Below are 54,724 nucleotides of genomic sequence, written 5' to 3'. Positions count from 1 at the left end.
CGGGAATAGCTCAGTTGGTAGAGCACGACCTTGCCAAGGTCGGGGTCGCGAGTTCGAGTCTCGTTTCCCGCTCCAGTTATAGATCTACAGGGTTCCACAGAATTCTGTAAGTCGTTGAAAAAAGGGCCGAAAGGCCCTTTTTTTATTTCAGTTGAAGCCACGCCGACCCATGGGCATCTGAACTTTTTCAGTCCAGAAAGTAGCCATGAAATCCGGACTCCCACCGTGGCGGTTTGTTGCTGGAGAGGAGCGTCGAGCCTTACGAGCATCTAGCCCTGAACTTCATGTTCAGGAGCTTGTACAGGGCACGCTCAGACACGACCGTTCGCCAGGCCAAGGCCACCGGCAAGGACTACACCCACGGCGATAGCGATGGCCTGTCACTCGATGTGACAGCGGCTGGCGGCAAGTCGTGGCACTTGTGCTACTCATGGGTTACCAAGCAAAAGCGCATGTCCCTTGGGACGTACCCCGAAGTAGGCTTGCGCCAGGCCCGTACGTTACGCGACGAGGCCCGTCGGCGATTGCCCAAGGCAGCGAGTTCGGGCCGCTGATCATTTCAAATGATATCAAGGGCAATAACCTGTTCGAGCAGAACAAGGCGCGGTTCAATGAGCGCAAGGGGCGGTGATCAAGAAGATCAACAGTCAGGTGCGGTTTATCAAGTAGCGAAGCCTTGTCCGCGTTGCCTCATAGGCAACTATGGGGCAGCGCGGACCTTCATATACAAAGCCACTTACTGAAGATTCATGCCTGAGATTTCAATCAGCTGTTCCCTGGTTGTACGCGAAGCGCCTTTAGGCTCCTTGTGCAACACAAAAAGGGTTATGCGTGAGAAGCTGGATCCTTCCTCGGTGACAAAGCCGAAGCCCGACAGCTGATGCTTGTCCGGGTCGAAGGTAGTAACGATCTCCTGCGCCCCAGTGCCAATATCGAGCTCTGCCAGGTAACGCTTCCCATCCGTGGTATCTAGAAAGACTTGAGGCGGTTTATTTTGTGAAAAAATGCATTCCATAGACTTCACGTCGAAAAATATCGATTTCGATTTCGATTTCGATGCCATGTGCGCGTCCTCCAACAAGTGAGTGTTGCAAACTTATTTTTTCGAAAGTACTGAAATAAATAAACTGGCAAAAATGTCAGGTGCCTGCCGCCGCTGGCAGGTTCCCCGGCACGCAGATGACGAGGTGATTTGAAACTCGCCTCGCGGGTGCGTTCGAAATATCTTTGATGCACATTTTCGATCAAGCCCGCGGAGCCCCCCAGGTGAGCATCAACTTCAACGACCTGCAAGCCTTTCGCGCCGTGGTCGAGCACGGCAGCTTCCGTCGAGCCTCGACGCCATCCCGATCAGCCGCAGGCCATGCGTTGTGAGCACAGCAGCAGGGTCAGCACTGCTCAGCTCGACCAGGCGTTGGATGCGGTGCTGGCTGCGCAAACTCCGCAAGCGCTGAGCGAGTCGTTGCAGGGCAGGGACTTCTGCACAGAACACTTGCGAGCGCGCTACGCCGTGCGTTTCGACGAGGCCAGCGCGCCGCGCCAGCAACAGCTGTGGCACGAGGCCTAAACGGCCGGGAGCAGGCTTATCTGGAGGCGATCGAGCCGGTCGTGCGTGAGCATGAGGCCGCCCAGGCGGCTTTGCGTCGCCAGCTGACCGACGCGGCGGTTGCCAGCAGTATGTAGCGCACGGAATCGAGGGTGGGGTGATGTTCTGCTGCCTGGTTGCATTCACGCAGAGGACATCATGCCCCATTCATTCCCGTCACCCGTTTCGAACGACGCGCTGCTCGCGCAGACATTGCCGGCGTGGTTGACCCGCGCGTCCACGGCCCATCGACGGGCGCTGTGCCAGGGCCTGCAGGCTCAACAGCGCGCGCAGCACGCGCTTGACCAGCAACTGGGTGCGTTGCTGGCGATCGATGCGTTCGCCGAGCCGCTGCTGGTGGAGGCCTTGCAAGACGCCAGCGGCCTTGCCCTGGATGTGCGGGCCTGCCGATTGCTGCGGGTCTGGACCGAAGTGCAACCCGTGGTGCCCGCCAGTCTTCCCTTGCCGATCATTACCCACCAACACACTCACAGCCTGCTGGCCGCCGCGTTGCACAACTTCTCGGAGAGTGAGGCGCAAGCCGGTGGGCTTGGCATCGAGTCGCGCCTGCTTGATGGCGCCGGCAATCCACTGGCGCTGGCGGCCAGCACTTTCGCCGCGCTCTGCCGCCGGCTGGACCTGGGAGGCCGCTACCAGGCCTATCTCAAGCAACGCCTGAGGCCAGCCGATGCGCCGGGCGAGGCGGGTGGTTACGCGCGGATCGTGGTCAATCGCCTGATGGAGGAGCAACTGCGTGCCAGCCTTGAAGTGGCCGTACGCCTTGCCCATTTGCAGGGCGATATCGACGATACCGCCTACCTGCGCTGGCTCCCGCAGTTTTCGGCGCAACCGATCGTGGCGACCACCGCCGAGGTGCTGCACTTGCGTCAGTTGCACCTGCTCGGGCACCCGCTTCACGGCGTCGCGGCATACGAGGTGCGCCACGGTGTCGACACGGTGGGTGTCATGGCCTGGCTGCCCGATGACCCCAAAGGCGCGGTTCTGAGCGCCGATACCTGGGACGCGCTGTACCGGATCCTTGGCCAGCGCCTGCGTGACCCCGGGTATGCACGCTACCTGCAGCGGTTCATCGGTGAGACCGAGCGCGTGGCGTTCGGGCTTGCTCTGGATGCGCGCCTGCAGGCCGATCGCGATGCGCCCGCGCTGCGCCTGGACGGGCGGGCACGTGAGGTGGAAGGCGAACTGCTTGCCTATTTGCGTCAGGTTCAGGTGCAAAGGCTGCTGGACGATGCCCGCGTGCTGGCCGTGCCCATCGATGACGAGGATCGCGAGAGGCGCAACGAACGTTTGCAGGGCTATCTGAATGCCGGGTTGGACCTGCTCGGGTTGGCGGCGTTGTTCGTTCCGGGCCTGGGCGAGGCGTTGCTGGGCATCGCCGCCTTGCAGGTGGTGCATGAGGCATACGAAGGGTACGAGGCCTGGCAACTGGGTGATCGCGAGGCTGCGCTGGGCCATCTGTTCGGCATCGCCGAGGGTTTGGCGCAAGGCGCCCTGAGCACAGGCTCCGAACAACTGCTGGGCGCTCTGCTGGAACGCAGCGCCTTTGTCGACGGCCTGCGCCCGGTGGTCACGGGGCGAGGGCGGGTGAAACTCTGTGACGGCGCCTTGAGCGACTACCGGCTGTCCGATGACGGGCATGTGGCCGGGCGGCTGGTGGGCGAGGGCGACCGCCGCTCTCTGACCTTGCACGAGGGACGCTATGCAGTAGTGCGCGAGGGCCCCGGCGAGCCTTGGCACATCAGTCATCCACGCCGTGCCGGGGCCCACGTGCCTCGGCTCGAAAGCAATGGCATGGATGGTTGGTGGCATGCCCTTGAAGCGCCGCAGCGCTGGGTGTCGCCAGTTCAATTGCTCAGGCGTCTGGGCGGCGACTTCATGGAAGTTACCCAAGCGCAGGCGCAGGCGTTGCTAGAGGTTACAGGTTTCGATGTCGAGCGGTTGCGGCGTCTGCTTCTGGAGCAGGCCGAGCCACCCGCACGCCTGCTCGACAGCCTGGAGCGCCTGGTCCTGCGTGACCGTTGGCCAGCATTGAGCGCACAAGCGCTGCAACACGGGCTGGCGTCAGACCTGCCGGCGCTGGCTGGCGAATCGGTATTGCGACGTGATTTCCCTAACCTGAGTCGGCGTGCTGCGCAGGCCCTGCTGCGCAGGGCAACGGGCGCAGAACTGCATACCCTGCGCACGTCGCGCAAAGTGCCTCTTGCGTTGGCCGAGGAGGCGCGTTGGCAGATGCGCGACAGCCGTCTGGACCAGGCCTGCGAGGGCGTGCTGCACGGCCGCTCGCTGAATCAGGACAGCGAACGCCTGACGTTGGCGCTGCTTGATCATCTGGCGCCCTGGCCGGCCGATGTGCGAGTCGAAATCCGCGATGCCTTGCCGGGCGGTACGCTGCTGGCTCACTGCGGGCCGGCGTCGGGGCACAAACGGTTGATCCTCAAGCGGCCGGAGGGGTATCTGGCTGCCGGCCCGGCTGGCCAGGGGCTTGCCGGGGCCTCGCCTGACGACAGCTTGCTGCAGGCATTGTCGAGGCATCTGCCAGCGGCGCAGAAGAGCTTGCTGGGTGACCAGGCCGCCACGCCGCAAGCATTGGGCCATTATCTGGTGCAACAGGCAGCGGTCCGGCGCGACCAGGCCGCAGGCTGGATCGGCATGAGCGTGGCGGGCACCGGTGTCCGACCGCCTGTGCGCTGGGGGGACGGGCGCCTGGGGTACCCCTTGAGCGGTCGCGGCGGTTCGAGTCGTCAGGCGCTGGAGCAGGGCATTCGTCAAGTGTTTCCGACGCTCGATGACGCGCAACTGCAGGCTTACATCAACGAACGGCTGCTTGCCGGTGACAACCTCTGGAGCCACATGAGTGCGTTGCATCAGCAGTTGCAGCGTCTGCAGTCGGCGCTGGCAGCCTGGCAGCGCTCGGCGGGCGACGCGCAACAGGCGCAGACCCGCCACCGGATCGCCGCCCGGTTGTTGCGCTGTTGGCGTCGGCAGTCGCCGGTGGTGCAAGGCGGCTACCGCCTTGTGCTCGAAGGCGAGTCTCTCCAGGTGCTGCCGGCCTTGCCCGCTGGGCTGGAGTTCGCGCATGTCCATTACCTGGCGCTGCACCGCCTTGAGCTTGGCGAAGTGGCGGGGGACTGGTTGCGGCGCTTTCCTGCTTTGCGTCGGCTCGACCTCAGCGACAACCGTCTGGTCGTGCTGCCGGATGCCCTTGGCGAGCTGAGCCATCTGGCCGAGCTCAACGTGTCGGGTAACCTCATCCGTTGGAGTGACCAGGCCAATCTTGCGATCGGTCGGCTGAACCTGCTCGAAGTGCTCAACGTCAATCGCAACCCGCTCGAGCAGATGCCGACGCTTGCGTCATTGACCCGCCTGCGCCAGGTTCACCTGCGCGCGACCGGGCTCACTCAGGTGCCACAGAGCTTGCCGAGGCTGGGAGGACTTGAGTACGCGGACCTGCGCGACAACCTGATCGTCGATCTGGACAGCACATTGTTCGAGCTGCCTCGCGGGCGGCTGGAGCATATCGCATTGCACGACAATCCGCTTTCTGCCGCCAGCCTTGCCCGGCTGGAAAGCTTCCTGCAAGGCGGGCGAGGGCCCCTGCGCCGATTGCTGCGCCACTTCCGGCCCGAAGAGGGCGCTCGCGATGTCTGGCTCGAGGGCCTTGATCGTTCGCAGCGCGCGATACGCCTGGGGCAATGGGACAACGTGGCGCAGCAGAGCGGCAGCTCCGGTTTGCTGAGGCTGCTGGGCGATTTGCGTGGCACCGCCGACTTTCGCAGCCAGCGGGCCGAGTTGCGCCAGCGAGTCTGGCGTGTGGTCGAGGCCTGCGAGCAGGATGGCCAGTTGCGTCAGGCGTTGTTCGAACTGGCAGCGCGTCCACGCAGCTGCAGTGACAGCGTCGCGCTCAACTTCAGCCATCTGGAAGTGCTGGCGCTGGTGCACCAACGCACCCATGGCGTGACCGGCGTAGGGGCAGAGCGGGATTTGCTGCGCCTGGGGCGCGACCTGTTTCGCCTGGACGAGGTGGAACGCCTGGCGACGCTGGACATCGAAAGCCGCTGGGATAGCGGTGCATTCGTCGACGACGTCGAGGTGCGCCTGGCCTACCGCGTCGGGTTGGCCGAGCCGCTGAACCTGCCCGCGCAACCTGAGGGTATGCGCTACGCCAGCAGCGCCGATGTGACGGCGCAGCAGCTCAGCCAGGTCCGCGCCCAGGTGCTGGGCGCCGAGCGAGGGCCGCGCCTGCTCGAGTCCCTGACCCAGCGCGAGTTCTGGCAGGCGCACCTGCGTGCCACCTATGGCGAGCAATTCGAGGCGACAGACCAACCCTTCCATCAGCGCCTGGAGGCGTTGCTAGAGGCCACTGACGACCTCACGGACGCTGAGTACCTGGCTGCCATCGATCAGGTCGCCCAGGCGCGTGAGCAGGCGCAACGGGCATTGATCTTCGAACTGACCCGCTCGGCCTGGCAGCGTCATCCAGGCTGAGTGTCGGCGAGCGTTATGTAGTGCCGATTGCGGTTATTGGCATGGTGTCCTGCGAGCCTCCAGACCCCGGAGGACACCATGAACAATCCTTTCATTCCCCACGTCACCGTCGACGCGCTGATTGCCCAGCGGTTGCCGTCCTGGCTTGCCGGCTTGCCTCAGGAGCAACGCAGTGCGCTGCGCCAGGCCCTTGTGCTTCAGCAGCAGGCCGAGCATCGGCTGCAACAGATGTTCGGGGCGGTCACGCCCCTTGAAGCGTTTGCCGAGAACCTGCTCGGCGAGGCCATGACTTTGATAACCGACGAGGATATCGATGTGCGTGGCGCCAGGCTGCTCAGCGTCTGGCATGAGCCAGTCGCGCCGCTCGTCGCCAGCCTGCCGCTCACCTGGCGGACCCACCGTTCCGAGCAGACCTTGCTGGCAGCGGCGTTGCACAACTTCAGCGAGGAGGAAAGCCGTGCCGAGGCATTCCATGCCGGCACGCACCTGACCGACGATCTGGGCGAAACGATCAAGGCCTTCAAGCCTGAGCAATACGCCTGGCTATGCCGTCAGCTCGATATCGGCGGCCAGTACCAGCGCTACCTCAAGACCCACTTCGAGCCAGAGGCTGCCGAGGCCAGGCAGCAGCTCGAGCAGCAGTTGGAGGCGGTGCACCGTGCCAACTTCGACGCTGCCGTTCAACTGGCGTTGGCCAAGGGGCAACTCGATGCGCTCAGTGGTCGGCAGTTGCGGCCGCTGCTGTCGCCAATCCCGTTGGTTGCGCTGGAGCCGGCGCTCCTGGTGCCACGCCAGCTTCACCTGCTGGGCAAGCGGGCGATCGGCGTGGTCACCCTGGAAGTGCGCCGTGACGCCGCGCCAGACGCAACGCTGGAGGGCGTGATCGCCTGGGTGCCAGGTGACCCCCACGGGGCCGTCAGTCGCCACGCCTCTTGGAATGCCTTGTATCGGGCGTTTGCCCAACGCTTTCGGCAGCCGGGTTACCCGGCGTTCTTCAAGCGCTTCCTTGCGCAGGGCGACCACATCGCCTTCGAGCGGGTGCTCGCCGGGTTGCTGGCCGAGAAGGGCTTGGTGGAACTGGACGGGCGCCACCTCGATTTCGACGGCGAGCTGTTTGTCCGGTTGCGGCAGGATCAGGTGGGGAAGATCCTGGGTGATGCGCGGGTGCTGGCGGTACCGACGGACGATGAGGATCGCCGCAGCCGCAGTGAACGCCTGGAGAGCTACCTGAACGCAGGCCTGGGCCTGCTCAATCTGGCCGCGCTGTTCGTGCCCGGGCTTGGCCTCGCCATGCTCGGCGTGGCGGCGTTGGAGATCGCCAAGGAGGTCTACGAGGGGTATGAGGACTGGCGCATCGGTGACCGCGAAGGCGCGCTGAATCATCTGTTCGGCGTGGCCGAGAACGTGGCGGCCAATGCGCTGCTGCTGGCTGGTGGTGTCGCGGTAGGCAAGGTCTTGCAGCGTGTGCATGTCGTCGATGAGCTGGTACCGGTGGTGGGTGCCGATGGCGAGGCGAGGTTGTGTCATCCCGAGCTGGAGGGTTACAGGGTCGAAGACAGTGAAGAGGATGCACTGGGCGAGGTGATCGACAACTTCACCTGGCAGCATGTGCGTACCCACGAGGGCAGCTTTGCCGTGCAGCCGCATGCCGCCAGCGACACCTGGCAGTTGCGCCATCCGCAGCGGCCGGCGGCGTTGCCGGTGGCGCTGCGGGACAATGGCGCCGGCGCCTGGCGCCATGCCCTGGAGAGTCCTCAGCACTGGCAGGGCGCGCGACTCTTGCGCCGCCTGGGCCGCGACCTGGCCGATATTCCTGAATCGACCATGGTCCAGGTGCTGGAGACCACCGGGTTCGACGAAGCGCGGTTGCGCCGGTTGCACCTCGAGGACGCACCAACGCCGGCTCGTCTGCTCGACGCTTTGGAGCGGCTTCAGCTGCATGAACAGCAGCCGGCACTGCGAGGGGACGCGTTCGACATGGCCCTGACGGCACGCCAGGCGCCTGCGGGCGAGGCTGCGCGACTGTTGCGCCGTGATTTCCCGGGGCTGACGGTGCGATGCGCCGAAGAAATCGCCGAACAGGCCAGCACGGGGCAGCTTGAGCAGATGACCCGCACCTCGCGCGTACCGCTGCTGCTTGCCGAACAGGCGCGCTGGGCGCTGCGCGACAGCCGCCTGGACCGTGCCTGCGCCGGGTTGCGCCAACCCTCGGCGATGAATGCCGATGGCGAGCGACTGGCGTTCGGGCTGCTCGACACCCTGTCGCCCTGGGCTGACGGTATCCGTGTGGTGCTGCACGATGGCCAGGCCAGTGGCCCGCAACTGCTGGTGCTGGGCAAGGCGGATGCCCTGGATGCAAGGCGTATCGTCAAGGGTGCCGGGGGCTACCAGGCCATTGCCGCAGATGGCCGGGCACTGGCTGCAGATAACCGCGAGGGCTCGCTGGTCAAGGCGTTGCTGCTGCACATGGAGCCGGTGCAGCACCTGAACCTGGGCAGTGTCACGTTGAGCGAAGGGCAATTGGCTGACGCGCTGGCCGCTCGGGCCGCCAGCCAGCGCGAAGAGGCTGCCAGGCTGCTAGGTCTGGCCCCGGTGGGCGGCGGCGTCCGGCCCCCGGTACGTTTGGGGGATGGTCGGCTGGGCTATCCACTGAGTGGTCGTGCCGAGGGTGGAAGGCAGGCGCTGCGTCACGCGTTGCGGCAGATTCATCCCGAGCTTGGCGATGCCGAGCTGGATGCCTACATCGCCGAACAGCTGCAGCGGCAGGTCAACCTCTGGGACCTTGTGACCGAACTTCTGCGTCAACACTCACAGCTCGAACAACAACTGGCGACTTGGCGCCGAGGTGCCGTGGGGCGCTCGCAGCAGGTTGCGCGTAAACGCATGGCGAAATACCTGTTGCGCAGTTGGCGCCACCAGGCGTTGATGCTGGAGGGCGAGCAGATCTATATGAGCATCGAGAGCGAGAGGGTAGGGGCGATGCCTGACTTACCGGCCGGTGTGCGCTTTGACAACGTGACGCGACTGACCCTGCGCAATCTGGATCTGGACAGTTTGAATCCAGCGTTCTTCGGACGTTTCGGCAAGCTGCAGCGCCTGGATCTGCGGGGCAATCGGCTCACCGGTCTACCGGCGACGCTGGAAGGGCTCGGCAGCTTGGAGGAACTGGAGCTGGCGGATAATCGGATTGTCCTGGGGCCTGAGAACCGCCGACGCCTGGAGCGCCTGGGACAGCTGCGTCGCCTCAACCTGAACCGCAACCCGCTGGTTGCCGCGCCGCGCCTGGAGGGGCTGTCCCGGTTGCGCCACGTATGCCTGCGCGGTACAGGGCTGACTCAGGTGCCGCAAGGGCTGGCGGGTTTGGCAGGTCTTGAGTATGCCGACCTGCGCGGCAACCGCATCGTCACCCTCGACAATGCGTTCTTCGGTATGCCGTCACGCAGCATCGAGCGTATCCACTTGCACGACAACCCGCTGGATCTGCGCAGTGAAGCGCGCCTGAGCGCGTTTCTCCAGGCCGAGCCCCACCGCCTGCGTCGCCTGGTCGGGCACACCGACAGCACAGTCCAGAACCGTGACGCCTGGTTGCAGTTGCTGGAGCCGGATGACCGCCTGTTGCGGGGCATACAGTGGGACAGCTTGATGCACGAACCTGGGGCAGCCGATTTTTACCAGCTGCTCGCCGATCTGCGAGCAACAGAGGATTTCATCTTTCATCGCGGTGACCTGACTGCGCGGGCCTGGCGGGTGATCGAGAGCTGCGTAGGCAATACCGGGCTGCGCGAGCGATTGTTCGAGCTGGCCGGACATCCGCGCACCTGCAGCGACAGTGTGGCGCTGAACTTCAGCCTGCTGGAGGTGCAATCCTGGGTGTACCTGCGCACTGCTGGCCAGACAGGCCCGGCGGCCGAGCGCAGCTTGCAGCGATTGGGTCGTTCGCTGTTCCGGCTTGATGAGGTCGATCGCGCGGCGTCCGAGGAAATTGCCAGGCGCGCGGCCCGTGGCATCGAGTACGACGAGGTCGAGATCCGCCTGATGTACCGCGTAGGCCTGGCACAGTCCCTGGACCTGCCTGGGCAGCCGAGCAACATGCGTTTTCCGACCAGCGCCGAGGTTTCGCATCGCAGCCTGGTGGCGGTGCGCAGCCAGGTACTGATTGCCGAGCGCACGCCGCGCTTGATCGCGTCGGTGGCCCAGCGCGAGTTCTGGCAGACGCACCTGCGCGAGACCTATGCACAACGTTTCGAAGACACCGACCAGCCCTTCTATGAGCAGTTGGAGCAGTTGCAGCAAGCCGCTCTGCCGGAGGGTGAATACCTGTCGGGCACCAGCGCGGTGGCCGAGGCCCGTGAGGCGGCTATGCAGACGCTTATCGAAACCCTGACCCAGGAAATCTTTACTCGCAATCCGTTATGAGCGGCATGAAGCGGGGCGCAGGCGCAAGCCTGCGCCCCGCGGGCTTCAGAAGCCGAAGTCGCTCAAGCCCGGGTGATCATCGGGCCTGCGCCCCAGCGGCCAGCGGAACTTGCGCTCGGCTTCGGTGATGGGTTGTTCGTTGATGCTGGCGTGGCGGTTGCGCATCAGGCCGTCCTCGGCGAACTCCCAGTTCTCGTTGCCGTAGGCGCGGTACCACTGGCCGCTGTCGTCGTGGTACTCGTAGGCGTAGCGCACGGCGATGCGGTTGCCGGTGAAGGCCCACAGCTCTTTGATCAGGCGGTATTCCAGCTCGCGGTTCCACTTGCGGGTGAGGAAGGCCTGGGCCTCCTCGCGGCTGTTGCAGAACTCGGCGCGATTGCGCCAGTGGGTATCGAGGGTGTAGGCGAGTGCGACCTTGGCGGGGTCTCGGCTGTTCCAGCCGTCCTCGGCCAGGCGGACTTTCTCGATGGCGCTTTCGCGGGTGAAGGGCGGAAGTGGAGGGCGGGGCATTGGGCGTTCCTCAGCTTGCAGTGGTCAGCGGGATGCTGTGCACGGCTTGAAGGCTAGCCCGGCAGGTTGTGCAGGGAAATCCTTGCCTGGCTCACTTCACAATTGCAGGCGGCGGAACAATTGCAGCATCAGCCGCGCGGTCACCGTCCGCGCGGCTTTTCAGATGATCAGTCCCAAGCCGGCGCCAGGCCGTCGGGGCTGACTTCGCGACCGTTGCGCTCAAGTGTGGCGATCAGCGCCATGTCGTCGGCATCCAGGTGCAGGCTGCGGGCAAGCAGGTTGCTGGCCAGGTTTTCGCGCTTGGTCGACGACGGGATCACCGCGTAACCCAGCTGCAGGGCCCAGGCCAGGGCTACCTGGGCGACGGTGGCCTTGTGCTTGGCAGCAATCTGGGCAAGTACCGGGTCCTTCAGCACCTTGCCATAGGCCAGGGTCATGTAGGAGGTGGTGGTGATGCCCTGCTCCTTGAGGAAGGTAGTCAGTTTGGCGTTCTGCAGATAGGGGCTGAGCTCGATCTGGTTGGTGGCGATCTCGCCTTTGCCGACGGCTTCAATGGCCTGGCGGGTCAGCTCGATGTTGAAGTTGGAAACGCCTATCTGGCGGGCCAGGCCCAGTTTCTTGGCTTCAGCCAGGGCCTGCATGTATTCGGCCAGTTCCACGCCGTTGCCCGGCGCTGGCCAGTGGATCAGCAGCAGGTCGACGTAATCGGTACGCAGCTTGGCCAGGCTCTCGCGCAGGCTCGGCAGCAGCTTGTCGGCCGCATAGTTGTCGACCCAGATCTTGGTGGTGATGAACAGTTCGCTGCGCGGCACGCCGCTTTCGGCGATGGCCTGGCCGACCTCGGCTTCGTTCTTGTAGATCTGCGCGGTGTCGATGGCGCGGTAACCCAGCTGCAGTGCCGACTTGACCGAGTCGATGACGGCTTGGCCAGTCAGGCGGAAGGTGCCAAGGCCGAAGGATGGAATGCTCATGGGGCTGCTCCTGTGGTGGGATGCCGGGGCTGCGTGCTGCGGCATCGTTCGGATAGGCGGCAGTGTGCGGTACTCACAGGTTTTGATTAAGGTGTCGGGGCGCCAAGGTCCTTTGATCTGGAGTCATGAGTGAGTGGTTTTTTCATGCCTGGCAAAGGGGGAAACACGCTGAAAACCGCTGTGGCTTCGCGCCTTTGAACAGGTAGTTGGTCGCAATTCTCACGTTGCCTCGGAACTAACTACACTGAGATGTCTCTATGATGGCGTCGGCAGACAGCAGGGGGGGCATTGTAAGGTGACCTCCGCCTGATTAGACTGCGCCGAATTCGTACGCAAAGCCCTACGTTAAGGACGTATATGATCAAGAAATGCTTGTTCCCGGCAGCCGGTTACGGCACTCGTTTCCTGCCCGCTACCAAAGCCATGCCCAAGGAAATGCTGCCGGTGGTCAACAAGCCACTGATCCAGTATGGCGTTGAAGAAGCACTGGACGCCGGCCTGAATGAAATTTCCATCGTCACCGGCCGCGGCAAGCGCGCCCTGGAAGACCACTTCGACATCAGCTACGAGCTGGAAAACCAGATCAAGGGCACCGACAAGGAAAAATACCTGGTCGGCATCCGTCGTCTGCTGGACGAGTGCTCGTTCGCCTACACCCGCCAGACCGAAATGAAAGGCCTGGGCCACGCCATCCTCACCGGCCGCCCGCTGATCGGTGACGAGCCGTTCGCCGTGGTACTGGCCGACGACCTGTGCGTCAACCTTGAAGGCGATGGCGTGCTCGCGCAAATGGTCGCGCTGTACAAGAAGTACCGCTGCTCGATCGTTGCCATCCAGGAAGTCGACCCGCAAGAAACCAACAAGTACGGCGTCATCGCCGGTGAAGAGATCAAGGACGGCATCTTCCGCGTGGATTCCATGGTCGAGAAGCCGAAGCCGGAAGACGCACCGTCGAACCTGGCCATCATCGGCCGTTACATCCTGACCCCGGACATCTTCGAGAAGATCGAACAGACCGAGCCAGGCAAAGGCGGCGAGATCCAGATCACCGACGCCCTGATGAAGCAGGCCGCCGAAGGCAACGTGATCGCCTACAAGTTCAAGGGCAAGCGTTTCGACTGCGGTGGCGCCGAAGGCTACATCGAGGCGACCAACTTCTGCTTCGAAAACTTCTACAAGACCGGCAAGGCGTACTGATAAGCACTGGCTGGTTTGAAGCCACCCCTCGGGGTAGTGCTTTTGCTGCATTGGGGCTGCTGCGCAGCCCTTCGCGGGTGAACCCGCTCCCACACGGCTTGCGCTGTACCTGTGGGAGCGGGTTTACCCGCGAAGGGCCGCAAGGCGGCCCCAGTGCTTTATGGCAAAAGCCTATCTCCTGGGGTGGCTTTTTTGTTTGTGGCAGGCAACGGCGCTATGCTGGGCGCCTGCCAAGGAGACTGACTACATGGCCTACGATTTTGATCTGTTCGTGATTGGCGCCGGTTCCGGCGGTGTACGTGCGGCGCGTTTCGCCGCAGGCTTCGGCGCCAAGGTGGCCGTTGCCGAGAGCCGCTACCTGGGCGGTACCTGCGTCAACGTCGGCTGCGTGCCGAAAAAACTGCTGGTGTACGGCGCCCATGTCGCCGATGAGCTGGAACAGGCCGCCGGTTTCGGCTGGACCCTGGAAGAAGGCCACTTCGACTGGGGCACCCTGATCGCCAACAAGAACCGCGAGATCGAGCGCCTCAATGGCATCTATCGCAACCTGCTGGTCAACAGCGGCGTCACCTTGCTGACCGGCCACGCGCGCATCACCGGTGCCAACGAAGTGGAAGTGGAAGGCCAGCGCTACAGCGCTGCGAACATCCTGATCGCCACCGGCGGCTGGCCGCAGGTGCCGGACATTCCGGGCAAGGAGCTGGCGATCACCTCCAACGAGGCGTTCTACCTCAAGGACCTGCCGCGCCGGGTGCTGGTGGTCGGTGGTGGCTACATCGCCGTCGAGTTTGCCGGGATCTTCCAGGGCCTGGGCGCCGATACCACGCTGCTGTACCGCGGCGACCTGTTCCTGCGCGGCTTTGATGGCTCGGTGCGCACGCACCTCAAGGAAGAGCTGGAAAAACGCGGCATGGACCTGCAGTTCAACGCCGATATCCAGCGCATCGACAAGCTCGACGACGGCAGCCTCAAGGCCACCCTCAAGGATGGCCGCGAGCTGGTCGCCGACTGCGTGTTCTACGCCACCGGGCGCCGGCCGATGCTGGACAACCTGGGCCTGGAAAATACCGGTGTGGAACTGGACGAGCGCGGCTTCATCCGTGTCGATGAGCAGTACCAGACCACCGCGCCGTCGATCCTGGCCATTGGCGATGTGATCGGCCGCGTGCAGCTCACCCCGGTGGCGCTGGCCGAAGGCATGGCCGTGGCCCGGCGTTTGTTCAAGCCCGAGCAGTACCGCCCGGTGGATTACCAGAACATCCCCACCGCAGTGTTCAGCCAGCCGCCGATCGGTACCGTGGGCTTGACCGAAGAGCAGGCGCTGCAGGCCGGGCACAAGGTGCAGATCTTCGAGAGCCGCTTCCGGGCGATGAAACTGACCCTCACCGATATCCAGGAAAAGACCCTGATGAAGCTGGTGGTGGATGCCGACACCGACAAGGTGCTGGGCTGCCACATGGTCGGGCCGGATGCCGGCGAGATCATCCAGGGCCTGGGCATCGCGCTGAAGGCCGGGGCTACCAAGCAGCAGTTCGACGAGACCATCGGCGTGCACCCGACGGCGGCCGAAGAGTTCGTCACCATGCGTACCGTTACCCGCTGATCCGCGTCACCCCTGATCGCGGGGCAAGCCCGCTCCCACGCCAGAACCGTCGCTTCCATGCGATTCTGGCGTGGGAGCGGGCTTGCCCCGCGATGCTTTTTGGCTCGCGCAATCCTTTGCTCAGCTCAATCCCTTCTATTAATAAACCCACCTTATAGCCAAAACCAATCACAAGCATGAGCTTTGCCAATGAGCCTTCAGCCGGAGCAGTCGGTAGGATTCACTCCATCAACTGATTCCAACCCCATGAAGGAGCGTCTCTCATGCCAATCATCAACAGCCAGGTCAAACCGTTCACCGCCACCGCCTACCACAAGGGCGAGTTCGTTCAGGTCAGCGAAGCCGACCTGAAAGGCAAATGGTCCGTCGTGTTCTTCTACCCGGCCGACTTCACCTTCGTCTGCCCGACCGAGCTGGGCGACCTGGCCGACAACTACGCCGAGTTCCAGAAGCTGGGCGTCGAGATCTACGGCGTGTCCACCGACACCCACTTCACCCACAAAGCCTGGCACGACACCTCGGACACCATCGGCAAGATCCAGTACCCGCTGATCGGTGACCCGACCCACATCATCTCGCGCAACTTCGACGTACTGATCGAAGAAGCTGGCCTGGCCGATCGCGGTACCTTCGTGATCAACCCGCAAGGCCAGATCAAGATCGTCGAACTGAACGACGGTGGTGTAGGCCGTGACGCTGCCGAGCTGCTGCGCAAAGTCAAAGCCGCCCAGTACGTTGCCGCCCACCCGGGTGAAGTGTGCCCGGCCAAGTGGAAAGAAGGCGAAGCCACCCTGGCGCCGTCCCTGGATCTGGTTGGCAAGATCTAAGTCGATGTGCACCTCGCGGGCGGTAGACAGCCGCCAAAGCTGAAGTACCTACCGCCCCGTAAAAACGCCCGGGCGATCCTGCCTGGGCGTTTTTGTATCCGAAGTTTGAAAAAGGAATCGCCCGTATGTTGGACGCCACGCTTAAATCGCAACTGAAAACCTACCTGGAGCGGGTCACCCAGCCGATCGAAATCGTCGCTTCCCTCGACGACGGCGCGAAGTCCCGCGAATTGCACGACCTGCTGGTGGAAATCGCCGGCCTGTCGAACCACATTACCTTCAGCGCGGACGGCAGCGACGCCCGTCGTCCTTCGTTCTCGCTGAATCGCCCTGGGGCGGACATTAGCCTGCGTTTTGCCGGCATCCCCATGGGCCACGAATTCACCTCCCTGGTGCTTGCGCTGTTGCAGGTCGGCGGCCACCCCTCGAAAGCCAGCGCCGAAGTGATCGAGCAGATCCAGGGCTTGCAGGGTGAGTTCAACTTCGAAACCTACTTCTCGCTGTCGTGCCAGAACTGCCCGGACGTGGTCCAGGCGCTGAACCTGATGGCGGTGCTCAACCCCAACGTGCGCCACGTCGCGATCGACGGCGCGCTGTTCCAGGATGAAGTGGAAAGCCGCAAGGTCATGGCCGTTCCGAGCATCTACCTGAATGGCGAAGTGTTCGGCCAGGGCCGTATGGGCCTTGAGGAAATCCTCGGCAAGATCGACACCAGTGCCGGCGCGCGTCAGGCCGAGAAGATCAATGCCAAGGACGCTTTCGACGTGCTGGTGGTCGGTGGTGGCCCGGCCGGTGCGGCGGCGGCCATCTATGCCGCGCGCAAAGGCATCCGTACCGGGGTTGCCGCCGAGCGTTTCGGCGGCCAGGTGCTCGATACCCTGGCCATCGAGAACTTCATCTCGGTGCAGGAAACCGAAGGGCCGAAACTGGCCACGGCGCTGGAAGAGCACGTCAAGCAGTACGACGTCGACATCATGAACCTGCAGCGCGGCGAAGCGCTGATCCCAGCCGTTGACGGTGGCCTGCACGAAGTACGCCTGGCCGGCGGCGCCTCGCTAAAGGCCAAGACCGTGATCCTGGCCACCGGTGCCCGCTGGCGCGAAATGAACGTGCCGGGCGAGCAGGAATACCGCGCCCGTGGCGTGGCCTACTGCCCGCACTGCGACGGCCCGCTGTTCAAGGGCAAGCGGGTGGCGGTGATCGGCGGTGGCAACTCCGGTGTGGAAGCGGCCATCGATCTGGCCGGTATCGTCGCCCAGGTGACCCTGATCGAGTTCGACAGCCAGTTGCGCGCCGACGCGGTACTGCAGCGCAAGTTGCACAGCCTGCCGAACGTCACGGTGATCACCCGTGCGCTGACCACCGAAGTGGTCGGCAATGGCGAGAAGGTGACTGGCCTGCGTTACAAGGACCGCAGCACCGATGAAGTGCATGAGCTGGCGCTGGAAGGCATCTTCGTGCAGATCGGCCTGCTGCCGAACACCGATTGGCTCAAGGGCACTGTCGAGCTGTCGCCGCGTGGCGAGATCATCGTCGATGCCAAGGGCCAGACCAGCATCCCCGGCGTGTTCGCTGCCGGTGACGTGACCACGGTGCCGTACAAGCAGATCGTCATCGCCGTGGGCGAGGGTGCCAAGGCTTCGCTGGCGGCCTTTGATCACCTGATCCGGACTTCGGCGCCGGCGTAAGGCTGTTCCGGACTCATCGCGGGGCAAGCCCGCTCCCACGAGCTTGTATCAGGCTCGTGGGAGCGGGCTTGCCCCGCGATTGCTTTGGTGTGGCAGTGGCTATCATGAAGGGCAGGCCTATTTCGGAACCACGCCATGACCCTGATCAGCCGCGAACCCTGGTGGCTCGTGCCACCCCAGCCCGGGCAGAAAGAGCAGGACCTGCACTGGGGCTACCTGGAAATCTACGCCGACGGCCGTACCGTATTCGTCGACCAGCGCCCCAGCGAGCGTGAAATGGCCGAGCGCAAGAGCTGTCGCAACTTCCCCGAAGCACTCAAGCCCTGACGTCAGCCTTCAAGCTGGGCCAGGCGTTCCTCCAGCGCGGCGATCCGCGCTTCCAGCGCTTCGATGCGCTCCTGCGAGACACTGCCGGCACTGCTGCGTGCGCCACCTTCCTGCTGACGCGCGGCGAGGATTTCCTCGATTTGGGCCGGGTCGCCCAGGGCATGGGTGTAGCGGTCCTCACGCTGGCCGGCCTGGCGCGGCAGGTGCAGGGCCAGGCCACGGGAGATCAGGCGCTCCAGCTGGTGCTGGACCTGGTCGACGTCTTCGAAATCATGCAGGCGGTTGCTGCGGGTGAGCAGTTCGTTCAGGGTTTGCGGGCCGCGCAGGAACATCAGGCCCATCAGCACCAGCTGCGCCGGTACCAGCTCCAGCGCCTTGTCCACCCGCTGTTCCCAGCGGTCGGCACGGCTGCCCATCTGCAGGCGGGCCATGTTCTGCCCTTCGAGGGCGCGCAGGGCCTGGCCAACCTGGCCGGGGGAGAGGTTCATGACAGGTTCGCGGCTGGTTTTCTGGTTGCAGGCCAGGACCAGGGCATTGAGGGTCAGGGGGTAGGTTTCCGGGCTGCTGGCCTGCTTTTCGATCAACGAACCGAGGACGCGGATTTCGGTACTGTTGAAGCGGCCTTCGCCGGTGCTTTGGTGTTCAGACATGGCCCTGTCTCATTGCGAGGAAAAGGCCACTAGCCTAGGTAAACTGCCTGGCTTAAGCAATCGTCGAACACATCGCGGGGCAAGCCCGCTCCCACGCTATGAACTGCTACTCGAGGGTTGGATTGGTGTCCAACTTCTTTGGGGGCAGTCCAAAGCGTGGGAGCGGGCTTGCCCCGCGATGGCCCTATCAGGCGCTGCGCTGTTCCATGGCCTGGCACGCGGCGGCCGTGAACAGCACGTCGGTGGACGAGTTCAGCGCCGTCTCCGCCGAATCCTGCAGCACGCCGATGATGAACCCGACCGCCACCACCTGCATGGCGACCTCGCTGGGAATACCGAACAGGCTGCAGGCCAGCGGGATCAGCAGCAGCGAACCGCCGGCCACGCCCGAGGCGCCGCAGGCACACACCGCCGCTACCACGCTGAGCAGCACGGCGGTGGGCAGGTCGACCGGGATGCCCAGGGTGTGCACGGCCGCCAGGGTCAGCACGGTGATGGTGATCGCCGCGCCGGCCATGTTGATGGTCGCGCCCAGCGGGATCGACACCGAATAGGTGTCCTCGTGCAGGCCGAGCTTCTCCGACAGCGCCAGGTTGACCGGGATGTTGGCCGCCGAGCTACGGGTGAAGAACGCGGTGATACCGCTTTCGCGCAGGCACAGCAACACCAGCGGGTAAGGGTTGCGGCGGATTTTCCAGAACACGATCAGCGGGTTCATCACCAGGGCCACGAACAGCATGCAGCCGATCAGCACGGCCAGCAGGTGCAGGTAACCCAGCAGGGCGTCCAGGCCGGACTGTGCCAGCGTCGAGCTGACCAGGCCGAAAATGCCCAGCGGGGCGAAGCGGATGACCACGCGCACGATCAGAGTGACGCCGTTGGACAGGTCCTCGACCACGGTGCGGGTGGTGTCATTGGCATGACGCAGGGCGATGCCCAGGCCGATGGCCCAGGTCAGGATGCCGATGAAGTTGGCATTGAGCAGGGCGTTGATCGGATTGTCGACGGCGCTCAGCAGCAGGTTCTGCAGTACTTCGCTGATGCCGCCGGGGGCACTGAGCGAAGCCTCGCTGGCGCTCAGCACCAGCTGCGAGGGGAACAACATGCTGGCGGCCACGGCCACTACCGCGGCGGCAAAGGTGCCCAGCAGGTACAGCCAGAGGATCGGGCGGATATGGGTTTCCTGGCCATGGCGGTGGTTGGCGATCGAGGCCATCACCAGGATGAACACCAGCACCGGCGCAACCGCTTTCAGGGCGCTGACGAACACCTTGCCAAGGAAACCGAGGTCGAGGGCCACGGAGGGGGCGAGCAGGGCCAGCGCGATGCCGGCCACCAGGCCGATGCAGATCTGCGTCACCAGGCCGGTGCGGTTGATGAGACGAAGAACGGGGGTCATGTGCAGCGCAATCTCGGGGGTGAATGAACCGCGTACTCTACCACAGCCAGGTTTGGCACTTATCGCGGGGCAAGCCCGCTCCCACGCTACCTGGATTGCCTGAGCGTCCCGCGATGTGTTCACCAGTGAAACAACTCTCGTCGGGCCCCCTCGGTGATCGCCACGATGCCCGGGTGCTTGACCTTGCGCTCCACCGAGATGGCATAGAACGACTCGTTCACCGCCTCGGTCTGGCCGATCAGTTGCACCCCGTACTGGCGGCACACTTCTTCGGCGATCACGCTGGGGGCGACGAAGATGCCGCTGCCGGACTGGCCGAAGGCCTGCATCAGCGCGCTGTCGTCGAACTCACCGACAATGCGCGGCTGCACCTGTTGCTCGGCCAGCCAACGCAGCAGGCGGCTGCGCACCACCGTTTCCTGGCCGGGAATCAACAGCGGGGCATCGTCCAGGCAGGCGGGGAAGGGCTTGTCGAGCTGGGCGGCCAGCCTGTGCGTGGCAAAGAAGCTGAGGCCGCATTCACCCAGCTTCTGGCTGTAACCCTTGATGTCCAGGTGGTTGGGCATGGGGCTGTCGGAAATCACCAGGTCCAGGCGCTGGATCGCCAGGTCTGCGAGCAGGCGCTCGAGCTTGTCTTCGCGGCAGCTGATGCGCAGCACCTCGTCCAGTTCCATGGTGGGCGCCAGCAGGCGGTAGACGATGGACTTGGGCACCACGTCGGCCACCCCCACGCGGAACAGGATCTGTTCCTGAGGGCCTGCCCGCAGCATCGCCTCCAGCTCGCCGCCGATCTGGAACATCTGCTCGGCATAGGTGAGGGCCTGGCGGCCGGTTTCCGTCAGTTCCAGCTGACGACCGACGCGCTGGAACAGTTCCAGGTTCCAGGTCTGCTCGAACAGGCTGATCTGCCCGCTGATCGTCTGCGGCGTAAGATTCAGTTGCTCGCTGGCGCGGGCGATGCTCCCGGTCTTTGCTACAGCCCAGAAGTAATGAAGCTGGCGGTAGTTGAGCATGGCGTTTCCGGATTCGTAAAAACCGAAGTATATCAGCTGAAAATACGAATTTTCCGGATGTTTCATCCCCTCTAGAATGCGCCCCCATCAGGCGCCCCGTGCGCCGCACGGATATCGACAAGCGAGGACCCCATGTTGCAACTCAAATCCATTGGTACGCCCCTGGTACTGGCCCTGGCGTTGTTCGCCACGAGCGGCTGCGACCAGGCCGAGAAGTCCGCCCAGCAGATGCTCGACCAGGCCGCCGAAACGGCCAAGCAGGCCATCGACAAGACCAACGACGCCGCCCAGCAGGCGCTGAGCGACGCCATCGGCAGCGATGGCGAGAAGGCCAAGGCCGAAGACGACAAGAAAGACACCCAAGACATCTGACCCACCGGACCCGAAGCAGGACTGACCAATGGAATATTTACTGGAACTCGCCGCTAGCCCCACCGCCTGGGTTGCCCTTGCCACCCTGGTGGCCATGGAGGTCGTGCTCGGCATCGACAACCTGATCTTCATCTCGATCCTCACCAACAAGCTGCCTGAGGAGTTCCGCTCGAAGGCACGACGCATCGGTATCAGCATGGCCTTGGTCATGCGCCTGGCGCTGCTCAGCACCGTGGCCTGGATCGTCCAGCTGACCGAGCCGGTAATCGATGTGTTCGGCCACGCCTTCTCGTGGAAGGACATGATCCTCATCGCCGGTGGCCTGTTCCTGCTGTGGAAGGCGACCAAGGAGATCCATGAAAGTGTCGACCCCCATGGTGCCAAGGAAGAGTCCAAGCTCGGCAGTACCGTGACCCTTGGTTTCACTGCGGCGATCTTCCAGATCCTGCTGCTGGACATCGTCTTCTCGATCGACAGCATCATCACCGCCGTGGGCATGACCGAGCACCTGCCGATCATGATCATCGCCGTGATCAGCGCCGTGATCGTGATGCTGGTGGCCGCCGACCCGCTGGCCAAGTTCATCAACGACAACCCGACCGTGGTGATGCTGGCCCTGGGCTTCCTGATCATGATCGGCATGACCCTGATCGCCGAAGGCTTCGGCGCCCATGTACCGAAAGGCTACGTGTATGCCGCCATGGCCTTCTCGACGGTGATCGAGATGCTCAACATCATGGCCCGCCGGGCGCGCTTGAAGCGTGAGGCTGCAGAGGGTTGAGTTAGTTTCGCAACCCTTTCGCGGGGCAAGCCCGCTCCCACGCTATGAACTGCTGTATGGATGTCCAACTTCTTGATGGCAGTTCATGGCGTGGGAGCGGGCTTGCCCCGCGATGTTTCAAGACTTGCCGGCAGTCTTGCGCCGGCGCGGGGTCGTGGCCTTGGCCGCCCCTTGCTCCGCCTTGCGCTTGCCCCCACCCCCACGCTTCTTCTTCCACGGCGCACCCTTGCCCCCCGGCGGCAAGGGCGGGCCGCTGATGTTCAGGCGCATCCCCGCGCAGCGCTGTACCAGCTTGCCCATCCAGGCCGACTGCCGAGCGACGAACTCCTCAAGGCTCATCTCACCGCTTTGCACCATGTCCAACGCTTGCTCCCAGATGGCCGTGGTGCCGGGGTCGGCGATGGCGCGGGGCACGGCATCGATCAGGCTGAACGCCGCAGGTGTCGCCGACAGCGCCTTGCCATTCTTGACCAGATAACCACGATCGAGCAGGCCCTGGATGATGCTGGCACGGGTCGCCTCGGTACCGATGCCGGTGGTTTCCTTGAGCTTCTGTTTGAGCAGCGGATCATCCACCAGCTTGGCGACGTTCTTCATCGCCTTGATCAGGTCGCCCTCGGTGAAGGGCTTGGGCGGCTGGGTCCACAGGTCTTTGAGTTGCAGATCATGCAGCGCGCAGTCCTGCCCTTCGCGCAGGGCGGGCAGCACCTGGGCCGGTGGTGCTTCGCGGCCTTTGGCCGGGGTGAGTGCCTCGGGCAGGGCGCGGCGCCAGCCCGGCTCGACGATCTGCTTGCCCACCGCGCGCAGCGCTTGCCCTGCGCAGTCGAACTCAGCCTGGGTGCGGTCGTATTCGTGGTTGGGCAGAAACTGCGCCAGGTAACGGGCGCGGATCAGCGTGTAGACCGCCTTGTACTTGGGCGGCAGGCGCGCCGGGTCGCTGGCGGCGGCGGTGGGGATGATGCCGTGGTGGGCGCTGACCTTCTGGTCATTCCACGCCCGTGAGCGGCGCTGAGGCTCAAGATGGGCTTGCAGCGGTGCGAGGCTGGCGTCGGCACGCTGCAGGGCGGCGAGAATCGCCGGTGCCTCGCCGTGTTGGCTGAGTGGCAGGTAGCCGCTGTCGCTGCGCGGGTAGGTGATCAGCTTGTGGGTTTCGTACAGGGCCTGGGCGATGTCCAGTGTCTCCTGGGCGCCCAGGCCGAATTTTTTCGAGCACAGCTCCTGCAGCGTGCCCAGGTCGAAGGGTAGCGGCGCCGCTTCGCGCACGCGCTCGGTGGCAACCTTGAGCACCCGCGCCGTGCCTGCGGCCTGCATGGCGGTGGCGGCCTGCTGCGCCAACGCTTGTTGCAGGCAGCGGCCTTGGTCGTCGCAGGCGTCTTCCGGCGCGCGCCATTGGGCATTGAACACCTGGCCTGCGCTTTCCAGCTGCACGTCGATGGCCCAGAACGGCACAGGCACGAAATCGGCGATGCTGCGGTCGCGGTCCACCACCAGGCGCAATGTCGGAGTTTGCACCCGGCCCACCGGTAGCACGCCCTGGTAGCCGGACTGGCGGCCGAGCAGGGTGAACAGGCGGCTCATGTTCATGCCGATCAGCCAGTCGGCACGCGAGCGGCCCAGGGCCGAGTGGTAGAGGCTGAAGGTTTCCTGGCCAGGCAGCAGGCGCCCCAGGGCCTTGCGGATCGAGGCATCGTCCAGTGCCGACAACCACAGGCGCTGGATGGGGCCGCGGTAGCGGCAGTGCTCGACCAGTTCGCGGGCGATCATCTCGCCCTCGCGGTCGGCGTCGGTGGCGATCACCAGCTCGCGGGCCTCGCCCAGCAGGCGCTTGACCGCCTTGAACTGGCTGGCGGTCTTGGGCTTGACCGTCATCTTCCACTTGTCGGGGATGATCGGCAGGTCGTCGAGGGACCAGCGCTTGTAGCGTTCGTCGTAGCTGTCGGGTGGCGCGGTTTCCAGCAGGTGGCCGATGCACCAGGTGACGCACACGTCAGTGCCTTGCCAGCAGCCATCGCCACGGCGCTGGGCGCCGAGCACCTTGGCGATGTCTTTTGCCTGGGAGGGTTTTTCGCAGAGAAAGAGGCGCATGGCCGGCAACGCTTCATCGTTGGAGATGGGGCACTAGGATGCGCAAGGCAGGGCGGGCAGGCAAGTTTTATCTGTATGCATGTACAGGTTTTATGCCCGCACCTTTGGCAGGGTAGCCCCAGGCATGGTGTTGGACCTTGAGGCGAGCCCCGTGCGAACTTGGCCCTTCGCCCGTCAGTCGTGTCAGTGGACGATGTCGCTGGGGCGTTTTTCCTACCTGCTACAAGGACGTCAAACAATGCCCGTATTCGATTACAAGCAGCTCGACAGCGCCGCCTCCGGCGCGCTTTACCAGGACGCCATGGCCCTGGCCATGTACGCCTACCATGGCATCGACGACGGCTTTGCCGCCGGCTACCAGCAGCATGGCTTCGGCCTGGGCCTGCCGGCCACGCTGGTCAAGGCCTTGATCGGCGGCAGTGACAGCCAGGGGGTGATCCCCGGCATCCCGTGGAACCCCGATTCCGAAGCCAAGGCGTTGGCCCAGGTGAAAGCCGCCGGCTGGACGCCGATCAGCGCAGAGCAGTTGGGCTACAACGGCCACACCGATGCCCGCGGTACCTTTCACGGGGAAACGCCGGGCTACACCAGTGCCCAGGTGGAGATCCTCGGGCGCTACGACGCCAATGGCCAGCTGAGCGGGATCGGCATCGCCTTCCGTGGCACCAGCGGGCCTCGCGAGAACCTGCTGGGGGACACCCTGGGTGATGCGGTGAACGACCTGCTGGCGGCGCTGGGGCCGGCCGGCTATGCCCGCGACTACGCGGCCAACGCCTTCGATGGCCTGCTCGGTAACGTCGCGGCCTTCGCCAAGGCCAACGGCCTGAGCGGCGCCGACATTACCGTCAGCGGCCACAGCCTGGGCGGCCTGGCGGTCAACAGCCTGGCCGACCTCAGCGGTGCGCGCTGGGGTGGCTTCTATGAGGATGCGCGCTACGTTGCCTTTGCCTCGCCCACCCAGGCTGCGAACCCCGACAAGGTGCTTAACATCGGCTACGAAAACGACCCCGTGTTCCGTGTGCTCGACGGCGCGTCGGTCACCTGGGGCACCCTGGGCGTGCATGACGGTGCCAAGGCTTCGGCCACCGACAATATCGTCAACTTCAACGACCACTACGCTTCGGACGCCTGGAACCTGCTGCCGTTCTCCATCGGCAACATCGCTACCTGGCTGTCGCACCTGCCGGCGGCATATACCGACGGCCTGGGCCGGGTGCTGGACTCCGGCTTCTATCAGTGGACCAGCCGCGACTCGACCATCGTGGTCAGCAACCTGTCCGACGTCACCCGGGGCTCGACCTGGGTACAGGACCTCAACCGCAACGCCGAGACGCACAAGGGCAGCACCTTCATCATCGGCAGCGAGCAGGCCGACCTTATCCAGGGCGGGCGTGGCAACGATTACCTGGAAGGGCGCGGCGGCAACGACACCTTCCGTGACGAGGGTGGCTTCAACCTGATCGACGGTGGCAGCGGCCACGACACCTTGAAGCTCGGCGACGCGCTGGCCAACCTGAGCATTGCCCGTGACGGGCAAGGGACGCTGTACGTGCGCGACGCCGAGGGCGGCATCAGCCTGGTGCGCAACGTGGAGAGCCTGGTGAGCCAGGAGACCAGCCTGGTGTTCTTCAGCAAGGAGGTCAGCCACTCGGTTGGCGCCGATGGCTTGTTCTCCAGCGGCAAGCTCAACCTCTATGCCGCCTCGCAAAGCGGCAGCCAGGCGGGCGACACGCTGGTGGCCGGCAAGCAGGGCCAGTGGTTGTTCGGCCTGGACGGCGATGACCGCCTGCTGGGCGGCGCGGGCAATGATGTGCTGGTGGGCGGTGCCGGCAACGACCTGCTCAGCGGCGGGGCAGGGCGCGACACCTTCCTGTTCGACGGCCATTTCGGCCAGGACCGGGTGCTGGACTTCAGCAGCCAGGACCGTTTGGTGTTCATGGGGGTGGACGGTGGCACGGCGTCGCGGGACTTGCGTGATCACCTGAGCCAGGTGGGTGATGACCTGGTGCTGACCTTCGGCAAGGACAGCGTGACCCTGGTGGGCATTGCCGGGCAGGGCCTGGCGGACGGCCAGATCGTCATCGCTTGATGGGGTGAACCCGTCGCGGCCGGGCGCCGCGGCGGGTTCAGGCCGGGATCAGTATTCCCAGAAGATGCGCTGCAGTTCCTTGCTGTCCTGGGTCTTGGTCATGGCGACCATGGCCAGGATGCGGGCTTTCTGCGGGTTCAGGTCGTGGGCCACGACCCAGTCGTTCTTGTCGTCAGGCTGTTCGGCGTTGCGCAGTACGAAACCACCCTGGTTGACGTGGGACGAACGAATGATCTGCACGCCGTTCTTGCGCAGTTCCTGCAGGGCAGGGACGACGCGCGACGACACCGAACCGTTGCCGGTGCCGGCGTGGATGATCGCCTTGGCGCCACCCTGGGCCAGGGCCTTGTAGGCGGTGTCGGTGACGTTGCCGTAGCCGTAGGCGATGTCCACGGCCGGCAGGCTGCTGATGGTCTTGATGTCGAACTCGGAGTTGACCGTGTGGCGCTTGGCCGGCAGGCGGAACCAGTAGGACTTGCCTTCCACTACCATGCCCATCGGGCCCCAGGCGCTCTTGAAGGCTTCGGTCTTGATGTTGACCGACTTGCTCACGTCGCGGCCGGACTGGATCTCGTCGTTCATGGTCACCAGCACGCCCTTGCCACGGTTCTGCTTGTCGCTGGCCACGGCCACGGCGTTGTACAGGTTGAGCATGCCGTCGGCGGACATGGCGGTGCCCGGGCGCATGGAACCGACCACCACGATCGGCTTGTCGGTCTTCTCCACCAGGTTGAGGAAGTAGGCGGTCTCTTCCAGGGTGTCGGTGCCGTGGGTGATGACGATGCCGTCGACGTCCTTGCTGTCGGCCAGCTCGGCGACACGCTTGCCCAGCTTGAGCAGGTCGTCGTTGCTGATGCTTTCGGAGGCGATCTGCATGACCTGCTCGCCGCGCACGTTGGCGATGTCCGCCAGTTCCGGCACGCCGGCGATCAGCTTGTCGATGCCGAGCTTGGCAGCCTGGTAGGTGGCGCTGTTGGCGGCGCTGGCACCGGCACCGGCGATGGTGCCGCCGGTGGCGAGGATCACCACGTTGGCGAGCTTCTGTTGTTGCTCGGCTTCCTTGGCCGAAACGGTGGTCGGCAGGGCCAGCAGCAGGGCCAGGGTCGCCGGAGTGAAGGCCTTGAGTGCGATATGGATCATAGTTCTTCTTCTCTCTTCCTATTGAGATGTTCGCTGTGTCGCACAACAGTCAGGCAGATTTCGTACCAGTCTTTACCGTTCGTCGCTTTTCATCTGTAAGCCGTTGATATTCATTATGTGTAACCTGAATGCGTGAGACTGCGCGGGCTGCCGTCGTTCGGCATCCCGAACGCACGTAGGAAAAGTGTTCGGTTTTTCGGATAAATTGCGGATAATCCGGCGTGCGTGCTGGCGCTTTGCCTACCTACTGGATTTGACAAACGCGGGACCTGTTTCCATAGTGAGTTACCGCAAACGTTTGCATCCGATAAAAATCACAAAATTCGGAGTCATTTCCATGAAGCTGCCGTTCTCCGGTCGTCCGCTGGCCGTCGCTGTACTCTCTTCGCTGATGCTTGCCCTGCCACTGACCGCCGCCCATGCCGAGGACGCGCCCAAGGTCGCACTGGTGATGAAATCCTTGGCCAACGAGTTCTTCCGCACCATGGAAGACGGCGCCAAGGACTACCAGAAAGCCAACCCCCAGGATTTCGAGCTGATCGCCAACGGCATCAAGAATGAAACCGATACCGGCGAGCAGATCCGCATCGTCGAGCAGATGGTCAACTCAGGCGCCAAGGCCCTGGTGATCGCGCCGGCCGACTCCAAGGCGCTGGTCGCGGCGGTGAAGAAGGCCATGGACAAAGGCGTGATCGTGATCAACATCGACAACCGCCTCGACCCCGAACTGCTCAAGAGCAAGGGCATCAGCGTGCCCTTCGTCGGCCCCGACAACCGCAAGGGCGCGCGCCTCGTCGGCGATTACCTGGCCAAAGAGAAGCTCAAGGCTGGCGATCAGGTCGGCATCATCGAAGGCGTGCCGACTACCACCAACGCCCAGCAGCGCACCGCCGGCTTCAAGGACGCCATGGAAGCCGCGCAGATGAAGATCGTCTCGGTGCAATCGGGCAATTGGGAGATCGACAAAGGCAACGCCGTGGCCGCCTCGATGCTCAACGAATACCCCGACCTCAAGGCGCTGCTGGCCGGCAACGACAGCATGGCACTGGGCGCGGTCTCGGCCGTGCGCGCTGCCGGCAAGGCCGGCCAGGTGCAGGTGGTCGGCTACGACAACATCAAGGCCATCAAGCCGATGCTCAAGGATGGCCGCGTGCTCGCCACCCTCGACCAGGCCGCCAGCCAGCAGGCGGTGTATGGCATCCAGGCGGCGTTGACCATGCTCAAGGGCGAGAAGCCTGCCGTGGATGCCGACAATGTGATCCAGACGCCGGTGGAATTGATCACGAAGTGACTGTTCGTGAGTGAGAGACCTGATGCTTGAGTGGTCGTGGGAGCGGGCTTGCCCCGCGATGGGCGCACCGCGGTGGATGGCACCGGCTACGCCGGTGTTCGCGGGGCAAGCCCGCTCCCACGCAGGCAAAATCAACAAGCTGTGATTGGTTCTATCAAGAGAGGTGGCCATGTCAGTAACGGCCAATGAAACCATGCTGGCCGTCAGCGGCCTGGGCAAGACTTACGCCCAGCCGGTGCTCGGCGACGTCACCCTCGAGCTGCGCGGCGGCGAGGTGTTGGCACTGACCGGCGAAAACGGTGCGGGCAAGTCGACCCTGTCCAAGCTGATCAGCGGCCTGGAAATCCCCACCGCCGGGCAGATGCACTACCGCGGCCAGCCCTACAACCCCGGCAGCCGCGCCGAAGCCGAGCGCCTTGGGGTGCGCATGGTGATGCAGGAGCTCAACCTGCTGCCGACCCTGACCGTGGCCGAGAACCTGTTCCTCGACAACCTGCCCAGCCGCTTCGGCTGGATCAGCCAGAAGCGCCTGCGCCAATTGGCCACGGCGGCCATGGCCCAGGTGGGCCTGGAAGCCATCGACCCGGACACCCCGGTTGGCGAGCTGGGCATCGGCCATCAGCAGATGGTCGAGATCGCCCGCAACCTGATCGGCGACTGCCATGTGCTGATCTTTGACGAGCCCACGGCCATGCTCACCAACCGTGAGGTGGAACTGCTGTTCACCCAGATCGAGCGCCTGCGCCAGCGTGGCGTAGCCATCGTCTATATCTCGCACCGCCTCGAAGAGCTGCAGCGCGTGGCCCAGCGCATCGCCGTGCTGCGCGACGGCAAGCTGGTATGCGCCGAGCCGATCCAGCGCTACAGCAGCAACGAGCTGGTCAACCTGATGGTCGGCCGCGAGCTGGGCGAACACATCGACCTTGGCCGCCGCCAGATCGGCGCGCCGTTGCTCAAGGTCGACAAGCTCAGCCGTGGCGACAAGGTGCGTGAAGTGTCGTTCGAGGTGAGGGCAGGGGAGATCTTCGGCATCTCCGGGCTGATCGGCGCCGGGCGCACCGAGCTGCTGCGCCTGATCTACGGCGCCGACCGCGCCGACAGCGGGCAGATTGCCCTTGGCTTGCCGCCGCAGCCAGTGAGCATCGACTCGCCCAAGGCCGCCGTGGCCGCCGGCATTGCCCTGATCACCGAGGACCGCAAGGGCGAAGGCTTGCTGCTGACCCAGTCGATCAGCGCCAACATCGCCTTGGGCAACCTGGGCGCCGTATCCCGCGCCGGTGTGCTCGACAGCGGCGCCGAGCGCAGCCTGGCCGAACGGCAGATCAGCGCCATGCGCATTCGCAGCGCCAGCCCGGCGCAGGCGGTGGGCGAGCTGTCCGGCGGCAACCAGCAGAAGGTGGTCATCGGCCGCTGGCTCGAGCGTGACTGCCAGGTGCTGCTGTTTGACGAGCCCACCCGCGGGATCGACGTGGGGGCCAAGTTCGACATCTATGGCCTGCTTGCCGAACTCGCTCGCCAGGGCAAGGCCCTGGTGGTGGTGTCCAGCGACCTGCGCGAGCTGATGCTGATCTGCGACCGCATCGCCGTGCTGTCCGCCGGGCGTCTGATCGACACCTTCGAGCGTGACCGCTGGAGCCAGGACCAGCTGCTTGCCGCCGCCTTTGCCGGCTACCAGAAACGTGATGCCCTGCTGCACGACGCAGCTCCCAGGATGGACGCATGAAAACCACTCCCCTCGACACCTCGGGCGCCGTGCCCGCCCGCCGCAGCGGCAACTATTATGGCCTGGGCACCTACCTGGGCCTGGCCGGCGCCTTGCTGGCGATGATCGTGCTGTTCTCGTTGCTGAGCAGCCACTTCCTGTCCTACGCCACCTTCAGCACCCTGGCCAACCAGATCCCCGACCTGATGGTGCTGGCGGTGGGCATGACCTTTGTATTGATCATCGGCGGCATCGACCTGTCGGTGGGCTCGGTGCTGGCGCTGGCCGCCTCCACGGTCAGCGTGGCGATCCTCGGCTGGGGCTGGAGCGTGCTGCCCGCCGCCTTGCTCGGCATGGCCGTGGCGGCGTTGGCCGGCAGCATCACCGGCAGCATTACCGTGGCCTGGCGTATCCCGTCGTTCATCGTCTCGCTGGGCGTGCTGGAGATGGCCCGGGGCCTCGCCTACCAGTTCACCGACTCGCGCACTGCCTACATCGGCGATGCCTTCGCCTGGTTCTCCAACCCCATCGCCTTCGGCATTTCGCCGGCCTTCATCATTGGCCTGCTGGTGATCGTGCTGGCCCAACTGGTGCTGACCCGCACGGTGTTCGGCCGCTACCTGATCGGCATCGGCACCAACGAAGAAGCCGTGCGCCTGGCCGGTATCGACCCGCGCCCGTACAAGATCCTGGTGTTCGCCCTGATGGGCGTGCTCGCCGGCCTGGCCGCGCTGTTCCAGATTTCCCGCCTGGAGGCCGCCGACCCCAACGCCGGGGCCGGCCTGGAGCTGCAGGTGATCGCCGCCGTGGTGATCGGCGGCACCAGCCTGATGGGCGGGCGCGGCTCGGTCATCAGTACGTTCTTCGGGGTGCTGATCATCTCGGTGCTGGCCGCAGGCCTTGCGCAGATCGGTGCTTCGGAACCCACCAAACGCATCATCACCGGGGCGGTCATCGTCATCGCCGTGGTGCTCGACACTTACCGTAGCCGGCGTGCGAACCGGCGGAACTGATAAAACATGGCCACCATCAAAGATGTCGCGGCACTGGCGGGTATTTCCTACACCACCGTGTCCCATGTACTGAACAAGACCCGTCCGGTCAGCGAACACGTGCGCCTTAAAGTCGAGGCGGCGATCGCCGAGCTCGACTACGTGCCCAGCGCCGTGGCCCGCTCGCTGAAAGCCCGCAGCACCGCCACCATCGGCCTGCTGGTACCCAACAGTGTCAACCCGTACTTCGCCGAGCTGGCCCGGGGTATCGAGGATGCCTGCGAGCGCAACGGCTACTGCGTGATCTTGTGCAACTCCGACGACGATCCGCAGAAGCAGCGCAGCTACCTGCGCGTGCTGCTGGAAAAACGCATCGACGGCCTGATCGTCGCCTCGGTGGGCGAGGAGCGCGACCTGCTCGACAGCCTGGCCTGCGTGCGCACGCCCATGGTCATCGTCGACCGCGCGCTGGACGGCGTCGAGGCAGACCTGGTGCGCATCGATCACGAGCACGGCGCTTACCTGGCTACCCGCCACTTGCTGGAGCTGGGCCATCGCGACATCGCCACCATCGCAGGCCCCGTGGACACTGGCGTCAGTCAGCTGCGCCTGGCCGGTTTCCGGCGGGCCATGGCCGAGGCCGGGCTGCGCATTGCCGCCGGCCATGTGCTGCACAGCGACTTCACCAGCCCCGGAGGCCATGCCGCCGCGGCGCGCCTGCTCGATGGCCAGCGGCCGACGGCGATCTTCGCCGGCAACGACATGATCGGCTTTGGCGTACTGCGCGCCGCCGCCGAACGCAATATCAACGTGCCGGGCGAGTTGTCGGTGATCGGTTTCGACGACATCGAGCTGAGCCGCTATGTGTACCCGGCGCTCACCACTGTCGGCCAGTCGATCCGCGAGCTGGGCGACAGCGCGGCGGCGCTGCTGCTGTCGCGCATTGGCACACCGAGCTGCGGGGCGGTGGAGCAGCGCATCGTCGCGCCGCGCATCGTGCTGCGCGAATCCACCGGGCCGCGCCCGGACCTGTTCAACGATTACCGTTAAGGAATACCCATGGATGCCAAGGTGGTAGTGGTCGGCAGCCTCAACATGGACCTGGTGGCCCGCGCCCAGCGCCTGCCACGGGGCGGTGAAACCCTGGCCGGTGACAGCTTCTTCACCGTGCCCGGCGGCAAGGGTGCCAACCAGGCCGTGGCCGTGGCCCGGCTGGGCGCCAGCGTGGCGATGGTCGGCAATGTGGGTGACGATGCCTATGGCCAGCAGCTGCGCGAGGCGCTGCAAGTGGAAGGTGTCGACTGCCAGGGCGTCGGCATCTGCCCAGGGGTCTCCAGTGGCGTTGCGCTGATCGTGGTGGATGCCGCCAGCCAGAACGCCATCGTCATCATTCCAGGCGGCAATGGCTTGCTCACCCCTGAGGCGGTGCAGCGTTTCGACGCGTTGCTGCAGCGAGCCGAGGTGATCATCTGCCAGCTTGAAGTGCCTGCCGAGACTGTGGGCTGGGCCCTTGCGCGCGGGCGCGAGCTGGGCAAGACCGTGATCCTTAACCCGGCGCCGGCCACCGGCCCGCTGCCGGCGCAGTGGTACGCCCATATCGACTACCTGATCCCCAACGAAAGCGAGGCCGAGGCGCTGACCGGGGTCGCGGTGACCGACCTCGACAGTGCTCGCCGTGCCGGCGAACAGTTGATAAAGCTGGGGGCAGGGAAGGTGATCGTCACCCTGGGTGCCCAGGGGGCATTGTTTGTCGATGGGCAGGGCGACCGGCATTTCCCCGTCGCGCCGGTCAAGGCAGTGGACACCACGGCGGCCGGTGACACCTTTGTCGGTGGTTTTGCCGCCGGCCTGGCCCGTGGCCTTTCGCTCGACGACGCAATCGTTTTCGGGCAGCGTGCAGCGGCGTTGTCGGTCACTCGGGTGGGGGCTCAGCCGTCGATTCCCTATTTGCAGGAGCTGGCGCCATGAAGAAGACGCCGCTGCTGAACATCGCCCTGTCACGGCTTGTTGCCGGGTTGGGCCATGGCGACATTGTGGTGATCGGTGATGCCGGTTTGCCGGTGCCGCCTGGGGTCGAGCTGATCGACCTGGCGCTGACGCCGGGGATTCCCGACTTCGCCAGTGTGCTGCGGGTGGTGTTGAGCGAGATGCAGGTGGAGCGGCATGTACTGGCCGAGGAAATCTTGCAGGCTGCGCCGCCGGCGTTGGTGGAGGTTGAACGTTTGCGTGGCGAAGGGCAGATCGGTACGCGCCAGCTACTGGCCCACGCCGAATTCAAGGTGCTATGCCAGAAGGCCCGGGCCGTGGTGCGCACGGGTGAGTGCAAGCCTTACAGCAATATTGCCCTGGTGGCGGGCGTTACTTTTTGAGTCACCCTCGCGGGGCAAGCCCGCTCCCACGGTTCTGCGCGGGCACGAGCGTGGGAGCGGGCTTGCCCCGCGATTGAATCAATCATCAAACAACAAGGAGTGTTGAATGTCTCTCAAACGCCTGCTCCAAGGAGCTGCTCTCATGTCTGCGCTAACCGCTACCACGCTGATGGCCGCCCCGCGCGACCTGATCATCGACACCGACCCTGGCGCCGACGATGTGGTTGCCCTGCTGCTGGCCATGGCTTCCCCTGACGAGCTGAGAATCCGCGCCATCACCACGGTCGCCGGCAACGTGCGCCTGGACAAGACCTCGCGCAACGCCCGCCTGGCCCGCGAATGGGGTGGGCGCGAAGACATCCCGGTGTATGCCGGGGCCGGGCGGCCTTTGGTGCGCCCGCCGATCTACGCAGCCAATGTGCACGGTGAAGAAGGGCTGACCGGCGTCCAGGTGCATGAACCGAAACAGCCCTTGGTCAAAGGCAACGCCGTGCAATACCTGGTCGATACCCTGGGTGCCGCCGAGCCCCACAGCATCACCGTCGCCATGCTCGGCCCGCAGACCAACCTGGCCCTGGCGCTGATCCAGCAGCCGGACATCGCCAAGGGCATCAAGGAAGTGGTGGTCATGGGCGGTGCTCACTTCAATGGCGGCAATATCACCCCGGCGGCAGAGTTCAACCTGTATGCCGACCCGCACGCCGCCGAGGTGGTGCTGGCCAGTGGCGTCAAGCTCACTTACCTGCCGCTGGACGTCACCCACAAGCTGCTCACCAGCGATGCACGCCTCAAGCAACTGGCGGCGGTGAACAACAAGGCCAGCAAGCTGGTGGTGGATATCCTCAACGCCTACATCAAGTTCGACATGGACACCTACGGCATGCCTGGCGGCCCGGTGCACGATGCCAGTGTGATCGCCTACCTGCTCAAGCCTGAGCTGTTCAAAGGGCGGGACATCCACATGGTGGTCGACAGCCGTGAGGGCCCGACCTTTGGCCAGACCGTCGCCGACTGGTACGGCGTGCTCAAGCAGCCGGCCAATGTCACCTGGGTGGAGGAGGGCGACGCACAGGGCTTCTTCGACCTGCTCAGCGCGCGCCTGGCTCGATTGAAATAGCCGCCTGCGGCGCGCGGCGTTCCAGCACCTGCTCGATGAAGCTGCGCGCCGCTTCACCACCGCGGTCGCGCACCAGCAGATCGATGGCGATCAGCACCAGTTCTTCGGGGGTGTCCGGGCTATAGGCACTCTGGCCTTCGTCCCATTTGACCTTGATGTCGGCATCGATGCTGTGGTTGCTCATGAAGCGTTCTCGCTGGGGGCCTGGGCTGAGGAATCGAATACCGGGTCCTGGCGTTCGAAGGGAGGCGTTGCGCGCTCCATTGAATGCAGTAAATCACGGCTTGCAGTCAACGGCCCTGCGACTTAAGCATAAGCGCCGCTACCGGTGTAACTGAAGGTTTGGTGCAAAATCCGGTCACGATTGCGTTGCCCGCCTAGGGCGCGGTTCAGGCAGAATCCGGCGCTTTTCAGCTAACTGTCAGCGGACATTGCCGCATCGACTTTCAGGAGGATTCATGTTCCGTTTCCGCGCATCCCTGGCTACCCTGCTGGTGGCTACCGTACTGGCAGGTTGCAGTACTGGTGCCACTTCCCGTCAAGCCGCAGTCCCGTCTGCATCGCCCAACAATGAGGGGCGCTGCGACGCTAGCGGCGCCGCCTTCGCCATCGGCAGGCAGGCCACTCCTGAACTGTTGGAGCAGATGCGCAAGGCCAGCGGCTCGCAGCAGATGCGCTTCCTCAAACCCGGTTCGCTCATCACGGCAGATAGCCGAGACGATAGAGTCGACATCAGCGTCGATGACAAGGGTGTGGTCATAAAGGTGGAATGCCGCTGAGTCTGGTGCAAAATCCGGTCACGATTGCGTTGCCCGCCCGGCGCGAGGTTCAGGCAAAATTCGGCGTTTTGCAACAAACAGTTAGCGGAATTGTCGCATGTGCAATTCCCACATCGATTTTCAGGAGGATTCATGTTCCGTACCCGCGCTTCCCTGGCGACCCTGTTGCTGGCTACCGTTCTCGCAGGCTGCAGCACCGGCGGCACTTCGGGTGGCACTGCCGCCCCTGCCGCCCCTGCCGCCCCGGTCGGCAACGATGGCCGCTGCGAAGCCAGTGGCGCCGATTTCACCGTCGGCAAGCCGGCTACCGCGGAGCTGCTCGAGCAAGCGCGCAAGGCCAGTGGTTCGCAGATGGCGCGCATCCTCAAGCCCCACGACATGATCACCCTGGAGTACCGCTCCGAGCGCTTGAACCTGAATGTCGATGACAAAGGTGTGGTCACCCGCGTCAACTGCGGCTGATGCAATCGCGGGGCAAGCCCGCTCCCACGCCAGAGTGGGAGCGGGCTTGCCCCGCGATTTTTCGCAGCCAATAAAAAACCCGCCACAAGTGGCGGGTTTTTTACAGCTATCCGAATTACTCCGGACGCACCTGTGCAGCCTGCATGCCCTTCTGGCCGCGCTCGGCGACGAAGGAAACAGTCTGACCTTCTTTCAGGCTCTTGAAACCGTCGGTTTCGATGGCCTTGAAGTGTACGAACAGGTCGTCGCCGCCGCCTTGTGGGGTGATGAAGCCGAAGCCTTTTTCATCATTGAACCATTTGACGGTGCCGGTTTGGCGATTGGACATGGGATGAATCTCCAGAAACATGATTTTTTTTCGAGGTGCGATGCGGCCAAGGCTACAGGGGCACCGGCTACATCATAGTCTAATTCTGCGGATCAGGCGCCTATTACCTTCGCACTATGTCGATAAAGCGCAAACGAAGGGGGGCAAGGTCGCATGAAGCGCAGCTATTTCGGCTTGCAGGCGGCCTGCACGGCGGCCTGGGCACGGTGCATCAGCTTGGCGTCGACACCGTCCGAGCTGTCGAGGTCCTTGATCTCTTCGTCGGTAAAGTTCTTTTTGATGGCCTGGGCGCCGCAGGTGCAGTGCTTGGTTGCCGTCGCGGCGTCGACGCCTTGCGCCTTGGCCGTGTCCTGGCACTGGGCCATGTAGTTTTTCTCCTTGCCCGCCGGGAAGTCGCCCGCAGTGGCAGCCAAGGGCAGCAGCAGGGCGCTAACGGCGCAGGCGGCCAGAAGGGAGGGAAGTCGCATAACCGGATACTCCTTGGGTTAAGGTCTCATCAAGAGTAGGTTGCTTCAGAAGGTCTGATAGGAAATTTTCCGCACAAGTTCACCCGGCAGGCACGCTTGCCAAAATTTTCTGCCGACCCCTCTAGCCCCGTGCTAGCATGCCTCCCTTGCGGTATGCCGGTGGCAGCCGCATTTCTTTTTATACCTCCAGTCACTCTGGTTCGCCCCTGACCGGCCGAAAGGTCTCTGCCACTGTGAGGCAGGCTTTCCCATGGGAAAGGCAGGGCGGATCTTGTACTGGCTCATCCCAACCCACGTGACCTTTGGTAGGGGTCACCACTAGGAGAGGAGGCGCCATGCCCGTTATTACTCTTCCCGATGGCAGTCAACGCACGTTCGACCAGCCGGTATCCGTAGCCGAAGTCGCCGCCTCGATCGGCGCCGGCCTGGCCAAGGCCACCCTGGCCGGCAAGGTCGACGGCAAGCTCGTCGATGCCTGCGACAAGATCGACCACGACGCCACCCTGCAGATCATCACCCCCAAAGATGCAGAGGGACTGGAGATCATCCGTCACTCGTGCGCCCACCTGATCGGCCACGCAGTGAAGCAGCTGTACCCGACCGCCAAGATGGTGATCGGCCCGGTGATCGACGAAGGCTTCTATTACGACATCGCCTACGAGCGTCCCTTCACCCCGGACGACCTCGCTGCGATCGAAAAGCGCATGCAGCAGCTGATCGACACCGATTACGACGTGGTCAAGAAGATGACCCCGCGCGCCGAAGTCATCGACGTGTTCACCAGCCGTGGCGAAGACTACAAACTGCGCCTGGTCGAAGACATGCCGGATGAACAGGCCATGGGCCTGTACTACCACGAAGAATACGTCGACATGTGCCGCGGCCCGCACGTGCCGAACACCCGCTTCCTCAAAGCCTTCAAGCTGACCAAGCTGAGCGGCGCCTACTGGCGCGGCGATGCCAAGAACGAGCAGCTGCAGCGCGTGTATGGCACCGCCTGGGCCGACAAGAAGCAGCTGGCGGCCTACATCCAGCGCATCGAAGAAGCCGAAAAACGCGACCACCGCAAGATCGGCAAGCAGCTCGACCTGTTCCACCTGCAGGAAGAAGCGCCGGGCATGGTGTTCTGGCACGCCAACGGCTGGACCATCTACCAGGTACTCGAGCAGTACATGCGTAAAGTCCAGCGCGAAAACGGCTACTCGGAAATCAAGACCCCGCAAGTCGTCGATCGCATCCTCTGGGAGCGTTCCGGCCACTGGACCAACTACGCCGAGAACATGTTCACCACGGCCTCCGAAAGCCGCGACTACGCGGTCAAGCCGATGAACTGCCCATGCCACGTGCAGGTGTTCAACCAGGGCCTGAAGTCCTACCGTGACCTGCCGCTGCGCCTGGCCGAGTTCGGTGCTTGCCACCGCAACGAGCCGTCCGGCGCGCTGCACGGCATCATGCGCGTGCGTGGCTTCGTGCAGGACGATGCGCACATCTTCTGCACCGAAGAACAGGTGAAGAAAGAAGCCGCCGACTTCATCAAGCTGACCCTCGACGTGTACAAGGACTTCGGTTTCACCGACGTCGCCATGAAGCTCTCGACTCGCCCGGCCAAGCGCGTGGGTTCCGAAGAGCTGTGGGACCGCGCCGAAGGTGCCCTGGCCGAAGCCCTGAACGACTCGGGCCTTGAGTGGGAATACCAGCCGGGCGAGGGCGCGTTCTACGGCCCGAAGATCGAGTTCACCCTGCGCGACTGCCTGGGCCGTAACTGGCAGTGCGGTACCCTGCAGTACGACCCGAACCTGCCTGAGCGCCTCGACGCCAGCTACATCGCCGAAGACAACAGCCGCGTGCGCCCGGTGATGCTGCACCGCGCCATCCTCGGTTCGTTCGAGCGCTTCATCGGCATGCTCATCGAGCACTACGCGGGCGTGTTCCCGGCGTGGCTGGCGCCGACCCAGGCAGTGGTCATGAACATCACCGACAAGCAGGCCGATTTCGCCCTCGAGGTCGAGAAATCTCTGAACGGTAGCGGTTTCCGTGCCAAGTCGGACTTGAGAAATGAGAAGATCGGCTTTAAAATCCGCGAGCATACTTTGCTCAAGGTCCCGTACCTTTTGGTTATAGGGGATCGCGAAGTCGAAACGCAAACCGTCGCAGTGCGTACTCGCGAAGGCGCTGACCTGGGCTCCATGCCCGTCGCCCAGTTCGCTGAGCTGCTGAATCAGGCGGTTTCCCGGCGTGGTCGCCAAGAATCGGAGTAATGACTATTAAGCGTGAAATGAGAAACGATAAGCGTGCTGTACCGAAAGCCCCGATCAACGAGAATATCTCGGCCCGCGAGGTTCGGTTAATTGGCGCTGACGGCGAGCAGGTTGGCATCGTCTCGATTGATGAAGCGCTTCGTATCGCTGATGAAGCGAAGCTGGATCTGGTAGAGATCTCTGCAGACGCGGTACCGCCTGTCTGCAAGGTCATGGACTACGGCAAGCACCTCTTCGAGAAGAAGAAGCAGGCCAACGAAGCCAAGAAAAACCAGAAGCAGATTCAGATCAAAGAAATCAAGTTTCGTCCAGGGACGGAGGATGGGGATTACCAGGTAAAACTACGCAACCTGGTACGTTTCCTTACCGATGGGGACAAGGCCAAGATCTCTCTGAGATTCCGTGGTCGTGAGATGGCCCACCAGGAGCTGGGCATGGAGCTGTTGAAGCGGGTTGAAGCTGACCTCGCCGAATACGGCACCGTTGAGCAGCATCCGAAGATGGAAGGACGCCAGCTTATGATGGTCATCGCCCCCAAGAAAAAGAAGTAATCTCCCGGGCACGGCAGGCCTGATGATTATGTGTAATTTTATCGAATGCGGAGTTCCAACATGCCAAAAATGAAAACCAAGAGCGGTGCTGCGAAGCGTTTCCTGAAAACCGCTTCCGGCTTCAAGCACAAGCACGCTTTCAAAAGCCACATCCTGACCAAAATGTCGACCAAGCGTAAGCGTCAACTGCGCGGTGCCAGCTTGCTGCACCCGTCTGACGTTGCAAAAGTCGAGCGCATGCTGCGCGTACGTTAATTTCGGTCAAAGATAGAGGAAGTTACTCATGGCTCGTGTAAAGCGTGGCGTCATCGCTCGTAAGCGTCACAAGAAAATTCTGAAACTGGCTAAAGGCTACTACGGTGCACGTTCGCGCGTATTCCGTGTTGCCAAGCAGGCTGTCATCAAGGCTGGCCAATACGCCTACCGCGACCGTCGCCAGAAGAAGCGTCAGTTCCGCGCTCTGTGGATCGCTCGTATCAACGCCGGTGCACGCACCAACGGCCTGTCCTACAGCCGTCTGATTGCTGGCCTGAAAAAAGCGTCGATCGAAATCGACCGCAAGGTTCTGGCTGACCTGGCAGTGAACGAAAAAGCGGCGTTTGCTGCAATTGTCGAGAAAGCTAAAGCCGTTCTGGCCTAAGTACCCACGACAATCATCCGCCGGCGCCCTGCGCCGTCGGGTGTAAAACGTCATCGATAGGGGAAGAGCCTTCAAAAGCTCTTCCCCTATTTTCGTATCTGGAGTCTGTACATGGAAAACCTGGACGCGCTGGTTGCCCAAGCCCTTGAGGCCGTGGAACGCGCTGAAGACATCACAACCCTGGAACAGATCCGGGTCCAATTCCTCGGCAAGAAAGGCGAGCTGACCCAGGTGATGAAGACCCTGGGCAACCTGCCAGCCGAAGAGCGCCCCAAGGTTGGCGCGCTGATCAACGACGCCAAGGAACGCGTCACCGACGTGCTCAACGCACGCAAGGCCGCCTTTGAAGAGGCCGAGCTCAACGCTCGCCTGGCCGCCGAATGCATCGACGTCACCCTGCCAGGCCGTGGCCAGACCACCGGCGGGTTGCACCCGATCACCCGTACCCTCGAGCGCATCGAGCAGTTCTTCACCCACATCGGCTACGGCATCGCCGAAGGCCCCGAGGTCGAAGACGACTACCACAACTTCGAAGCGCTCAACATCCCCGGCCACCACCCGGCCCGGGCGATGCACGACACCTTCTATTTCAATGCCAACATGCTGCTGCGTACCCACACCTCGCCGGTGCAGGTGCGTACCATGGAATCGAGCCAACCGCCGATCCGCATTGTCTGCCCGGGCCGCGTCTACCGCTGCGACTCGGATATCACCCATTCGCCGATGTTCCACCAGGTCGAAGGCCTGCTGATCGACCGCGATATCAACTTTGCCGACCTCAAGGGCACCATCGAAGAGTTCCTGCGGGTGTTCTTCGAGAAAGAACTGGCCGTGCGCTTCCGCCCGTCGTTCTTCCCCTTCACCGAGCCGAGCGCCGAAGTCGATATCCAGTGCGTGATGTGCTCCGGCAAAGGCTGCCGCGTGTGCAAGCAGACCGGCTGGCTGGAAGTGATGGGCTGCGGCATGGTCCACCCGAGCGTGCTGCGCATGTCCGGCATCGACCCGGAAGAGTTCCAGGGCTTCGCCTTCGGCATGGGCGCCGAGCGCCTGGCCATGCTGCGCTATGGCGTCAACGATTTGCGTCTGTTCTTCGACAACGACCTGCGGTTCCTGGCGCAATTCCGCTAGGCCCAATCGACGCAAATTCTAGGAGAACAGCATGAAATTCAGTGAACAGTGGCTGCGCGGTTGGGTAAACCCGCAAGTCTCCCGTGATGAACTGGTTGCCCGCCTGTCCATGGCCGGCCTCGAAGTCGACAGCGTGACCCCCGCTGCCGGCCAGTTCAGCGGCATCGTGGTGGGTGAGATCCTCGCCACCGAACAACACCCGGACGCCGACAAACTGCGCGTGTGCCAGGTAAGCAACGGCGCAGAAACCTTCCAGGTAGTCTGCGGCGCCCCCAACGCCCGCCCAGGCATCAAGATCCCGTTTGCCATGATCGGCGCCGAGCTGCCGGGCGACTTCAAGATCAAGAAAGCCAAGCTGCGCGGCGTCGAGTCCTTCGGCATGCTGTGCTCGGCTTCTGAGCTGCAGATCAGCGAAGAGAACGACGGCCTGCTGGAACTGGCCGCTGACGCCCCGGTTGGCCAGGACATTCGCCAGTACCTGAACCTCGACGACGCCAGCATCGAAATCGGCCTGACCCCGAACCGCGGCGACTGCCTGTCCCTGGCCGGCCTTGCCCGCGACGTCAGCGCCCTGTACGACGTGCCGGTCACCCGCCCGGTAGTACCGGCTGTCCCCGCTGCCCACGACGAAGTGCGCTCGGTGGAAGTCAGTGCCCCGGCTGCCTGCCCACGTTACCTGGGCCGCGTCATCCGTAACGTCGACCTGAGCAAGCCGACCCCGCTGTGGATGGTCGAACGTCTGCGCCGCAGCGACGTGCGCAGCATCGACGCCGCCGTCGACATCACCAACTACGTGATGCTCGAACTCGGCCAGCCGATGCACGCCTTCGACCTCGCCGAAATCAACGGCGGCATCCGCGTGCGCATGGCCGAAGAGGGTGAGAAGCTCGTCCTGCTGGACGGCCAGGAAGTTGCCCTGCGCGCCGACACCCTGGTGATCGCCGACCACACCCGCGCCCTGGCCATTGCCGGCGTGATGGGTGGCGAGCACAGCGGCGTCAACACCGAGAAGACCCGCGACCTGTTCCTGGAAAGCGCCTTCTTCGAGCCGATCTCCGTTGCCGGCAAGGCTCGCTCCTACGGCCTGCACACCGACGCCTCGCACCGCTACGAGCGCGGCGTCGATTCGCAACTGGCCCGTGAAGCCATGGAGCGCGCCACCGCGCTGCTGTTGGAGATCGTCGGCGGCGAAGCCGGCCCGATCGTCGAAGCCGTCAGCGAACAGCACCTGCCGAACATCGCGCCGATCACCCTGCGCGACGAACGCATCACCCAGATGCTCGGCCTGCAGATGGACGCCGCCCAGGTCGAGCAACTGCTCAACGCCCTGGAGCTGACTACCAGCGCCAATGGGGCAGGGCAGTGGACCGTTACCGTGCCAAGCCACCGCTTCGACATCAGCCTGGAAGTCGACCTGATCGAAGAGCTGGCCCGCCTGTACGGCTACAACAACCTGCCGGTCCGTTACCCGCAGGCGCGCCTCGCGCCAAAGGGTAAGCCGGAGACCCGCGGCGAGCTGCCGAACCTGCGTCGCCTGCTGGTCGCCCGCGGCTACCAGGAAGCCATCACCTACAGCTTCATCGACCCGAAACTGTTCGAGCTGTTCACCCCTGGCGTCGAGCCGCTGGTGCTGGCCAACCCGATCTCCAACGACATGGCCGCCATGCGCGCCTCGCTGTGGCCGGGCCTGGTCAAGGCCATGCAGCACAACCTCAACCGCCAGCAAGACCGCGTGCGCCTGTTCGAAAGCGGCCTGCGCTTCGTCGGCCAGCTCGGCGACCTCAAACAGCAGCCGATGATCGCCGGCGTCGTCACCGGCAGCCGCCTGCCCGAAGGTTGGGCCAATGGCCGTGACGGCATCGACTTCTTCGACGTGAAAGCCGACGTGGAAGCCCTGCTGGGCTACTCGGGCGCCCTGAGCGACTTCAGCTTCGTCGCCGGCAAGCACCCAGCCCTGCACCCAGGCCAGACCGCCCGCATCGAGCGCGACGGCAAGGAAGTCGGCTACCTCGGCGCGATCCACCCGGAACTGGCCAAGACCCTCGGCCTCGACCGCCCCGTCTACGTCTTCGAGCTGGTACTCGGTGATGTAGTGGAAGGCCGCCTGCCGAAGTTCAGCGAACTGTCCAAGTTCCCGGAAACCCGCCGTGACCTGGCCCTGATCGCAGGCCGTGATGTGGCTTCCAGTTCGGTGCTTGAAGTAATTCGTGACAATGCCGGCGAATGGCTCACAGACCTCAGGCTGTTTGACGTCTACCAGGGTAAAGGCATTGATCCTGATAGAAAAAGCCTGGCCGTCGGCTTGACCTGGCAACATCCATCGCGCACTCTTAACGACGATGAGGTGAACGAAACCCTGCAAAATATCCTCACCTCGCTCGAACAAAGGTTGAACACCACGTTAAGGAAATAACGGCATGGGTGCTCTGACGAAAGCTGAGATGGCCGAAAGGCTGTACGAGGAGCTGGGGCTCAACAAGCGAGAGGCCAAGGAGCTGGTCGAGCTGTTTTTCGAAGAAATTCGGCACGCGCTTGAAGACAACGAGCAGGTCAAGTTGTCCGGTTTCGGCAACTTCGACCTTCGCGACAAACGCCAGCGGCCGGGCCGCAACCCCAAAACCGGGGAAGAGATCCCGATCACCGCGCGCCGCGTCGTCACCTTTCGTCCAGGGCAGAAGCTGAAAGCCCGGGTAGAGGCCTATGCTGGAACCAAGCCATAACGACGAGCTGCCCCCCATCCCGGGTAAACGCTACTTCACCATCGGTGAAGTCAGCGAGCTCTGTGCGGTAAAACCGCACGTGCTGCGCTACTGGGAGCAGGAATTCCCGCAGCTCAACCCGGTGAAGCGCCGTGGTAACCGGCGGTATTATCAGCGCCAAGACGTGCTGATGATCCGCCAGATCCGCGCTTTGCTGTATGACCAGGGCTTTACCATTGGCGGGGCGCGGTTACGGCTCTCCAGTGATGAGGTCAAGGACGAATCCAGCCAGTACAAGCAGCTGATTCGGCAGATGATTGCCGAGTTGGAGGATGTGTTGGTGGTGTTGAAGAAGTGACCCGTTTGCCGATGAATGGAAATTTTTGAAAAAAAGCTTCCATTAATCAAAAGGTTAGGGTAGATTCATCAACGTTCTCAGCGGTATCGAGAATGATGTCGGGGCGTAGCGCAGCCCGGTAGCGCACTTGCATGGGGTGCAAGGGGTCGAGTGTTCGAATCACTCCGTCCCGACCAAAATACTCCAAAGAATCCAGTCACTTAGCGGTGACTGGATTTTTTTATGGGCGACGATTATGCGCGCCAATCGACGAGCACACAGAGTACAAAACCTTTGAAGCTAATCTGTTCATACATGTAATGTCGATTTTTTGGGCAGCGAAAATCCTCTTGTCGTAAACCTTGTAAGGTTTGGTAGCGCCTAGATAGCCATCTGCGTGTATCAACTGCCCATGAGCTTGTCGCTAATGCCACTGCTGAGTGCGATGTAGGAAATTTCCTCTTTTTTGGTATGATTCGGTACCAGCCGAGAGGAAGTGAAATGCCCGTTATTATCGTTGAAAACGACACTTCGCAGTGGGAAGACGAAACCGGGGCCGTTTACCATTTCCCCAAGCGCTACCAAACTTGGCTCGCTCAAGGAACAGAGGTGATCTACTACAAGGGGCGTATCAAGGAAAAAGCCTTTGCCTCCGTTCGATTGAGCAGCGATCCGCATTATTTTGGAAGGGCGCGTATAGGTAAAGTCTACGCTGACCAGAAGAGTGCTAAAGGTGATCTTTTTGCCTTAATAGAAGACTTCACTCCATTTGCAGAAGCTATCCCTTCTAAAATCGGTGGAGAGTACCTTGAAACTATCCCAGCTAGTCGTGCGACTAACTACTGGCGGGATGGTGTTCGGCCCATTTCTCAACATAATTACGATGCAATTTTGGCTAGTGCGAAGATTTTGCCTGCTCAGGATGATATAAGCGAACCTTTTACGCGAGACGACCCACTGACCCTTACGTCAGCCAATGAAGGCAGTAAGTTGAGCTATTTCGGCACTCGTTATGAGCGCCGGAAAGATCTCAGGGTAAAGGCCATCGCTATCCACGGACTCACCTGTAAAGCATGCGGCTTCGATTTCGAACAGGTCTATGGTGAACATGCTAAAGGCTTCATTCACGTCCATCATCTAGTACCGATCTCTAATTTTGGCGGAGAGAAGGCTGTGGACCCTGAGACCGACTTAGTGACCTTGTGCGCCAACTGCCATGCGGTAGTTCATCGTAAGCGGGATATGACACTGAGCATTGAGGAACTGAAAGGAATGGTACGTGGGCGATGGGTAATTGAGCCTCAGTAGGGTAATGTGTGCGATCTTGACATCAGGTCTTGAGAATAACGAGGGAGATGTTGTTAAGAGCGCTGGTCGTTGCTCTGATTGAATCGGATTTTCCCTATTCTCTGTAGTCCGTTTCCGAAACATACTCCTAGCGCTTACCGCCCATTGCAGCCGTCCGATCAGCCATCTAGTCTCGCCAAGTCGCCGCAAATTCGACGACACGGTTTTGACAGACCGTCCCCTGATATTCGGACACGCGCAACGCTCAATGGCGGCTGTGCGTGGGGCACTTCGGTGCGCCGAGTTCCGATATCCTCGGTCTGTCAACCCACGCACCGCTGCCACCCATTTGTTTGACAGCAGAGATGTGGTAGCTCCAGCCAGATATCGGAGCTTTATCATGTTAAAAATCGTCCCCGACCCACCCCACCTAAACAATTACACCACCCAAACCCTCGAAGACCTCCTGGTCCAAATCTCCGAATACCTAGTCTGCGCCCTGACCATCAGCCAGCAGTCCATCCCGCTCCACACCAAACCCCCAGCCCAGGTCCTGACCCTAGCCGCCATGCACGAAATCAACAGCGCCCACACCCTGGTGGAAGTGGCGCTAAGCCGCGTGCAATCCCAACACTGACCTGGCGAACTCGTACTCGCCCTAGATGTTCACCGATCAGGCCCCGCGCCGTTCGCGGGGCCGCAGGAGGAGTGGTATGGATAAGGAATCGCAACCCCCACGCATCAAGCAACTCACCACCACCGGCGTCGGCCATTTCGGCGAAGGCGGGGAGGCCGGTGTGCAAGACCCTCTGTTCCGCGTAGTCGCGGGCCATCCGCTGGACCATGCGGTGGAGCAGGCGACCGTGCTGATGTGTGCGGTGCACAAGATCAGTGACTTGGCGATGGTGGAAACGGATCACCTGCCCACGCTATTGACGGCAATGCACTACCTCAGCGGCATGGCCAAGGCGCTGGTCCAGGATGCAAACCACGGCTTGATGGCCCCAGCCTTGCGGGGCGAATAGAGCAGGAGCAACACGCCCGAAGCTGTCTTCGGGCGACATGACTGCCCTGTGGTGGCGTGCCGGATATCGATGACTCGTTCAATTGCCGCGTCGGCTCTCCAGCTTGGCAAACAAATACATGCCAACCAGCATCGCCACCACGAACAGCAAAACCTGCCACCGCCCCGTGGATACTAACGCCACCGCCGGCCCAGGGCAGAACCCGGCAATCCCCCAGCCCACGCCAAACACTAGGCTGCCGCCAATCAAGCGGGCATCCAGTGTGCGCTTCACCGGCAACTGCATGGGCGCACCGAGCAAGGACTGGTTACGCGTGCGCGCCCAGTTCAGCGGGGCCGCCGCCACCGCGATGGCGCCTGCCATCACCAGCGCCAGGCTGGGGTCCCAGGCCCCGGTTACATCGAGAAACGCCAGCACCTTCGCGGGGTTGGTCAGGCCCCCCAGCAGCAGACCGAAGCCAAAGACCAACCCTGCGAGAAAGGCCGTGAACTTGCGCATGTTCAAGCCCCCAGCAGATGGCGGATGACATACACCGTGGCAAACCCGGTCGCCATGAAGCACAAGGTGGCCAGCATCGACCTCGGCGACAACCTGGACACGCCACAGACGCCATGGCCACTGGTGCAACCGGCGGCATAGCGGGTGCCCACACCGACCAGCAGGCCGGCAATCACCAACGCCGGCCACCCGGCGTGGACCTCGATCTCGGGCAATACGGTAAACACTCCCCACAGCAACGGCGCCAGCACCAGGCCGAGCAGGAACAACGCTTTCTCGCTGCGGCCCTCACCATCGCCCTGGATCAGGCTACCGAGCAGGCCACTGATGCCGGCGATTCTGCCATTCGCCAGGATGAACAGGCTTACGGCCAGGCCGATCAAGGCGCCTCCGGCCAAGGACGCCCAAGGTGTGAAGTTGACCCAATCGATGTTCATGCTGCAGCTCCCGCCAACAGAGGTTCTGGTCAAAATATAGGCCTGCGCGGGTACAAGAGCCTGTGCCAAAAGGGCTAACCGTTCGTTGCCGAACTCGGTCATCCGCGGGCCGGGATTGTAGTACCGTTCTGAAACCTGCAACGATGGGCTCGCCCAAGGTTCGCATGGCTGCTTCTGCTGTATTATTGCCTTCGTCAGGCCGCACATGCGGTAGCTGTCGCAGGGGCGAGAACAGGAGCAAAACATGTCCAAGTCAAGGGTGAAGGTGGCATTCCTGGCCGCCGAGCGCGAAGCGCAGGAGGCCAAAAAAGCCTTTCTTGAGCTTGTGCATGCTGACATATCAGAGCATCCGGAAAGGATCGAGCCCATCCCGTCAGCGTTGCTGAATCGTATGGGGCACCTTCGGGCCAAAGCGCAAGCGAACTCTGGGTAAGAACTGTCGGCACTGGCGTAGGGTCAAAGCCGGGCTGCCCAACCGCTATCGCCTTTTCTTCCAGTACCGAGGCGACCTTCCCAAAAGCATCATCTACGCATGGCTGAACGACGAGGCGACCCTACGCAAGGCTGGCGCTCGCACTGATGTCTATGCGGTTTTCAAGGCGATGCTCAAGAAAGGCGCAATGCCCGATACTTTTGCCGACCTTCTCCAGGCTTCCTCCCCAGTACCTGAGTACAACTGAGCAGTTCTGAATCAAAGCTCAGCGCTGCAGAAGTCAGCAGCAGCCAAATGCAAAACCCACGTCTCGGTACCATTGGCCTCAAACCGTTTCCACGGGGTGGCCAGCGCCTGTGCAAGGGGCTAATACGCACAGTGATGCAAGCTGATCTCGTAGGTCCTACAGGATTTCTTCTGCTATTCATGTAGTCCATTTCCCAACAGCCCTTTTTCAAGCTTTAGCCTGTTGAGATGGTGAATCTGCACGACTAGTCTCGCCCTGCTCGTCGTGTTTCACCGTCCGGGGTCGGCCGGGTCTTCAGGTCAGCAAAAACTGCACAAGGATCGTGCGGAATGGCCCGGAGGCCCTGGAGGGGGAGACGCGGCGGGCTCTTTTTTTCCACTGGGCAGGTGGCCGGTCGCGGCCGTTGCCATCGTTGACAGGGGGTAACGCATGGACAAGGAAGAGCAATCTCAGGAGCTGCAAAAACTGAACGTCATCGCACTGGCCCATCGCGGCAAGCAGATGCCAACGCGCCACTGGGTGCAGGCCATGCCGGGGCTGCAGACGCGTGAGGTGCTGGAGGAGGCTGCAGTCATCCTGGGCTGCGTCACCGGGCTTACCCAGCAGGCACTGGCCAAGCCGCGCGAGGCGCAGACGCTGATGCGAGCGACCTACTATCTGAGCGGCCTGGCCAGGGTCATGATCGAGGGGCAGCTGCCCTTGATCAAACAGCAAGGCGACAAATGAGGCTCGACAGTTGAACGACAAAGCCGCTTCCGGAGCACCGGGAGCGGCTTTTTCATGTGCGCAACCGGCCCGATTGGATCAAGCCCCGCGCCGCCGCAGTACCGTCGCCAACGCCACGGTCAGCACAACTGCCACCACCACGGCCAAGCCCATGGTCGCAGCAATGCCGATGCGCTCCAGCAAACCGGCCACGATCAGGTAAAACGCAATCACCCCCACCGCGCCAATCGCATTGCCGCGCACCATCATCGCCATCCCGGCGCGCCCGCTTTGCACGTGGGCAAACACCACCAACGGCCAGGCGATCACCGGGATCGGCGCCAGCATCCCGCTGGCGGCAGGCCCGAGCCAGCTGGCCAGGCTGGTGGTGATCATCAGCAGGCCGGTGGCGGACACCATGCGCAGGGGGATTTCCCAATAGCGGTGGCGGGGTTGGGCGAGGCCGTCGGGCCTGGTTTCGCGGCCACTGGCGCGGATCAGCACGGCGATCAGCAGCAGGGCCACGGCAATCGACAGGGGCAGGCCGCCCCAATGGGTGAAGGCGTAGGCCGCCACGCCATAACACAGCATCGCCAGCGGCGCGGCGCAGGCAATGCCGAAGCGGCGGGTGCTGTACAGGTAGACGGCGTAGGTGGCCTGCACCGCCGCCAGGCCGCCGAGGGCGCCGGGCACCGCGCCGAGGACGAACGCCGTGCCTTGCTCAAGGCACAGGAAGGTCATCACCAGCGCCGAGGTGATCGGCAGGCCGGACAGCAAGCCGCCGAGCAGGCCGCCCCAGCGCCGCGAGGCGAGGGACACGGCCCACATCAGCAGCGGCGTGACGATGAGTTTCAGGTAGAACAGGGTCATTACGTGGGTATCCGCTGTTGCCAAGGGTGCGCCCGCCGTCGGCATTGGGTGGGGCGCGGGTGAATCAGCCGCGGCTGGCCTCCAGCGCCTGGGCCAGGTCGGCAATGATGTCGTCGCTGTGCTCGATGCCGATCGACAAGCGCACCATGTCCCGTGGCACGCCGGCCTTTTCCAGCTCTTCGTCGTTGAGCTGGCGGTGGGTGGTGGAGGCGGGGTGGCAGGCCAGCGACTTGGCATCACCGATGTTCACCAGGCGCACCACCAGTTGCAGCGCATCGATGAAGCGTGCCCCAGCAGCCTGGCCGCCCTGGATGCCGAACGACAGGATCGAGGCCGGCTTGCCGCCGGTATAGCGCTGGGCCAACTCATGCTCGGGGTGGTCGGGCAGGCCGGCGTATTTCACCCACGCCACTTGCTCGTGGCCTTGCAGGTAGTGGGCAACCTTGAGCGCGTTCTCGGTGTGGCGCTCCATGCGCAGGGCCAGGGTCTCCAGGCCTTGCAGGATCAGGAAGGCATTGAACGGCGACAGCGCCGCACCGGTGTTGCGCAGCGGCACCACGCGGCAGCGGCCGATGAACGCGGCGGGGCCGAAGGCTTCGGTGTAGGTCACGCCGTGGTAGGAGGCATCGGGGGTGTTGAGCAGGGCAAAGCGTGCCTTGTGCTCGGCCCAGGGGAACTTGCCCGAGTCGATGACGATGCCGCCGATGCTGGTGCCGTGGCCGCCGATGTACTTGGTCAGCGAGTGCACCACGATGTCGGCGCCGTGCTCGAACGGGCGGCACAGGATCGGCGTGGCCACGGTGTTGTCGACGATCAGCGGCACGCCGTGGCGGTGGGCGGCGGCGGCCAGGGCGGCGATGTCGACGATATTGCCGGCGGGGTTGCCGATGGACTCGCAGAACACCGCCTTGGTGCGTTCGTCGATCAGCGCTTCGAGGGCGGCGATGTCGTCATGGGCGGCAAAGCGGGTGGTGATGCCCATGCGCGGCAGGGTGTGAGCCAGCAGGTTGTAGGTGCCGCCGTACAGCTTGGCCACCGAAACGATGTTGTCGCCGGTCTCGGCGACGGTCTGGATGGCGTAGGTGATGGCGGCCATGCCCGAAGCCACGGCCAGCGCGCCGACCCCGCCTTCGAGGGCGGCCATGCGCTGCTCGAGCACGTCGTTGGTGGGGTTCATGATGCGCGAGTAGATATTGCCGGCCACCTTCAGGTCGAACAGGTCGGCGCCGTGCTGGGTGTCGTCGAAGGCGAACGAGGTGGTCTGGTAGATCGGCACGGCCACGGCCCGGGTGGTCGGGTCGGGGCTGAAGCCCGCGTGGATGGCGAGTGTTTCCAGCTTCATGCAGTCGTTCCTTGAGCGTGGGTGGAAGCGGCTGAGCATGGAGCGCGACGCCTGTGAGGGTCAAGCCGTCTGGCAGGCAGTTTTGCCCAAGCAGTGGCAGAGTGCGCCCAGTATGTCTGTCGTACTTGGTAACTTCTTAGTGGCGTATTTTCGGACGCGTCCGACATACAGCCGCACTGTGCGCCATTAGATTGCGAGCCTTTTACAGGGAGTTCGTAACATGGCTTATCACGGATATATGTCGATCAAAGGTTCGCTTCAGGGGCTGATCTCGGCGGGCTGCTCCACCCAGGACTCAATCGGCAACAAGTGCCAACTGGGGCATAGGGACGAAATCATGGTGCTGGCTTTCGACCATGGCCTCACCCATGCCGACAACACGCAGCGCGCGCTGCACCGTCCCGTCTACCTCACCAAGTTCGTCGACAAGGCCACCCCGCTTCTGGCCCAGGCGCTGGACAGCGGCGAGCGGGTCGAATGCGACATTCAGTTCTTCCGCACCAGCGCTGCGGGCCTCCAGGAAAAATACTACTCGGTGAGACTCGGCGGGGCGGTGATCGTCCAGCAGAACGTCGCCATGCCCCACGCCGTCCTGCTCAACGAGCAGGAGCCGCAAGAGTATCTGGCGCTGCGCTACCGGGATATCTCCTGGGTGCACCATGTGGCCGGAACAACCGGGTATGCAACCTGGGGCGAGGAATGAGCGGGCGCAGCGAGCATGACGTGCCGTGGGACGACGACTTCTGGGAGGTCAGCCATGCCGCAGCGCGGCTGACGCAATATGCCTGCGAAGTTGCCGCGCGGTGCCTGGATGATGGGATGTTGCGGCTGCAGTTTACGCAGGAAATGGCGTATGTCGGGAAGGGCATTGTGGAGGATGTTCGGACCGGGAGGAGAACGCCGGAGCAAGGGCTGATTCAAATAAGGAAAGAACATGCCGAGTTGGCTGATCAGTTTTTTCAATATTCAAAACTGGTGGCAGGGTTGGCGGCCGGAGTAATACAGATTGCAGGCGGTGTCGCAGTATGCAAGCTGACCGCAGGGGTTGCGTGTGCTTTGGGGGGTATTGCACTCATGCAGCATGGGATCAATGCAGTTTATGAAAATGGTCGAAATATTTTTCAGGGAAGAACCGATACGGTAGGTCCATTGAGAAAGGGTTATCAGGAAGTAGCCAAGGCGCTGGGAGGGAAGGCTTCGCATGGGAATGTCGTGTATGCCGCTACGGATATGGCGTTGTCTGGTTTTGGGTTGACTACGCTCGTTGTTGGTCGAAATGCTTGGAGGCTTTTTAAGTACATCAGGTCTGATATGGTTCCTGCGTACAAAAATTTGGGGGCAGGAGCTATAGGCTTAGAGCTTGGCGTGAACGTCATGAATGGGGAGCTGATCTGGGTGGAGATTCAGAAGTAATGATTTCCTGGTTGTTCGGATGCTGCGTGGTTGTCGGGGTGGTGATTGCGTATACGCTTAGGTATAGGTTTTCTGGAGCGAATTTCAGATGGGTGACTTTTTGGTTGTGCGTGGTTTTCAATATATTTTTTTCAACTTATTACATGAGGATTATGGAGCGGTCCTATCTATTGTTTATTGGGTATGTGCCTGACTTTAGATATGAAAACCCTGCTGTTGGGTGGTGGTGCATTGTTGGTATGTGGATGCACAGCTTTGCATTTCCCGTGCAGTGGGAGCCAAAGAAATGGTTCAGAAAAAAGTGAAGCGCTACTGCGAATTCATGGGTAATGAATTCGGCACGCTGGATTTTGGTGTATGGGATAGCTGAGGGGTTGGCCCTCGTATTCATGCTCATTCACCTATACGGCATTGTGGCAATAAATAATGCTCGCTGTTTTTCTGGCTTATCCAAGGGTAGGGCTGATTCAACGCGGCTGGGATGATTGGTTGTAATTTGTAAGGCCTGATGAGGATTATGCGATGCTATGGTTTTATGTTGTTTTCTCTTTTGCAGCACTTGCGGGGTCACGGTTTCTAAGGTGCTGCGTAACAAAGCGAGGCGAGGAAGATACGAGGCATGGTGCTGTGATTTTCTATAATTTTATTCTGGCGTTCATGCATTGTTCGGTGGGTGCTCTGGATAAATATTTTTATGTCTATCAACGGCCCGACATAATTGAGCGTCACCCTCAAGTATTCTGGTTTGCTTGCGTATTTACCGTGCTTCATTTTGTTGCACAATTCCGGAAGAATAATGTGAATTGCTTCCGTTGGAAAAGAGACATGGATATTTTGAGGTAACGCCGTGGGGTGCTTATGACTGCCTTGACGTTTTTTCTTGTCGTGTGCTGGAGCCTGTCATCGTCAATGCTTTTCTGGTTCTTTTTTTCCGGAATCAATCTGACCGAGGGCAAATCGGTACTCGGTTCGTTCTACAACATTGGCTTCGCGGTTTTTTACTTCTTCCATGTCTTTCCCGGTGAATATGGACGATTCGGCCTCCCCGTCGAGACCGTTCATGAACACCCCTGGATCGTCTGGTTGTCGATCCCGATGATTCTGCACCACCTTTGGATCATCCCTGGGCTGACCCCTTCCCCCATCCGCTTACGCCGCAAATGGGACCCCACCTTCAAGCGCCACGGCGAACCCTGACCCTATCGCCCCACCACCCCCTGAACCCGCGTCGTCTCTTCCTCCAAGTACGTCAGCAACGCCGCCACCTCCGTCTCCCCCAACCGCATGTTGGGCATCGCCAGCTGGTTGTACTGCTGGTACAGCAGCATGGCTAGCGGGTCTTTTTCGGCCAGCATCTGGTCCGGCACCATCAGCCAGCGTTTCAGCCAGGCTTCGTCGCGCTGGCGGGTCACCCCCAGCAGGTCCGGCCCAATCCCGCCGGTGGCACCGCGTTCGGCCTCGCCCACGGTGTGGCACGATGAGCAGCGGGTGCGGAACAGTTGCTCGCCGGCACTGGGCGTGCGGATCTCGGGCGCCTGGGTGTAGTCGAGGTTCTGCACGCTGGCGGTCTTCCAGTTGTGCAGGCTGTTGGCCAGGCGGTCGGCGAGGATGTACGGGCTTTCGAAGGGCGAGGCTTTCATCCAGCGGCCGGTGCTCTGGTTGCCGATGATCAGGCTCAGGTTGTGGTCTTTGCTGCGGCCGTTCTCCAGCCCTTCGATATACAGGCCGAGGCTGCGGCGCAGCTGTTCGATGTCGGCGGCCTCGCCGGTGAGCAGGGTCCAGCCCGGGCCGATGGAGAACTTTTCGGCGTAGCGCTTGAGGGTGGTGGGGGTGTCGTTATAGGGGTCGATGCTGATCGAGTAGAAGAAGATGTCCTGGCCGACGCGTTCGCCCAAGAGCTTCTGCACCTGGCGCAGGCGCGCGGTTTCCACCGGGCAGGAGTCGCCGCAGCCGGTGAAGATGAAATTGATGGCGACCACTTTGTCTTTGATCAGGTCGTCGAAGAACCGTACTTGGTTGCCGTCCTGGGTAAGCAGGGGAATGTTGGGGAAGTAGTTGGCACCCCAGGGGGTGTCGGGCTCAGCGCTGGCGCGGGTCGGGGGCAGGGCGCAGGGTAGGCTGAGGATAATCAGCAGGGGCAGCAGCAGGCGCCAGGTGCGGGGCATGGTCTTACCCTCTTGGGTGGGTG

The 54,724-nt window shown here is 62.8% G+C and carries 54 protein-coding genes, 1 tRNA gene and 2 pseudogenes; 41 read left to right on the top strand and 16 right to left on the bottom strand.

Annotated features, from left to right (window positions below; translation table 11 throughout):
* Positions 1-284: 284 nt before the first annotated feature.
* Together F6X61_RS16490 and F6X61_RS27275 are read left to right on the top strand one after the other, a co-directional pair.
* A pseudogene (locus tag F6X61_RS16490) lies at positions 285-542 on the top strand (Arm DNA-binding domain-containing protein); the annotation flags it as partial.
* Positions 539-669 (top strand): annotated as a pseudogene (locus F6X61_RS27275) (L(+)-tartrate dehydratase subunit beta); the annotation flags it as partial. The pseudogenes F6X61_RS16490 and F6X61_RS27275, both read left to right, overlap by 4 nt.
* A gap of 67 nt (positions 670-736) precedes the next feature.
* On the opposite strand, the gene F6X61_RS16480 reads toward F6X61_RS27275, so the two are convergent.
* Positions 737-1,063, bottom strand: a complete 327-nt coding sequence (locus F6X61_RS16480; protein ID WP_153787507.1) for a hypothetical protein — start codon at positions 1,061-1,063, stop codon at positions 737-739.
* 203 nt (positions 1,064-1,266) lie between these two features.
* Here F6X61_RS16480 and F6X61_RS27005 point away from each other — a divergent pair, with 203 nt between their 5' ends.
* The 4 genes from F6X61_RS27005 (at position 1,267) to F6X61_RS16465 (ending at position 10,507) form a co-directional block, all read left to right on the top strand.
* On the top strand, positions 1,267-1,374 hold the full coding sequence (locus F6X61_RS27005) for a LysR family transcriptional regulator (RefSeq protein WP_178125833.1): 108 nt from the start codon (positions 1,267-1,269) through the stop codon (positions 1,372-1,374).
* Complete coding sequence (locus tag F6X61_RS16475; RefSeq protein WP_153787506.1) at positions 1,364-1,567, top strand: NEL-type E3 ubiquitin ligase domain-containing protein; 204 nt, start codon at positions 1,364-1,366, stop codon at positions 1,565-1,567. The genes F6X61_RS27005 and F6X61_RS16475 overlap by 11 nt, the downstream gene beginning before the upstream one ends.
* A gap of 177 nt (positions 1,568-1,744) precedes the next feature.
* On the top strand, positions 1,745-6,091 hold the full coding sequence (locus tag F6X61_RS16470) for an NEL-type E3 ubiquitin ligase domain-containing protein (RefSeq protein ID WP_153787505.1): 4,347 nt from the start codon (positions 1,745-1,747) through the stop codon (positions 6,089-6,091).
* A gap of 78 nt (positions 6,092-6,169) precedes the next feature.
* Positions 6,170-10,507 carry an NEL-type E3 ubiquitin ligase domain-containing protein gene (locus F6X61_RS16465; protein ID WP_153787504.1) on the top strand — a complete coding sequence of 1,446 codons (4,338 nt, stop codon included), beginning with the start codon at positions 6,170-6,172 and terminating at the stop codon, positions 10,505-10,507.
* A gap of 45 nt (positions 10,508-10,552) precedes the next feature.
* On the opposite strand, the gene F6X61_RS16460 is transcribed toward F6X61_RS16465, so the two are convergent.
* Entirely contained in the window at positions 10,553-11,017 is a 465-nt protein-coding gene (locus tag F6X61_RS16460) for a DUF1348 family protein (protein ID WP_153787503.1), read from the bottom strand.
* A 167-nt stretch (positions 11,018-11,184) separates the two neighbouring features.
* Positions 11,185-11,988 carry a 2,5-didehydrogluconate reductase DkgB gene (gene dkgB / locus F6X61_RS16455; protein ID WP_153787502.1) on the bottom strand — a complete coding sequence of 268 codons (804 nt, stop codon included), beginning with the start codon at positions 11,986-11,988 and terminating at the stop codon, positions 11,185-11,187.
* A 357-nt stretch (positions 11,989-12,345) separates the two neighbouring features.
* Between dkgB and galU the strand changes: the two genes are divergently transcribed.
* The 5 genes from galU (at position 12,346) to F6X61_RS16430 (ending at position 17,630) form a co-directional block, all read left to right on the top strand.
* The gene (gene galU / locus F6X61_RS16450; RefSeq protein ID WP_046855135.1) at positions 12,346-13,185 is read left to right on the top strand and encodes a UTP--glucose-1-phosphate uridylyltransferase GalU; all 840 of its coding nucleotides are present in this window, start codon (positions 12,346-12,348) and stop codon (positions 13,183-13,185) included.
* A gap of 247 nt (positions 13,186-13,432) precedes the next feature.
* The gene (gorA, locus tag F6X61_RS16445) at positions 13,433-14,788 is read left to right on the top strand and encodes a glutathione-disulfide reductase (RefSeq protein ID WP_153787501.1); all 1,356 of its coding nucleotides are present in this window, start codon (positions 13,433-13,435) and stop codon (positions 14,786-14,788) included.
* A gap of 263 nt (positions 14,789-15,051) precedes the next feature.
* Positions 15,052-15,615, top strand: a complete 564-nt coding sequence (ahpC, locus tag F6X61_RS16440; protein ID WP_110993908.1) for an alkyl hydroperoxide reductase subunit C — start codon at positions 15,052-15,054, stop codon at positions 15,613-15,615.
* A gap of 125 nt (positions 15,616-15,740) precedes the next feature.
* Entirely contained in the window at positions 15,741-17,303 is a 1,563-nt protein-coding gene (ahpF, locus tag F6X61_RS16435) for an alkyl hydroperoxide reductase subunit F (RefSeq protein ID WP_153787500.1), read from the top strand.
* A 135-nt stretch (positions 17,304-17,438) separates the two neighbouring features.
* Complete coding sequence (locus tag F6X61_RS16430) at positions 17,439-17,630, top strand: hypothetical protein (RefSeq protein ID WP_110993906.1); 192 nt, start codon at positions 17,439-17,441, stop codon at positions 17,628-17,630.
* A gap of 2 nt (positions 17,631-17,632) precedes the next feature.
* On the opposite strand, the gene F6X61_RS16425 is transcribed toward F6X61_RS16430, so the two are convergent.
* From F6X61_RS16425 to nhaR, 3 genes are all read right to left on the bottom strand, one after another.
* A complete protein-coding gene (locus F6X61_RS16425) occupies positions 17,633-18,280 on the bottom strand; it encodes a YceH family protein (protein WP_153787499.1) in 648 nt (215 codons plus the stop codon).
* 187 nt (positions 18,281-18,467) lie between these two features.
* Positions 18,468-19,679 carry a serine/threonine transporter SstT gene (gene sstT, locus F6X61_RS16420; RefSeq protein WP_153787498.1) on the bottom strand — a complete coding sequence of 404 codons (1,212 nt, stop codon included), beginning with the start codon at positions 19,677-19,679 and terminating at the stop codon, positions 18,468-18,470.
* A gap of 119 nt (positions 19,680-19,798) precedes the next feature.
* Entirely contained in the window at positions 19,799-20,692 is an 894-nt protein-coding gene (nhaR, locus tag F6X61_RS16415; RefSeq protein WP_153787497.1) for a transcriptional activator NhaR, read from the bottom strand.
* A gap of 132 nt (positions 20,693-20,824) precedes the next feature.
* On the opposite strand from nhaR, the gene F6X61_RS16410 reads away from it, so the two are divergent.
* Positions 20,825-21,064 (top strand): hypothetical protein, encoded by a 240-nt coding sequence (locus F6X61_RS16410; protein ID WP_153787496.1) that lies wholly within the window; start codon positions 20,825-20,827, stop codon positions 21,062-21,064.
* A gap of 28 nt (positions 21,065-21,092) precedes the next feature.
* Positions 21,093-21,845: a TerC family protein gene (locus F6X61_RS16405; protein WP_153787495.1), complete on the top strand. Its 753-nt coding sequence runs from the start codon at positions 21,093-21,095 to the stop codon at positions 21,843-21,845.
* Positions 21,846-21,962: 117 nt separating this feature from the next.
* Here the strand turns inward: F6X61_RS16405 and F6X61_RS16400 are convergent, their stop codons facing one another.
* A complete protein-coding gene (locus F6X61_RS16400) occupies positions 21,963-23,930 on the bottom strand; it encodes a DNA topoisomerase III (RefSeq protein ID WP_153787494.1) in 1,968 nt (655 codons plus the stop codon).
* A 238-nt stretch (positions 23,931-24,168) separates the two neighbouring features.
* Here F6X61_RS16400 and F6X61_RS16395 point away from each other — a divergent pair, with 238 nt between their 5' ends.
* Positions 24,169-26,019, top strand: coding sequence for a polyurethanase (locus tag F6X61_RS16395; protein ID WP_153787493.1), 1,851 nt, complete (start codon positions 24,169-24,171; stop codon positions 26,017-26,019).
* 48 nt (positions 26,020-26,067) lie between these two features.
* Here F6X61_RS16395 and F6X61_RS16390 read toward each other — a convergent pair whose 3' ends face one another.
* Positions 26,068-27,159: an asparaginase gene (locus F6X61_RS16390; RefSeq protein WP_153787492.1), complete on the bottom strand. Its 1,092-nt coding sequence runs from the start codon at positions 27,157-27,159 to the stop codon at positions 26,068-26,070.
* A gap of 337 nt (positions 27,160-27,496) precedes the next feature.
* Between F6X61_RS16390 and F6X61_RS16385 the strand changes: the two genes are divergently transcribed.
* The 7 genes from F6X61_RS16385 (at position 27,497) to F6X61_RS16355 (ending at position 34,630) form a co-directional block, all read left to right on the top strand.
* Positions 27,497-28,450: a sugar ABC transporter substrate-binding protein gene (locus F6X61_RS16385; protein ID WP_153787491.1), complete on the top strand. Its 954-nt coding sequence runs from the start codon at positions 27,497-27,499 to the stop codon at positions 28,448-28,450.
* 169 nt (positions 28,451-28,619) lie between these two features.
* Positions 28,620-30,173 (top strand): sugar ABC transporter ATP-binding protein, encoded by a 1,554-nt coding sequence (locus F6X61_RS16380; RefSeq protein WP_153787490.1) that lies wholly within the window; start codon positions 28,620-28,622, stop codon positions 30,171-30,173.
* On the top strand, positions 30,170-31,165 hold the full coding sequence (locus tag F6X61_RS16375) for an ABC transporter permease (RefSeq protein WP_153787489.1): 996 nt from the start codon (positions 30,170-30,172) through the stop codon (positions 31,163-31,165). The genes F6X61_RS16380 and F6X61_RS16375 overlap by 4 nt, the downstream gene beginning before the upstream one ends.
* A 6-nt stretch (positions 31,166-31,171) precedes the next feature.
* Complete coding sequence (locus tag F6X61_RS16370) at positions 31,172-32,194, top strand: LacI family DNA-binding transcriptional regulator (protein WP_153787488.1); 1,023 nt, start codon at positions 31,172-31,174, stop codon at positions 32,192-32,194.
* A 9-nt stretch (positions 32,195-32,203) separates the two neighbouring features.
* A complete protein-coding gene (rbsK, locus tag F6X61_RS16365) occupies positions 32,204-33,112 on the top strand; it encodes a ribokinase (protein ID WP_153787487.1) in 909 nt (302 codons plus the stop codon).
* Entirely contained in the window at positions 33,109-33,513 is a 405-nt protein-coding gene (gene rbsD, locus F6X61_RS16360) for a D-ribose pyranase (protein WP_153787486.1), read from the top strand. Before rbsK ends, rbsD begins: the two co-directional genes overlap by 4 nt.
* 106 nt (positions 33,514-33,619) lie before the next feature.
* The gene (locus F6X61_RS16355) at positions 33,620-34,630 is read left to right on the top strand and encodes a nucleoside hydrolase (RefSeq protein WP_153787485.1); all 1,011 of its coding nucleotides are present in this window, start codon (positions 33,620-33,622) and stop codon (positions 34,628-34,630) included.
* Here the strand turns inward: F6X61_RS16355 and F6X61_RS16350 are convergent.
* Positions 34,602-34,814: a hypothetical protein gene (locus tag F6X61_RS16350; RefSeq protein WP_153787484.1), complete on the bottom strand. Its 213-nt coding sequence runs from the start codon at positions 34,812-34,814 to the stop codon at positions 34,602-34,604. The genes F6X61_RS16355 and F6X61_RS16350 overlap by 29 nt on opposite strands.
* 274 nt (positions 34,815-35,088) lie before the next feature.
* Between F6X61_RS16350 and F6X61_RS16345 the strand changes: the two genes are divergently transcribed.
* Positions 35,089-35,409, top strand: a complete 321-nt coding sequence (locus F6X61_RS16345; RefSeq protein ID WP_153787483.1) for an I78 family peptidase inhibitor — start codon at positions 35,089-35,091, stop codon at positions 35,407-35,409.
* A 132-nt stretch (positions 35,410-35,541) separates the two neighbouring features.
* Positions 35,542-35,871, top strand: a complete 330-nt coding sequence (locus F6X61_RS16340; protein ID WP_153787482.1) for an I78 family peptidase inhibitor — start codon at positions 35,542-35,544, stop codon at positions 35,869-35,871.
* A 115-nt stretch (positions 35,872-35,986) separates the two neighbouring features.
* Here F6X61_RS16340 and F6X61_RS16335 read toward each other — a convergent pair whose 3' ends face one another.
* Positions 35,987-36,199 (bottom strand): cold-shock protein, encoded by a 213-nt coding sequence (locus tag F6X61_RS16335; RefSeq protein WP_110993890.1) that lies wholly within the window; start codon positions 36,197-36,199, stop codon positions 35,987-35,989.
* Positions 36,200-36,363: 164 nt separating this feature from the next.
* On the bottom strand, positions 36,364-36,666 hold the full coding sequence (locus F6X61_RS16330) for a hypothetical protein (RefSeq protein WP_153787481.1): 303 nt from the start codon (positions 36,664-36,666) through the stop codon (positions 36,364-36,366).
* Between the two features lie 335 nt (positions 36,667-37,001).
* Here F6X61_RS16330 and thrS point away from each other — a divergent pair, with 335 nt between their 5' ends.
* From thrS to F6X61_RS16270, 12 genes are all read left to right on the top strand, one after another.
* On the top strand, positions 37,002-38,924 hold the full coding sequence (gene thrS, locus F6X61_RS16325; RefSeq protein WP_153787480.1) for a threonine--tRNA ligase: 1,923 nt from the start codon (positions 37,002-37,004) through the stop codon (positions 38,922-38,924).
* A complete protein-coding gene (gene infC, locus F6X61_RS16320) occupies positions 38,924-39,475 on the top strand; it encodes a translation initiation factor IF-3 (RefSeq protein ID WP_012052879.1) in 552 nt (183 codons plus the stop codon). Before thrS ends, infC begins: the two co-directional genes overlap by 1 nt.
* Positions 39,476-39,535: 60 nt before the next feature.
* The gene (gene rpmI / locus F6X61_RS16315) at positions 39,536-39,730 is read left to right on the top strand and encodes a 50S ribosomal protein L35 (protein ID WP_003250667.1); all 195 of its coding nucleotides are present in this window, start codon (positions 39,536-39,538) and stop codon (positions 39,728-39,730) included.
* A gap of 28 nt (positions 39,731-39,758) precedes the next feature.
* Positions 39,759-40,115, top strand: a complete 357-nt coding sequence (gene rplT / locus F6X61_RS16310; RefSeq protein WP_003250671.1) for a 50S ribosomal protein L20 — start codon at positions 39,759-39,761, stop codon at positions 40,113-40,115.
* A gap of 111 nt (positions 40,116-40,226) precedes the next feature.
* Positions 40,227-41,243: a phenylalanine--tRNA ligase subunit alpha gene (pheS, locus tag F6X61_RS16305; protein WP_110993887.1), complete on the top strand. Its 1,017-nt coding sequence runs from the start codon at positions 40,227-40,229 to the stop codon at positions 41,241-41,243.
* A 31-nt stretch (positions 41,244-41,274) separates the two neighbouring features.
* A complete protein-coding gene (gene pheT / locus F6X61_RS16300) occupies positions 41,275-43,656 on the top strand; it encodes a phenylalanine--tRNA ligase subunit beta (RefSeq protein WP_153787479.1) in 2,382 nt (793 codons plus the stop codon).
* Between the two features lie 4 nt (positions 43,657-43,660).
* Positions 43,661-43,963 carry an integration host factor subunit alpha gene (gene ihfA, locus F6X61_RS16295; RefSeq protein WP_009394049.1) on the top strand — a complete coding sequence of 101 codons (303 nt, stop codon included), beginning with the start codon at positions 43,661-43,663 and terminating at the stop codon, positions 43,961-43,963.
* Positions 43,944-44,300: a MerR family transcriptional regulator gene (locus tag F6X61_RS16290; RefSeq protein WP_011533210.1), complete on the top strand. Its 357-nt coding sequence runs from the start codon at positions 43,944-43,946 to the stop codon at positions 44,298-44,300. The genes ihfA and F6X61_RS16290 overlap by 20 nt, the downstream gene beginning before the upstream one ends.
* Positions 44,301-44,399: 99 nt before the next feature.
* Positions 44,400-44,476 (top strand) — tRNA-Pro (locus F6X61_RS16285).
* Positions 44,477-44,780: 304 nt separating this feature from the next.
* Positions 44,781-45,587: an HNH endonuclease gene (locus F6X61_RS16280; protein ID WP_153787478.1), complete on the top strand. Its 807-nt coding sequence runs from the start codon at positions 44,781-44,783 to the stop codon at positions 45,585-45,587.
* Positions 45,588-45,966: 379 nt separating this feature from the next.
* Positions 45,967-46,203, top strand: a complete 237-nt coding sequence (locus F6X61_RS16275; RefSeq protein ID WP_153787477.1) for a hypothetical protein — start codon at positions 45,967-45,969, stop codon at positions 46,201-46,203.
* A gap of 76 nt (positions 46,204-46,279) precedes the next feature.
* Positions 46,280-46,591: a DUF3077 domain-containing protein gene (locus F6X61_RS16270; RefSeq protein WP_178125832.1), complete on the top strand. Its 312-nt coding sequence runs from the start codon at positions 46,280-46,282 to the stop codon at positions 46,589-46,591.
* 78 nt (positions 46,592-46,669) lie between these two features.
* Here F6X61_RS16270 and F6X61_RS16265 read toward each other — a convergent pair whose 3' ends face one another.
* Together F6X61_RS16265 and F6X61_RS16260 are read right to left on the bottom strand one after the other, a co-directional pair.
* On the bottom strand, positions 46,670-47,089 hold the full coding sequence (locus tag F6X61_RS16265; RefSeq protein ID WP_153787475.1) for a DUF6691 family protein: 420 nt from the start codon (positions 47,087-47,089) through the stop codon (positions 46,670-46,672).
* Positions 47,090-47,091: 2 nt separating this feature from the next.
* Positions 47,092-47,526, bottom strand: a complete 435-nt coding sequence (locus F6X61_RS16260; protein WP_153787474.1) for a YeeE/YedE family protein — start codon at positions 47,524-47,526, stop codon at positions 47,092-47,094.
* Between the two features lie 244 nt (positions 47,527-47,770).
* Here F6X61_RS16260 and F6X61_RS16255 point away from each other — a divergent pair, with 244 nt between their 5' ends.
* From F6X61_RS16255 to F6X61_RS16245, 3 genes are all read left to right on the top strand, one after another.
* On the top strand, positions 47,771-47,959 hold the full coding sequence (locus F6X61_RS16255) for a hypothetical protein (RefSeq protein ID WP_153787473.1): 189 nt from the start codon (positions 47,771-47,773) through the stop codon (positions 47,957-47,959).
* Complete coding sequence (locus F6X61_RS16250) at positions 47,913-48,206, top strand: type II toxin-antitoxin system YhaV family toxin (protein ID WP_306109220.1); 294 nt, start codon at positions 47,913-47,915, stop codon at positions 48,204-48,206. Before F6X61_RS16255 ends, F6X61_RS16250 begins: the two co-directional genes overlap by 47 nt.
* Before the next feature lie 429 nt (positions 48,207-48,635).
* Positions 48,636-48,932: a DUF3077 domain-containing protein gene (locus F6X61_RS16245; RefSeq protein WP_153787472.1), complete on the top strand. Its 297-nt coding sequence runs from the start codon at positions 48,636-48,638 to the stop codon at positions 48,930-48,932.
* A 78-nt stretch (positions 48,933-49,010) separates the two neighbouring features.
* Here the strand turns inward: F6X61_RS16245 and F6X61_RS16240 are convergent, their stop codons facing one another.
* Both F6X61_RS16240 and F6X61_RS16235 read right to left on the bottom strand, forming a co-directional pair.
* On the bottom strand, positions 49,011-49,781 hold the full coding sequence (locus F6X61_RS16240) for a hypothetical protein (protein WP_153787471.1): 771 nt from the start codon (positions 49,779-49,781) through the stop codon (positions 49,011-49,013).
* Positions 49,782-49,845: 64 nt separating this feature from the next.
* The gene (locus F6X61_RS16235; RefSeq protein WP_153787470.1) at positions 49,846-51,123 is read right to left on the bottom strand and encodes a bifunctional O-acetylhomoserine aminocarboxypropyltransferase/cysteine synthase; all 1,278 of its coding nucleotides are present in this window, start codon (positions 51,121-51,123) and stop codon (positions 49,846-49,848) included.
* Positions 51,124-51,343: 220 nt separating this feature from the next.
* Here F6X61_RS16235 and F6X61_RS16230 point away from each other — a divergent pair, with 220 nt between their 5' ends.
* The 3 genes from F6X61_RS16230 to F6X61_RS16220 all read left to right on the top strand — a co-directional run bounded on the left by F6X61_RS16230 (position 51,344) and on the right by F6X61_RS16220 (position 53,733).
* Complete coding sequence (locus F6X61_RS16230) at positions 51,344-51,826, top strand: Hcp family type VI secretion system effector (RefSeq protein ID WP_153787469.1); 483 nt, start codon at positions 51,344-51,346, stop codon at positions 51,824-51,826.
* On the top strand, positions 51,823-52,536 hold the full coding sequence (locus F6X61_RS16225) for a DUF4225 domain-containing protein (protein WP_153787468.1): 714 nt from the start codon (positions 51,823-51,825) through the stop codon (positions 52,534-52,536). Before F6X61_RS16230 ends, F6X61_RS16225 begins: the two co-directional genes overlap by 4 nt.
* A 909-nt stretch (positions 52,537-53,445) precedes the next feature.
* A complete protein-coding gene (locus F6X61_RS16220; protein ID WP_153787467.1) occupies positions 53,446-53,733 on the top strand; it encodes a hypothetical protein in 288 nt (95 codons plus the stop codon).
* Positions 53,734-53,735: 2 nt separating this feature from the next.
* Here F6X61_RS16220 and F6X61_RS16215 read toward each other — a convergent pair whose 3' ends face one another.
* On the bottom strand, positions 53,736-54,701 hold the full coding sequence (locus F6X61_RS16215) for an SCO family protein (protein ID WP_153787466.1): 966 nt from the start codon (positions 54,699-54,701) through the stop codon (positions 53,736-53,738).
* Between the last annotated feature and the right edge of the window lie 23 nt (positions 54,702-54,724).

Source organism: Pseudomonas sp. EMN2, from assembly GCF_009650555.1.
Classification (GTDB): Bacteria; Pseudomonadota; Gammaproteobacteria; order Pseudomonadales; family Pseudomonadaceae; genus Aquipseudomonas; species Aquipseudomonas sichuanensis.
This window is presented reverse-complemented; position numbering and strand designations above follow the sequence as displayed.

What these genes read in the sequence shown, in the direction of transcription:
- F6X61_RS16340 (WP_153787482.1), top strand. Translation starts at nt 35,542, where the DNA reads ATGTTCCGTACCCGCGCTTCCCTGGCGACCCTGTTGCTGGCTACCGTT.
- F6X61_RS16240 (WP_153787471.1), bottom strand. Translation starts at nt 49,781, where the DNA reads ATGACCCTGTTCTACCTGAAACTCATCGTCACGCCGCTGCTGATGTGG.
- F6X61_RS16225 (WP_153787468.1), top strand. Translation starts at nt 51,823, where the DNA reads ATGAGCGGGCGCAGCGAGCATGACGTGCCGTGGGACGACGACTTCTGG.
- sstT (WP_153787498.1), bottom strand. Translation starts at nt 19,679, where the DNA reads ATGACCCCCGTTCTTCGTCTCATCAACCGCACCGGCCTGGTGACGCAG.
- F6X61_RS16235 (WP_153787470.1), bottom strand. Translation starts at nt 51,123, where the DNA reads ATGAAGCTGGAAACACTCGCCATCCACGCGGGCTTCAGCCCCGACCCG.
- F6X61_RS16270 (WP_178125832.1), top strand. Translation starts at nt 46,280, where the DNA reads ATGGATAAGGAATCGCAACCCCCACGCATCAAGCAACTCACCACCACC.
- ahpF (WP_153787500.1), top strand. Translation starts at nt 15,741, where the DNA reads ATGTTGGACGCCACGCTTAAATCGCAACTGAAAACCTACCTGGAGCGG.
- F6X61_RS16405 (WP_153787495.1), top strand. Translation starts at nt 21,093, where the DNA reads ATGGAATATTTACTGGAACTCGCCGCTAGCCCCACCGCCTGGGTTGCC.
- pheT (WP_153787479.1), top strand. Translation starts at nt 41,275, where the DNA reads ATGAAATTCAGTGAACAGTGGCTGCGCGGTTGGGTAAACCCGCAAGTC.
- F6X61_RS16345 (WP_153787483.1), top strand. Translation starts at nt 35,089, where the DNA reads ATGTTCCGTTTCCGCGCATCCCTGGCTACCCTGCTGGTGGCTACCGTA.
- F6X61_RS16430 (WP_110993906.1), top strand. Translation starts at nt 17,439, where the DNA reads ATGACCCTGATCAGCCGCGAACCCTGGTGGCTCGTGCCACCCCAGCCC.
- F6X61_RS16410 (WP_153787496.1), top strand. Translation starts at nt 20,825, where the DNA reads ATGTTGCAACTCAAATCCATTGGTACGCCCCTGGTACTGGCCCTGGCG.
- F6X61_RS16255 (WP_153787473.1), top strand. Translation starts at nt 47,771, where the DNA reads ATGTCCAAGTCAAGGGTGAAGGTGGCATTCCTGGCCGCCGAGCGCGAA.
- nhaR (WP_153787497.1), bottom strand. Translation starts at nt 20,692, where the DNA reads ATGCTCAACTACCGCCAGCTTCATTACTTCTGGGCTGTAGCAAAGACC.
- F6X61_RS16245 (WP_153787472.1), top strand. Translation starts at nt 48,636, where the DNA reads ATGGACAAGGAAGAGCAATCTCAGGAGCTGCAAAAACTGAACGTCATC.
- F6X61_RS16375 (WP_153787489.1), top strand. Translation starts at nt 30,170, where the DNA reads ATGAAAACCACTCCCCTCGACACCTCGGGCGCCGTGCCCGCCCGCCGC.
- F6X61_RS16385 (WP_153787491.1), top strand. Translation starts at nt 27,497, where the DNA reads ATGAAGCTGCCGTTCTCCGGTCGTCCGCTGGCCGTCGCTGTACTCTCT.
- rbsK (WP_153787487.1), top strand. Translation starts at nt 32,204, where the DNA reads ATGGATGCCAAGGTGGTAGTGGTCGGCAGCCTCAACATGGACCTGGTG.
- F6X61_RS16465 (WP_153787504.1), top strand. Translation starts at nt 6,170, where the DNA reads ATGAACAATCCTTTCATTCCCCACGTCACCGTCGACGCGCTGATTGCC.
- rbsD (WP_153787486.1), top strand. Translation starts at nt 33,109, where the DNA reads ATGAAGAAGACGCCGCTGCTGAACATCGCCCTGTCACGGCTTGTTGCC.
- F6X61_RS16335 (WP_110993890.1), bottom strand. Translation starts at nt 36,199, where the DNA reads ATGTCCAATCGCCAAACCGGCACCGTCAAATGGTTCAATGATGAAAAA.
- F6X61_RS16330 (WP_153787481.1), bottom strand. Translation starts at nt 36,666, where the DNA reads ATGCGACTTCCCTCCCTTCTGGCCGCCTGCGCCGTTAGCGCCCTGCTG.
- F6X61_RS16480 (WP_153787507.1), bottom strand. Translation starts at nt 1,063, where the DNA reads ATGGCATCGAAATCGAAATCGAAATCGATATTTTTCGACGTGAAGTCT.
- rpmI (WP_003250667.1), top strand. Translation starts at nt 39,536, where the DNA reads ATGCCAAAAATGAAAACCAAGAGCGGTGCTGCGAAGCGTTTCCTGAAA.
- infC (WP_012052879.1), top strand. Translation starts at nt 38,924, where the DNA reads ATGACTATTAAGCGTGAAATGAGAAACGATAAGCGTGCTGTACCGAAA.
- F6X61_RS16380 (WP_153787490.1), top strand. Translation starts at nt 28,620, where the DNA reads ATGTCAGTAACGGCCAATGAAACCATGCTGGCCGTCAGCGGCCTGGGC.
- F6X61_RS16275 (WP_153787477.1), top strand. Translation starts at nt 45,967, where the DNA reads ATGTTAAAAATCGTCCCCGACCCACCCCACCTAAACAATTACACCACC.
- F6X61_RS16260 (WP_153787474.1), bottom strand. Translation starts at nt 47,526, where the DNA reads ATGAACATCGATTGGGTCAACTTCACACCTTGGGCGTCCTTGGCCGGA.
- F6X61_RS16350 (WP_153787484.1), bottom strand. Translation starts at nt 34,814, where the DNA reads ATGAGCAACCACAGCATCGATGCCGACATCAAGGTCAAATGGGACGAA.
- dkgB (WP_153787502.1), bottom strand. Translation starts at nt 11,988, where the DNA reads ATGAGCATTCCATCCTTCGGCCTTGGCACCTTCCGCCTGACTGGCCAA.
- gorA (WP_153787501.1), top strand. Translation starts at nt 13,433, where the DNA reads ATGGCCTACGATTTTGATCTGTTCGTGATTGGCGCCGGTTCCGGCGGT.
- F6X61_RS16220 (WP_153787467.1), top strand. Translation starts at nt 53,446, where the DNA reads ATGCTTTTCTGGTTCTTTTTTTCCGGAATCAATCTGACCGAGGGCAAA.
- pheS (WP_110993887.1), top strand. Translation starts at nt 40,227, where the DNA reads ATGGAAAACCTGGACGCGCTGGTTGCCCAAGCCCTTGAGGCCGTGGAA.
- F6X61_RS16280 (WP_153787478.1), top strand. Translation starts at nt 44,781, where the DNA reads ATGCCCGTTATTATCGTTGAAAACGACACTTCGCAGTGGGAAGACGAA.
- F6X61_RS16390 (WP_153787492.1), bottom strand. Translation starts at nt 27,159, where the DNA reads ATGATCCATATCGCACTCAAGGCCTTCACTCCGGCGACCCTGGCCCTG.
- F6X61_RS16425 (WP_153787499.1), bottom strand. Translation starts at nt 18,280, where the DNA reads ATGTCTGAACACCAAAGCACCGGCGAAGGCCGCTTCAACAGTACCGAA.
- F6X61_RS16460 (WP_153787503.1), bottom strand. Translation starts at nt 11,017, where the DNA reads ATGCCCCGCCCTCCACTTCCGCCCTTCACCCGCGAAAGCGCCATCGAG.
- ahpC (WP_110993908.1), top strand. Translation starts at nt 15,052, where the DNA reads ATGCCAATCATCAACAGCCAGGTCAAACCGTTCACCGCCACCGCCTAC.
- galU (WP_046855135.1), top strand. Translation starts at nt 12,346, where the DNA reads ATGATCAAGAAATGCTTGTTCCCGGCAGCCGGTTACGGCACTCGTTTC.
- ihfA (WP_009394049.1), top strand. Translation starts at nt 43,661, where the DNA reads ATGGGTGCTCTGACGAAAGCTGAGATGGCCGAAAGGCTGTACGAGGAG.
- F6X61_RS16355 (WP_153787485.1), top strand. Translation starts at nt 33,620, where the DNA reads ATGTCTCTCAAACGCCTGCTCCAAGGAGCTGCTCTCATGTCTGCGCTA.
- rplT (WP_003250671.1), top strand. Translation starts at nt 39,759, where the DNA reads ATGGCTCGTGTAAAGCGTGGCGTCATCGCTCGTAAGCGTCACAAGAAA.
- F6X61_RS16395 (WP_153787493.1), top strand. Translation starts at nt 24,169, where the DNA reads ATGCCCGTATTCGATTACAAGCAGCTCGACAGCGCCGCCTCCGGCGCG.
- F6X61_RS16230 (WP_153787469.1), top strand. Translation starts at nt 51,344, where the DNA reads ATGGCTTATCACGGATATATGTCGATCAAAGGTTCGCTTCAGGGGCTG.
- F6X61_RS16290 (WP_011533210.1), top strand. Translation starts at nt 43,944, where the DNA reads ATGCTGGAACCAAGCCATAACGACGAGCTGCCCCCCATCCCGGGTAAA.
- F6X61_RS16265 (WP_153787475.1), bottom strand. Translation starts at nt 47,089, where the DNA reads ATGCGCAAGTTCACGGCCTTTCTCGCAGGGTTGGTCTTTGGCTTCGGT.
- F6X61_RS16215 (WP_153787466.1), bottom strand. Translation starts at nt 54,701, where the DNA reads ATGCCCCGCACCTGGCGCCTGCTGCTGCCCCTGCTGATTATCCTCAGC.
- F6X61_RS16400 (WP_153787494.1), bottom strand. Translation starts at nt 23,930, where the DNA reads ATGCGCCTCTTTCTCTGCGAAAAACCCTCCCAGGCAAAAGACATCGCC.
- F6X61_RS16370 (WP_153787488.1), top strand. Translation starts at nt 31,172, where the DNA reads ATGGCCACCATCAAAGATGTCGCGGCACTGGCGGGTATTTCCTACACC.
- F6X61_RS16470 (WP_153787505.1), top strand. Translation starts at nt 1,745, where the DNA reads ATGCCCCATTCATTCCCGTCACCCGTTTCGAACGACGCGCTGCTCGCG.
- F6X61_RS16475 (WP_153787506.1), top strand. Translation starts at nt 1,364, where the DNA reads ATGCGTTGTGAGCACAGCAGCAGGGTCAGCACTGCTCAGCTCGACCAG.
- thrS (WP_153787480.1), top strand. Translation starts at nt 37,002, where the DNA reads ATGCCCGTTATTACTCTTCCCGATGGCAGTCAACGCACGTTCGACCAG.